Genomic DNA, 51,622 nt, shown 5'->3' with positions numbered 1-51,622 from the left:
AGGCTCGAACAGCTAGGAGCGGCAAAGGCGGGGCTGGGCGGGGGCAGGGTGGCGATGGCGGCATCGATGCGGGCCAGGGTTGCCTCGCTCACGGCTTCCCTTGCAAGCATCAGGCTCACCGGCTGCTGGTGCAGCAGCACCTGGCACTGGGTGAAGCCGTTTGCTCCTAGCTGTTCGAGCCTGTGATGGGCGTGTTGCCACTCCATGATGACGCCGTCGAGGCGACGCGCCAGCAAGAGGGTGATCAGCCTGTCGTCCGAGTTGTATTCGGTTGCCTGCCTGAGGGCGGGGCACTCCTCGCTCAGGGGCAGGGGGCGGGTGCCCCGCAGCTTGCCAAGGTGCAGCCCAGTCGTTTGGCACAGATCCGTCAGCCGCTCCAGCCCTTGCCAGCGATCGGGTTCGCCCGGCCCGGGGCGATGGCTCAGCAGCACGAAACTGGCGCGCCGGTAGGGGGCCGAGAAGCGGGCGAAACGCTCCCGCTCCGGGGTCTTCAGGGCGCCCATGGCGACATCCAGCTGCTGGCGCTCCACGAGGTGCAGGGCCCGGGCCCAGGGAAGGTTGCGAAAGGTAGGGTGAAGGCCAGCCTCGCCCAGGATCCGGCGGGTCAGGGTCACGTCCAGCCCGCCGAGGGTGCCGTCCGCGTCGATCTGGCTGAAGGGGGGCCAGTGGCTCCAGGCCACCGACAGTGTCTCCCTGGCGCCGAGCGGCAGGCTCAGGACGAGGGGCAAGGCGAGAACCAGCATGCGCCGGATGGTGGTGGGGGTGAACATCCTTCTCAAGCAGAACCTCCTGTTCCGTGTGTTGCGCCGCCCTCTCCATCATGTGCAGGGGCCCAGATCCATACGGCCGCATTTTCGCCATTCTGCCGCGCCCTGACCGGCTTTTCCACCCGTGCTGGGAGGCCCATCACATTTTCCTCGTGTAACCGCGCCAACTCCGTTAGACTGCGCCTCTATTCTTTCCCCTTTGCTCTGCTCCCCGGGGAAATCGTGTTTTCTCCATAGGCCCGGATCCTGTGAGATGGCATCGGCTCAGCAGAGGAGCCCCACCACAAACCCCCGGCGCCCCTATCCCTAGCAGGTAACTATGAGTTTTACTTCCCTCGGTCTGGCCGAACCCTTGTTGCGTGCCGTTGCCGAGCAAGGCTACGACACCCCGTCTCCCATCCAGCAACAAGCGATCCCCGCCGTCCTGGCTGGCCGCGACCTGATGGCCGCCGCCCAGACAGGTACCGGCAAGACCGCAGGCTTCACCCTGCCCATGCTGCAGCGTTTGACTGAAAGCAAGCGCAAGGTCTCCCCCAATCGCATCCGTGCCCTGGTGCTGACCCCGACCCGCGAGCTGGCCGCCCAGGTGGGCGAGAGCGTGCGCAACTACGGCAAGCACCTGCCGATCCGCAGCCACGTGGTCTTCGGCGGCGTGAGCATCAACCCCCAGATGATGGCGACCCGCCGTGGTCTGGACGTCTTGGTGGCCTGCCCGGGCCGCCTGATGGATCTCTACAACCAGAACGCCGTGAAGTTCGACGAAGTCGAGATCCTGGTGCTGGACGAAGCGGATCGCATGCTCGATATGGGCTTCATCCGCGACATTCGCCGTATCCTGGCCCTGCTGCCGAAGAAGCGCCAGAACCTGCTCTTCTCCGCCACCTTCGCAGACGAGATCCGCGAGCTGGCCACGGGTCTCCTGGACAACCCGGCGGTGATCGAAGTGGCCCCGCGCAACAGCACCGCCGAGCGCATCGAGCAGCTGGTGCACCCCTGCGACAAGGCCAACAAGATCGCGCTCCTGAGCCACCTCATCTCCAGCAACGACTGGCAGCAGGTGCTGGTGTTCACCCGCACCAAGCACATCGCCAACCGGGTTGCCGAGAAGCTCGAGAAAGACGGCATCAGCGCCGCCGCCATCCACGGCAACAAGAGCCAGGGCGCCCGTACCCGCGCCCTGTCAGGGTTCAAAGACGGCAGTGTGCGCGTGATGGTGGCGACCGATATCGCGGCCCGTGGCCTCGACATCGACAAGCTGCCCCAGGTGGTGAACTTCGAGCTGCCGAACGTGGCGGAAGATTACGTGCACCGCATCGGCCGTACCGGCCGTGCCGGCGCCGCCGGTCATGCCATCTCCCTGGTGGCGGCCGACGAGGGCAAGCTCATCAAGGCCATCGAACGCCTGACCAAGCAGAACATCCCCTGCGAGCAGGTGCCCGGCTTCGAGGCCTCCCGCGAGACCCTCGACAACATCGCCCGCGGCATAGGTGCGCCGCTGCGCAAGGAGCCCCGGGATCCGAGCGAGCAGCGCCGTGCGCCCCGCCCGCAAGGTCAAGGCCAGGGCCAACGCCAGGGCGCCGGTCGCTCCGGTAATGGTGCCAATGCAGGCGGTGGTCGTGGTGGCAACGGCGGCAAGCCCCAGGGCGGTGCCCGTCCGGAAGGCGGTGCAGCTAAACCGGCCCAGGCCCGTCGCCCCCGCCGCGCCAGCCATAACCAGTAAGCGGCTCGGGAGCCAGGCTCCCAGGCAGTTCGGTTGCTAAAAAAGCCCCGCCAATCTGGCGGGGTTTTTGTCTTTCTGGCCGGTCGTGAAGCGGTCAAGAGATGAGTGCCGTGATCAAGATATACGCTGCACTTACCAGGATCACGCTGAAGGTCAGCCCCATTCCCAGTACCCTGTAGCGGAAATTTTCCGGCGTGCGGCTCATGCCAAAGGCGTGGCAGAGGCGGGCAAACAACAGGGTGGCTCCCAGCAGATGGACTAGCCAGGGCGTGTGGCCGGAGGCTTCGACAAAATAGATGAGCAGCAGCGTGAGGGGGACATACTCGGCAAAGTTGGCATGTACCCGCATGACTCGCAGCATGGCGGGATCATCCCCGTACCCCAGCGCCACTCCCCGACTATGGCGGGTGCGAATGGTGCGTACGCTGAGCAAGACAAAGAGCAGGGCGAGCAGGGCTGCGTAGATGGGCACTATGGTCATATGAGTGGCTCCGTGGTGGCTTGCTTGATTTTGCTGATGATCCAATGGCTTGTCTCTGAGGCTAGCAGCAATCTTTGCCGGGTTGGCACGTCCGTTGTCCACCCCAAAAGCCAAGCCCCGTCAACATCGGTTGGCGGGGCTTGTGTCATTCATGGCTGGTTTGAGGGACCTTGCTCTGATCACTCTCCATACAGCCTGATCTGCAGCACATTGGCGATGGCGCTGCCGTTCCAGTGGTACTCCAGATGCTGGGTCTGGTGAATTTTGGTGATGAGGCGGGGGCGGTAGAGCACGTAGCAGTCGTGGCCGCTATGGCGTACCGAGCGGTAGTGGATGCCGTCCGCCCCGCCTCGCTTCTGCTCCCGGGCGAAGGCCTGGGAGTGGCCATAGTCGGTGGCGTGATAGAGGGGGGAGGCGAGGTAATCCTCCCCCCGGATATCGACGAGGCGGGCGCAGAACTCGGTGTGCAGCACCCGCATCTGCAGCTTCTGGGGCGGTTCATTGGTGTAGCCGAAGATCCGCTCCTGGTGATAGACGGTCTCTTTCACCGCAGTGTCGAGCAGGGGGGCGCAGTAGTAGCCGCCGAAGTCTCCCGTGGTGAAGCGGGCCCCCTCGGGATTGAGGTAGGTGAAGGCGGCCATCACATAGCTACCGCCGGCCAGCCCCACCAGCCAATCCTCTTTCGGCACTCGCGCCAGCTCCCCGGCCTCTTCCCGCAGGCGATCGTTGGTCAGGGCCTCGACGGCCCAGACCGCCTCCAGCTCGTCCGCGTTGGCCACGTCCTCATAGAGGCAGATGGGGGGATAGCGGCTCGGGATGATGCGAAAGGCCTGCTGATCCTGCAGCTCGCGCGATGGCGGCATCGCGGACATCAGGCCATGCCTCCGCGCCAGGCGTGCAACCGGGTGGCCACCTCATAGAGATCGGCGACGCGCCCCCCCTGCATGACGTCCATGGCGCTGCGCCCGGCGAAGAAGGGGTGGCTGTTGGGTTTGCGCACCCAGCCGTAGATGCTCTCATCGACGCTGAACAGCACCCGCAGGCTCTTGTGGATGTTGAGGATGTAGCTCATCCGCTCCTGCAGATCGGCGCTGAGACGGATGCCACCGCTCGCCTCCTTGTACTTGTTCAGAGTTGAACGGGAAGAGATGCCGAACAGCGTCAGCTGTTCATCCGTGCTGCACCGCCATTTGTCCAGGATGCGAAACACCACCGGCAGCGCCTTGCTGGGATCGACGGCATTGTCCCGGTGATTGGCTTGTGCTGTGGCGACCATGGCTCCTCCTTATGGATTGCATCGGGGCGAACCCCGGTATGGGTTCGCCTTGTTCTCAGTATGGTGGAGTTGTCCATATATGTACATACACATGGCATTTTGTTCATATCGGGACGCGGATGGAGAGAGTGAAAGCAGAGAGTGGAGGCAGAGGGGCAAGGGCCGGCATCCCGCCGCAGGGCGGGCAAATGACGAGAGGCCCCGCCAACCCGGTTGGCGGGGCCTCTCGCGAGCCGCAGGGAAAGTCGCGGCTTAGAGCGCGGGCAGCATGCCGAGGCTGACGCTCACCTGTACCCCGACGATCAGCACCCCCATGGCACCGGCGAGACCCAGGGCCAGCACGCCGCCCGGGACCCGGTAGTGGTGGGGTTCGGCTTGCTTGCGGCTCTGCCACACCAGGGCCACCGGCAGCAGCACCGCCAGCACCGCGAGCGCGATGGCGGCGTAGCCGAGCGCCATGATGAAGCCCTGGGGGAAGTAGAGGGCGAACAGCAGCGGTGGCACGAAGGTGATGAGACCGGTCTGGGTGCGCCCCTGCCAGTTGTCCTTGCGTTGGGTCACCTTGGCCATGAAGTCGAACAGCCCCAGCGTCACCCCGAGGAAGGAGGTGGCGAGCGCGAGATCCGCAAAGAGGTGCATGGCCTGGTTGAAGGCGGGCCAGTTCACCAGGTTGCCGACGCTGGCGAGCAGGCTGTCCAGAGCGCCGCCAGTCTGGATCAGGGATTGCTGGCCCAGCAGCCCCAGGATCGCCACCTGCCACAGCACGTAGAGGATGAGGGGGAGGGCGGAGCCCCACACGAAGACCCGGCGTAGCTGCCTGGGGCAGTCGCCGAGGTAGATCATCACGCTAGGGATGGAGCCGTGAAAACCGAAGGAGGTGAAGATCACCGGCAGGCCCGCCAGCAGCAAGCCCTGACCGAGCGGCATGGCAAGCAGGTGTTGTCCCTCGGCGCGCGGCAGCAGCAGGGCCAGTACCCCCACCATGATCACCAGTTTCACGGTGAACATCAGGCGGTTGAGGTAATCCACCTGTTTGGTGCCGACGCAGACCATGCCGCCGAACAGCAGGGTGAAGGCCCAGGCCGCCTGCTCCTGGCTGACGCTCATGCCGGCATCGGTCAGCGCCTGAACCAGCAGGCTGCTGCCGCCGCTGATGTAGGCGGAGGCCAGCGCGTAGAACAGCATCAGGATGCAGAAGGAGGCGATGCGCTTGCCCCAGGGGCCGAGCAGGTGATCCGCCAGCTGGTGCAGGTACCACTTGCCGGTGTTGAGGCTGGCTTCCACCTGCAGCATGGCGGTGAAGGCCATCAGGGCCCAGAGGCCGACCATCAGCAACAGGGTGGCGGGGCCACCCAGGGACGAAGAGGCCAGCGGCAGGGCCAGCATGCCGGCCCCTATGGTGGTGCCGGCGATAAGCAGGGTACAACCGAGAGTCTTGGTGTTCATAGTATCCATCCGGGATTGAGAAAAAGAGTGCCAGGGCAAGGAAGGGGGCACCTCCGGGATCGAGGCCGGAGGCTAGCAATATCGGAGTGGAGACATCGTTACGAACAGCCGCAGGTTGTAAAACAGGGTTGCCAACTTAACGGATTAAAATATCGAAAACAAGCGAGATTGCGCGAGTGTTCTGCTGTGAAAGGCAAAAAGGTGGAAATAAAAGATGACAGTTCGGCTATGGCCGTGGGGCGGCGCTGTGGGGCCAGCATGACCGAAGGCGACCCTGTCGCCCCCGGCGTCTGCGCCCCGGCCTAGCGGCGGCGTTTCAGGGTGCGGCTCACGTAGTGCAGGCCGGCGCGGTAGGTGCCGTTGATGGCCTCGAGGGCCAGGGTGAGCGCCTGGCCGGCCAGGGCGTCATGTTGTTGGGGCAGGGAGTTGATGCCAAAGGGGAGGAAGTCGAGCAGGCGGTCATCCCCGAAGGTGGCCATGGCGATCCGGCTCATGTCGCTCTCCTGTCCCAGCTCTCTTTCCAGCAGATAATCGAGCACCCCCTCCATCAGAATGTAGGAGGTGGTCACCAGGGCCTCGGGCAACTGGCCGAGTTGCCGGTGCAACGCCTTGATCAGGCGATACCCCTCGGCGCGGGAGAACTGCGCACCTTCGCAGATGTGGGCCGTCAGGGGGCTGGCATGGCTGGCCAGGGCCTGTTCGAAGCCGGCGCGTCGCTCATGGCTGATCGTGAGGGTGGGCAGGGCGGTGATCAGCGCCACATGGCGCAGGGCGGGGCTGAGCAGGGAGGCGGTGAGATCGAAGCTCGCCTTCTGGTTTTCGCTCGCGACGGTGACGAAGTGATCGGCGCTCATGGCCCGGTCGATGGCGAGGATCTGCACCCCCCTGGCCTGCTGTTCCAGATAGAAGGGATCCGACGGGGGCAGGCAGCTCGCCACCAGCAGTGCATCCACATGACGGCTGACCAGCATGCGGGCCAGCTCCTTCTCGGTGTCCGGTTCGTCTTCCGAGCAGACGATCAGCAGCTGATAACCCTGGGTGCGGGCCCCCTGTTCGAGGCGCTTGGCGAGCTTGGCATAGCTGGCGTTCTCGAGGTCGGGCAGGATGAAGCCCAGTGTCCTGGTCTGGCCGCCACGCAGGGAGGCGGCGCGGCTGTCCGGCTGATAGTTGTGGGCATGGACCACGGCCATCACCTTGTCGCGGGTGGCCTGGCTGATGCGGTATTGATCGGCCTTGCCGTTGATCACATAGCTGGCCGTGGTACGCGAGACACCGGCCAGCGCGGCGATTTCATCCAGTTTCATCATATTGGCTCTGTTTGAGTTGCAAGGCCCGCGCCGGTTCCTGGTGGGGGCACCGAAAAAGTGTGCGCGGGATCATATCATTGAAACCTACTCTCCGTGGGATCTTGAACAATTGGCTGAAACGATTCAGTCTGAGTGTAAGTGAAACGATTCAGCTTGTCAGTAGGCGATGATTATCTGAGCTTTGAAATGGGTTGCGGCTCACCAAAGCGAGAGATCCCCGTCTATTGTCAGCAGGCTAGTTACCCGAAAATTGAGTTGAGCCGGTACGCCGCGAGGCGCCGCCGGACCTGATGGAGAATCTCTATGTTGAAGTTGGCGCGACAGCAAATCCTGCTGGGACAAACGGTGACGACCAAGGCGGACGCCATCGCCCTGCTGGCAAGCAAACTGACCGAGGCCGGTCTGGTGGAGGCGGGCTATGTGGACGGCATGCTGGCGCGGGAAGCGCAGCACGCCACCTACCTGGGCAGCGGCATCGCCATTCCCCACGGCACCACCGACACCCGCCATCTGGTGAAGAGCACAGGCGTCATGGTGGCCCAGTTCCCCCACGGCATCGAGTGGGACGACGGGCAGACTGCCTATGTGGCCATCGGCATCGCCGCCAAGTCCGACGAGCATCTGGGCATACTGCGTCAGCTCACCCACGTGCTGGGTGATGAACAGGCGGCCGCTCAGTTGAAGGAAGCCACCGATGAAGAGACCATCATCAATATCCTGACCGGGGCGACGGCGGCCAAAGAGGTGCAGGTCCTGACCCTGGCCGACTTCCCGGCGGACGATCGCGACCAGCTGTTGCTGGGCGCCGCTGCCCGTGCCAAATCCGCCGGCTGGGGCGATGCCGCCATGGTGAGCGCCCTCCTGGCTAGCGAACCCGCCTACCTGGGCGAGGGCATCTGGTTGGCGCGGGCACAAGCGGCCCAGACCGGCTGGGTGTTGGCCACGCCTAGCACTGTGCTGAGCGTAGGGGGGCAACCGGTCAGCGCCCTGCTGCTGCTCTGCGCCGCAGATAGCAGCCATCTGGCGCAGCTCGATAACCTGGCCAAACTGGCCGCCGCCGGCCAGCTCGGGACGCTCGCGGGCGCCGACGGGTTGAGCATGCTGCAGACAGGCCCGGCCAGCGGTCTTTCCGACACCTTCACCATCGTCAACCCCCACGGTCTGCACGCCCGCCCTGGCGCCATGCTGGTCAAGGTGGCCAAGGAGTATGAATCCGACATTCGCGTCGCGAACCTGGATGGCAGCGGCGAGGCGGTTTCCGCCAAGAGTCTGATGAAGGTCATCGGCCTTGGGGTCAAGTGCGGTCATCGCCTCGCGTTTCGTGCCGAAGGGCCGGATGCCGAAGCGGCCCTCAAGGGGCTGGGCGAGGCCATCGCCGCCGGTCTGGGCGAGGGGGCGCACTGATGGACATCGTCACCATCACCCTGAACCCGGCGCTGGATCTCACCACCCGCCTGGAAGCCATGCACCTGGGGGAGGTGAACCTGGTGGGCGAGGCCAACTTGCGCGCCGCCGGCAAGGGGATCAACGTCGCCATGGTCTTGAAGGATCTCGGTCGTGACGTGGGCCTGACCGGCTGGCTTGGCGCCGAGAACCAGCAGAGCTTCGTCACCCTGTTCGAGGAGCGTGCCCTGGCCGATCGCTTCGTGCGCGTCGCGGGGAGCACCCGGATCAACGTCAAGATCTCCGAGCAATCGGGCCGGGTCACCGATCTCAACCTGCCGGGCCTCACCGTGCGAGACGCCGACGTGAGCGCCCTGGAGGCGGCGCTGGACGAACTGGCCCCTCAGGCCGACTGGTTCGTGCTGGCGGGCAGTCTGCCCAAGGGGGTGGCACCCGACTACTGCGCCCGGCTTATTCGGCTGCTCAAGGCCAGGGGCAAGCGGGTGATCTTCGATTGCAGCGGGGCGGCCCTGGGGGAAGGGCTCAAGGCGGCGCCGACCCTGGTCAAACCCAATCTGGAGGAGCTTGGGCAGTGGGCCGGGCGCCCCATCAGGACCTTGAGCGATCAGGCCGAGTGTGCCCGCGTCCTGCAGGCCGCCGGGATCCCCCACGTGGTGGTCTCCAACGGCGCAGACGGCCTCGTCTGGTTTGGCCCGGACGCCACCTGGCAGGCCATTCCGCCGCGCATGGAGGTGGTCAGCACGGTCGGTGCCGGCGACTCCCTGGTGGCGGGGCTGGCCCATGGCCTCAGCCTCGGCTGGACACCGGAGCAGACCCTGCGTCTGGCCACCGCCGTCTCGGCCCTGGCGGTCAGCCAGGTCGCGGTCGGTTTCGACGATGTGCGCGAGCTGGATCCCTTGCTCGAGCGGGTGCGCGTACAGCGTCTGGATGACCTGGCACCGGCTCAACCCCATACCCATTCAATGTCTAACTCAGGAGATGCCCAATGAAAGCAATTCTGGTTACGGCTTGCCCGGCGGGCATTGCCACCAGCTTTCTCGCTGCAAAACGGATAGAACAGCAGGCCAAGCAAGCGGGTTGGGAGCTGACGCTTGACGTCGACTCCAGTGTGCAACCCCGTCAGGTGCCGGGCAAGGAGCAGATTGCCGCCGCCGATCTGGTGCTGGTGGTGGCAAGCAGCCCCGTTGATCTCGCCGCCTATGACGGCAAGCCGCTCTATCGGGGTGACATGGACCTGGCGCTGCAGGATCCTGCCGCCCTGCTGGAGGCCGCCGCGAGCGGCGCCAGCGTCTATCGCCACCAGGCCGCGCCCGCCGTGGCCAAGGCGGCTGCCGGTGTCAAGCGCATCGTCGCGGTGACCGCCTGCCCCACCGGGGTGGCTCACACCTTCATGTCGGCCGAGGCCCTGGAGACCATGGCCAAACAACTGGGCCACCAGATCCGTGTCGAGACCCAGGGTTCGGTCGGTGCCCAGAACGCCCTGACGGCGGACGAGATTGCCGCCGCCGATCTGGTGTTCCTCGCCACCGACATTGAGGTGGACATGGCGCGCTTCGACGGCAAGCCTGTCTATCGCACCAGCACGGGGGCGGCCCTCAAGAAGACCCGCGCCGAGCTCGACAAGGCCTGGACCGAGGCCAAGACCTATCGCCACAGCGGCGGCGCCCAACCCAAGAAAGAGGAGAAGGCAGGCCCCTACAAGCACCTGCTGACCGGCGTCTCCTTCATGTTGCCCATGGTGGTGGCGGGGGGCCTTATCATCGCGCTCTCCTTCATCTTCGGGATTGAGGCGTTCAAGGAGGAGGGAACCCTGGCCGCTGCCCTGATGAAGATCGGCGGTGGCTCCGCCTTCGCCCTGATGATCCCGGTGCTGGCGGGTTACATCGCCTACTCCATCGCCGACCGTCCGGGTCTGGCCCCCGGCATGATCGCCGGCATGCTGGCAAGCTCCCTGGGCGCCGGTTTCCTCGGCGGCATCGTCGGCGGTTTCCTGGCCGGTTACAGCGCCAAGTACCTGAGCGACAAGGTGCGCCTGCCGGTGACCCTGGAGGCGCTCAAGCCCATCCTGATCATCCCGCTCTTTGCCAGCCTGTTCACCGGCCTGGTGATGATCTACGTGGTGGGCGGCCCGGTGGCCGGCATCATGAACGCCATGACCGAGTTCCTCAACAACATGGGCTCCGCCAACGCCGTGCTGCTGGGGGTCATCATCGGCGCCATGATGTGCTTCGACATGGGGGGCCCGGTCAACAAGGCGGCCTACGCCTTCGGGGTCGGCCTGCTCGCCTCCAAGACCTATGCCCCCATGGCTGCCGTGATGGCCGCCGGCATGGTGCCGGCACTGGGAATGGGCATCGCCACCTTCCTGGCCAGCAAGAAGTTCATCAAGGCGGAGCAGGAAGCGGGCAAGGCCTCCTTCGTGCTGGGTCTGTGCTTCATCTCCGAGGGGGCCATTCCCTTTGCCGCCAAGGATCCCATGCGGGTCATCCCGGCCTGCATGGTGGGCGGCGCCCTGACCGGTGCGCTCTCCATGCTGTTCGGCTGTGAACTGGTGGCGCCCCACGGCGGTCTGTTCGTGCTCTTCATCCCGAACGCCATCAGCAACGTCATGATGTACATACTGGCGATCGCGGCTGGCTCGCTGTTGACCGGTGTCTCCTACGCCATGCTCAAGCGCGGCGAGGAGCAGGCCAGGCTGGCGACCGCCTGAGTCGGATGTCGGTGAATGAAAAAGGCGGCCTGCGGGCCGCCTTTCTTATGGTTGGCAAAAAGAGGGGAAAGCGTCAGAGATCCAGGCCGGGTTGCGGGGGGGATTCGGGCGGTTCGCCCTCTCTGGCCTTGCGACGGGCGGCCTCGACCCTGGCCTTGCGGCCCCGGCACAGGCGCATCACCTCCTGCTGCTGGGCCGGGGTCATGGCGAGCCAGTTGAAACGCTCCTCGCGGCTGCGCAGGCACCCCTTGCAATACCCCTTGTTGTTCAGCTCGCAGACCCCGATGCAGGGGCTCTGGAGCGGGAAGAATTCGAGCTGTTCCATCCACGATCCCTCACATCCTGTCACCTTGTTATAACCCAGAAGATCCCTGCAGGAGAAATCCGCCGTGCGGGGGCGGAAGGCGTTTGCTTTCCCCGGGCAATTTTGGCATCTTCCCCGCCGTGCAAGACACTCGGTGTTATATGAGGACATATGAATAGACATGCGTACTGGCTGGCCGCCGCCGTGGTGGGCCTGGCCGGTTGTGCGGGCAGCCCTGAACCGGTCAAGGTGCCCCAGAAGAAGGCGGGATCCGGATGTTTTCTGAACTGTGAGGTGCCGGAGAATCTGGGCAAGCAGTATCTGGACGGTGCCCTGGCGGGGGATCTGGTGCGGGTGGAGCGGGTCAACAGCCGCGCCAGCGCCGACTACAGCAAGTTCGGCCCCCAGAGCCGGATGGTACTGGAGCGCTCCGGCCGCATGGCGAGCCGCTACGGAGAGCTCTATCGCCAGCTCTCCCGCTGGGTCGCCAATGGCGGCAATCCCGCCCATATCACCCAGTACGGCATCAGCCTGGCCCAGCTGGGCGGCGCCGATCGCATGGGCAACGTGCTCTTCACCGGTTACTACTCGCCGGTGCTGGAGGTGCGCCACCGCCCGGATGCCGAGTACAAGTACCCCATCTACGCCATGCCCAACTGCGGCGGCCGCTGCCCGAGCCGGGCCCAGATCCACGACGGGGCCTTGGCGAACCGCGGGCTGGAGCTCGGCTACAGCAAGTCCCTCATCGACAACTTCCTGATGGACGTGCAGGGCTCCGGCTTCGTCCACTACGGCGACGACGACAGGTTGCAGTATCTGGGCTACAGCGGCAAGAACGGTCACGGCTATGTCAGCATCGGCCGGGTGCTGATCGACCGTGGCGAGGTGCCCAAGGAGCAGATGTCCATGAAGGCCATCAAGGAGTGGGCCAGCCGCCAGCCGGAGGAGAGCGTCAAGGAGCTGGTGGAGCAGAACCCCTCCTATGTCTTCTTCGAGCGCCGTCCCACCAACGACGTGGTGGGGGCCGCCGGCATTCCGCTCTTGCCCATGGCGGCGGTGGCCGCTGACAAGACCCTGCTGCCCATGGGCACCCCCATCCTCGCGGAAGTGCCGCTGCTCGACAAGGCGGGCAACTGGACCGGCAGGCACCAGCTGCGCCTCTTGATCGCGCTGGATGTGGGCGGGGCGGTGAAGAAGGGCCACCTCGACCTCTACCACGGCATGGGAGAAAAGGCCGGGGTGGCTGCCGGTCACTACAAGCACTTTGGCCGGGTCTGGAAGCTAGGCCTGCACCACGGGCCGACCGCCGCCCCCTGGTTGTAACGCATGAGGGGCCACGGCCCCTCACTTCCCCCGAGAGACGGGAATCCCCATGAAAAAAGCCGCCGGAGCAATCCGGCGGCTTTTTGTTTCGTGACTGGCTGGCGGCAGACAGTATCTTAGCCCTTCTTGATGTCCAGCTTGATGGCGCCCACCGGCTGGCAGCAGCAGGGGAGGCACTCACCCACCGAGACAAAGGCTAGCGGGGCGGCAGGGTAGTGCACCTTGCCTGCGATCAGCGGGGTGCGACAGGCGCCGCAATAGCCGCTGCGGCACTGGAACTCGACCCTGTGGCCGTGGCGCTCCAGGGTCTCCAGCAGGCTCTCGCCGGGCTCTGCGTGCAGCACGTCATCCCGGGTGTGGATCCGGGGCGCGGCCGCTGCCTCACCGGTCGCCAGCGGGGCAGGGGCCGGGGTGCCGATGGCGTCACTCATGGCGCCATTCCACCGGGTATTTCGGCGGTGATGTCGTCAACCTGGCCTGCATCCCGGCGTCCGTGATCACAGCTCGAAGTCACCCAGATCGTCGGCGTGCACTTCGCTGTCGATCTGACCCACCAGATAGGAACTCACCTCCACCTCCTGGGGCGCCACCTGCACGTTGTCGGACGACAGCCAGGTGTTGATCCAGGGGATGGGGTTCTGCTTGGTGCCTGCGAAGGCCGGCTGCAGGCCGACGGCCGCCATGCGCAGGTTGGTGATGTATTCCACGTACTGGCAGAGGATGTCCTTGTTCAGGCCGATCATGGAGCCGTCCTGGAACAGGTACTCGGCCCACTCCTTCTCCTGCAGGGCCGCTTCCTTGAAGATCTCGAAGCAGGCCTGCTCGCACTCGACGGCGATCTCCGCCATCTCGGGATCGTCGTTGCCGCTGCGCATCAGGTTCAGCATGTGCTGCGTCCCGGTCAGGTGCAGGGCCTCGTCGCGGGCGATCATCTTGATGATCTTGGCGTTGCCCTCCATCAGCTCGCGCTCGGCGAAGGCAAAGGAACAGGCGAAGCTCACGTAGAAGCGGATCGCCTCCAGCGCATTCACGCTCATCAAGCACAGATAGAGCTTCTTCTTGAGATCCCGCAGGGTGATGGAGACCTCGCGATCCCCCACCCGGTGGGTCCCTTCGCCGTGCAGGTGGTAGACGGAGGTGGCCTCGATGAGATCGTCATAGAAGTGGCTGATGGAGCCGGCGCGCTTGAGGATCTGCTCGTTGGTCACGATGTCGTCGAACACCTGGCCCGGGTTGTTGACGATGTTGCGGATGATGTGGGTGTAGGAGCGAGAGTGGATGGTCTCGGAGAAGGCCCAGGTCTCGATCCAGGTCTCCAGCTCCGGGATGGAGACCAGGGGCAGCAGGGCCACGTTGGGACTGCGGCCCTGGATGGAGTCCAGCAGGGTCTGGTACTTCAGGTTGGAGATGAAGATGTGCTGCTCATGGGGGGGCAGGGCCTGGAAGTCGATGCGGTCGTGGGAGACATCCACCTCTTCCGGGCGCCAGAAGAAGGAGAGCTGCTTCTCGATCAGCCGCTCGAAGATGTCGTGCTTTTGCTGATCATAACGGGCCACGTTGACCGACTGGCCGAAGAACATCGGCTCCTTGAGCTGATCGTTTTGGGTCTGGCAAAAAGTTGAATAGGCCATGGTTCGAATGTCGTGAAATAGGGGAAACAGGAAGGCGGGAGCTTGATGCTCCCGCCCGGTTCATCGGATCGTTTCGCGGTTAGATCTTGCAGGCCCCGCCGGCACAACCGTCATCCTGCAGATCGGTCTGGGTGTCGTCGGCCCCGTCGCGGGTGTTGTGATAGTAGAGGGTCTTGAGGCCGTATTTGTAGGCGGTCAGCAAGTCCTTGAGCAGCTGCTTCATCGGCACCTTGTTGCCTTCGAAACGGGCCGGATCATAGTTGGTGTTGGCGGAGATCGCCTGATCCACGAACTTCTGCATGATGCCGACCAACTGCAGGTAACCGTCGACGCTCGGCTGCTTCCACAGCAGCTCGTACTGATCCTTGAGGCGGTGGTACTCGGGCACCACCTGCTTGAGGATGCCGTCCTTGGAGGCTTTCACCGACACCAGGCCGCGCGGCGGCTCGATGCCGTTGGTAGCGTTGGAGATCTGGCTGGAGGTCTCGCTCGGCATCAGGGCGGTCAGGGTGGAGTTGCGCAGACCCACGATGCGGATCTCTTCGCGCAGCGCTTCCCAGTCGAGGTGCAGGGGCTCGTTGCACAGGGCGTCCAGATCCTTCTTGTAGGTATCGATGGGCAGGATCCCCTGGGCATAGGTGGTCTCGTTGAACGCCGGGCAGGGGCCGAACTCGCGGGCCAGCTGCACGGACGCCTTCAGCAGGTAGTACTGGATCGCCTCGAAGGTGCGGTGGGTCAGGGCCAGACCGGAACCGTCGGAGTAGCGGGCACCGTTCTTCGCCAGGTAGTAGGCGTAGTTGATGACACCTATCCCCAGGGTGCGGCGGTTCATGCTGCCCTTCATCGCGGCCTTGAGCGGGTAGTCCTGATAGTCGAGCAGGGCATCCAGGGCGCGCACGGCGAGATCCGCCATCTCTTCCAGATCTTCCAGCTTCTCGATGGCGCCGAGGTTGAAGGCAGACAGCGTACAGAGCGCGATCTCGCCATCCTCGTCATCCACGTTGTTGAGCGGCTTGGTGGGCAGCGCGATCTCGAGGCAGAGGTTGGATTGGCGCACTGGTGCCACGCTCGGATCGAACGGGCTGTGGGTGTTGCAGTGATCCACGTTCTGGATGTAGATGCGACCGGTACCGGCACGCTCCTGCATCATCAGGGAGAAGAGGTCCACCGCCTTCAGGGTCTTCTTGCGAATGGCCGGATCCTGCTCGTACTTGACGTAGAGCTCTTCGAACTTGTCCTGGTCCGCGAAGAAGGCGTCATAGAGGCCTGGTGCATCGGACGGGGAGAACAGGGTAATGTCGCCGCCCTTGATGAGGCGCTGATACATCAGCTTGTTGATCTGCACGCCGTAGTCCATGTGACGGACCCGGTTCTCTTCCACGCCGCGGTTGTTCTTTAGCACCAGCAGGCTCTCCACCTCGGTGTGCCACAGGGGGTAGAAGAGGGTGGCCGCACCGCCGCGCACGCCGCCCTGGGAGCAGCACTTCACCGCAGTCTGGAAGTACTTGTAGAAGGGGATGCAGCCGGTGTGGAAGGCTTCGCCGCCACGGATGGGGCTGCCCAGACCCCGGATGCGGCCGGCGTTGATGCCGATGCCGGCACGCTGGGAGACGTAGCGCACGATGGCACTGGCGGTCGCGTTGATGGAGTCCAGGCTGTCGTCGCACTCGATCAGCACGCAGGAGCTGAACTGGCGGGTCGGGGTGCGCACGCCGCTCATGATGGGGGTCGGCAGGGAGATCTTGAAGGTCGAGACCGCATCATAGAAGCGCTTGATGTAGTCCAAACGGGTATCTTTCGGATACTTGGAGAAGAGGCAGGCCGCCACCAGGATGTAGAGGAACTGCGGGCTCTCGTAAATTTCGCCGGTGACGCGGTTCTGCACCAGGTACTTGCCTTCCAGCTGCTTGACCGCCGCGTAGGAGAAGTCCATGTCGCGCCAGTGGTCGATGTGGGCGTTCAGCTCCTCGAACTCAGCCTGGCTGTAGTCTTCCAGCAGGTGCTTGTCGTACTTGCCCATGTCTACCAGACGAGCCACGTGCTGGTAGAGGTGGGGCGGCTCGAACTGGCCGTAGGCCTTCTTGCGCAGGTGGAAGATGGCTAGGCGGGCGGCCATGTACTGGTAGTCCGGGCTCTGTTCGGAGATGAGGTCAGCAGCAGCCTTGATGATGGTCTCGTGGATGTCGGCGGTACGGATGCCGTCATAGAACTGGATGTGGGACTTGAGCTCCACCTGGGAGACCGACACGTTGTCGAGCTTCTCGGCGGCCCAGTCGAGCACGCGGTGGATCTTGTCCAGATCGATGGGTTCTTTGTGTCCGTTACGCTTCGTCACAAACAAGTTCATTGGCTGATGACCCCTTTAGTTGATGCCTGGCGGCATCGGTGGATTCCCGAAAAACCATCGCGCGACGCTCCCGACGGACCAATCCTGGCGACGGGGTAGGGGCGTAATGCGCGATGAATCACAAGATATAGTGTTATTTTGAATGCGAACTACAAGATAGTGAGGTCGGCACGGCATTGCAATCTGTGGATAACGCAATTGCTGTGGATAAATTGTGGGTGTCGGGAGTGGAGTTAGTGGACGCTCACAGCGAACGGGTTTTCATGCGTCCGATCCGGCAAATGCAAGTCCGGCGATCGAAGATGGAAAATTAAAATAACTTTTTTTGCTTGCGAAAGCGGGGTGTTTTTACTAGCAAATTCAGTCTGGTTATCCCTTGCGCAGACAGGGTCAAAAGGTGTCCTGTCCCCCTCTCTGGAGGCTTGCCAAACCGTGAAAAAGAGGGATCGTTTGAGATCCCTCTCTCATTTGGCACGCCGGGCCGTCAGGCATGAATGGTGCTCATATGGACATTGATGATCCCAAAAGCTGCCCGGGCAATCCATCTATAAGACGGCGAGGCGAACTCAGCCCAGTTCGTAGCGCAGCCAGTGGTGCAGGGCCTGCACCGTATCGAAGTGCAAGTCAGCGCCCCAAAGGGCGGGATCCTCGTCGCCGTGCAGATAACCCCAGCCCGCCACCGCGGTGCGCATGCCGGCGTTGCGGCCCGCCTCGATGTCCCGCACATGATCCCCCACATAGAGGCAGTGCGCCGCGTCCACCCCGAGCCGCTCGCAGGCAAAGAACATGGGGGCGGGGTCGGGCTTGCGCACCGGCAGGGTGTCGGCGCTGACGGTGACGCCGCAGTTGGCGAGTGCCGGCAGGGCGGCCAAGAGCGGCTCGGTGAGAAAGCCCGGCTTGTTGGTGACGATGCCCCAGGGCATCTTCCGTTCGTCGAGCCATTCGATGAGATCCACCATGCCGTCATAGGGGCGGGTGCCGACGCAGAGGTTGGCCGCGTAATGGTCGAGCAGGGCGGTGCGAAGGCGAGTGGCCCCCAGCTCCTCGAGCAGTTCGTCGCCAAGACCGGCCCTGAGCAGCCCCAGGGCCCCGTGGGAGGTGGTCTGACGGATGATGTCGTCGGAGAGCGGCGCAAAACCTTCGCTGACCAGCACGTGGTTGACGGCGGCGCCGAGGTCCGGCGCCGTGTCGAGCAGGGTGCCGTCGAGATCGAACAGCACGCAGCGAAGGGGCATCGGGTGGGGTACGCTCATCAGCCTTGCTCCGGGCGCTCGAAAGCCACCATGTAGTTGACGTCGACGTTGGCACCGAGCTTGAAGCGGTTGGAGAGCGGCGCATAGTGCACGCCGCTCATGTCCCGCACCAGCAGGTCTGCCGCCTCACCCATGCGGCACAGCTCCGCCGGGGTGATGAACTTCTTGTGATCGTGGGTGCCCTTGGGGACCATCTTCATCAAGTATTCGGCGCCGAGGATCATCATCAGATAGGCCTTGGGGTTGCGGTTGATGGTGGAGACGAACACCTTGCCCCCCGGTCGTACCAGGGTGGCGATGGCGCGCAGCACCGAGGCCGGGTCCGGCACGTGCTCCAGCATCTCCATGCAGGTGACTACGTCATACTGGCCGGGAGCCTCATCGGCGTGGGCTTCGGCGGTGATCTGGCGATACTCGAGCTCCACCCCCTGCTCCAGAGCGTGCAGGCGGGCGACGCCGAGGGGCTCCTTGCCCATGTCGATGCCGGTGACCTTGGCACCACGGCGGGCCATGCTCTCGGAGAGGATGCCGCCACCGCAGCCGATGTCGAGCACGCGCTTGCCGAACAGGCCGCCGCTCTTGTCGGTGATCCAGTCAAGGCGCACCGGATTGATCTGGTGCAGCGGCTTGAATTCGCCCTCCATGTCCCACCAGCGGGAGGCGATGGCTTCGAATTTGGCGATTTCTGTCAGATCGACATTGGCGTCACTGTGCATTTTTTGATGATCCTGTGGCAGGGCGCACGGCTTGGAGTCTGGTGCGCAATCTATTGTCCTGGCGGGCATTATAACGGACGGACTTTGTCACACCAGCCCGACTTGTTACCGGATTTGTGGCTTAAGGTATTTGGCTCAGTGTGTTACCATGTCGCGCTGTTTAAGCCAAAGAACAACTAATTAGGGATTAAGGCTTTCTATGAGCGATCTGGCCAGAGAGATCACGCCGGTCAACATCGAAGAAGAGCTCAAGAGTTCCTATCTGGATTACGCCATGAGCGTGATCGTAGGACGAGCTCTACCGGATGTGCGTGATGGCTTGAAACCGGTTCACCGCCGCGTTCTGTATGCAATGAACGAGCTGGGGAACGACTGGAACAAGCCCTATAAAAAATCGGCCCGTGTGGTCGGTGACGTAATCGGTAAATATCACCCCCACGGCGACAGTGCCGTGTATGACACCATCGTCCGCATGGCGCAGGATTTCTCCATGCGTTACATGCTGGTCGACGGTCAGGGCAACTTCGGTTCGGTGGACGGCGACAACGCCGCGGCCATGCGTTACACCGAAGTGCGGATGGCGCGCATCTCCCACGAGCTGCTGGCCGATCTGGACAAAGAGACCGTGGACTGGGTGCCGAACTACGACGGCACCGAGATGATCCCGGCGGTCATGCCCACCAAGGTCCCCACCCTGCTGGTCAACGGCTCCTCCGGTATCGCGGTGGGCATGGCGACCAACATCCCGCCTCACAACCTCACCGAGATAGTCAACGGCTGTCTGGCGCTGATCGAGAATGGCGACCTCACCATCGACGAGCTGATGACCCATGTCACCGGCCCGGATTTCCCCACAGGTGGCATCATCAACGGCCGTTCCGGCATCGTGCAGGCGTACCGTACCGGTCGCGGCTCCGTCTATGTGCGGGCCAAGGCCGAGGTGGAGGTGGACGAGAAGAGCGGTCGCGAGACCATCATCGTCCACGAGATCCCCTATCAGGTGAACAAGGCGCGGCTCATCGAGAAGATCGCCGAGCTGGTCAAAGAGAAGAAGATCGAGGGCATTAGCGCCCTGCGCGACGAGTCCGACAAGGACGGCATGCGCATCGTCATCGAGATCAAGCGCGGCGAGTCCGGCGAGATTGTGCTGAACAATCTCTACAAGCACACCCAGATGCAGACCACGTTCGGCATCAACATGGTGGCGCTGGACAACAACCAGCCCAAGGTGATGAACCTCAAGGAGATCCTGGATGCCTTCCTGCTGCACCGCCGCGAGGTGGTGACCCGCAGGACAGTGTTCGAACTGCGCAAGGCGCGGGATCGGGCCCACATCCTGGAAGGGTTGGCGGTGGCCCTGGCCAACATCGACCCCATCATCGAGCTCATTCGCCACAGCGCGACCCCGGCGGATGCGAAAGTGGCGCTGGTGGCCAAGGGCTGGGCGCTCGGCAACGTGGCCGCCATGCTGGAGAAAGCCGGCGACGACGCGGCCCGCCCCGAGTGGCTGGAGCCGGAGTTCGGCATCCGTGAAGGGCAGTACTTCCTGACCGAGATCCAGGCCCAGGCCATCCTCGACCTGCGTCTGCACAAGCTGACCGGCCTCGAGCACGAGAAGATCCTGGAAGAGTACCAGTCTCTGCTGGATCTCATTGCCGAGCTGTTGCACATCCTGGCAAGCCCGGAGCGCCTGATGGAAGTGATCCGTGACGAACTGCTGGCCGTGCGCGAGCAGTACGGCGACGAGCGTCGCACCGAGATCAGCATGTCCAGCGCCGAGATCAACATCGAAGATCTGATCACCCCGGAAGACGTGGTGGTGACCCTGTCTCACCAGGGCTATGTGAAGTATCAGCCGCTCTCCGACTACGAGGCCCAGCGCCGCGGTGGTCGTGGCAAGTCGGCCACCCGGATCAAGGAAGAGGACTTCGTGGAGCGTCTGCTGGTGGCCAACACCCACGACACCATCCTGTGCTTCTCCACCCGTGGCAAGGTCTACTGGCTCAAGGTCTATCAGCTGCCGGAGGCGTCCCGTGGCGCCCGTGGCCGTCCGATCATCAACCTGCTGCCGCTGGAAGAGGGTGAGCGCATCACCGCCATCCTGCCGGTGAAGGAATATGAGGCCGACAAGTACGTCTTCTTCGCCACCGCCAACGGCACCGTGAAGAAGACCAGCCTGTCCGACTTCAGCCGTCCGCTCTCCTCCGGCATTCGCGCCATCAACCTCAAAGAGGGGGATGAGTTGATCGGGGTGGACATCACCGACGGCAGCAACGAGATCATGCTGTTCTCCGATGCGGGCAAGGTTGTTCGCTTCGCGGAAGGCAGTGGCCGCGCCGATGCGGATGCCAGCGACGAAGTCGAGGCCGACGACGATGCCGGCAACGACGATGACGGCAGCGACAACGGCGAAGGCACCGAGAGCAAGGGCACCTTCAAGGGCGTGCGTCCCATGGGCCGTACCGCCGCCGGTGTGCGCGGCATCAAGCTGGGCGCCGGTGACAAGGTAGTCTCCCTCATCGTGCCGCGCGGGGTCGGCGCCATCCTCACCGCCACCGAGAACGGCTACGGCAAGCGCACCGCGCTGGACGAGTACCCGACCAAGAGCCGTGGTACCCAGGGTGTCATCTCCATCAAGGTGGACTCACGCAATGGCAAGGTGATCGATGCGATCCAGGTGGAAGATACCGACCAGATCATGCTGATCACCAACGGCGGTACCCTGGTGCGTACCCGGGTGTCCGAGGTGAGCGTCATCGGCCGCAATACCGGCGGCGTGCGTCTGATCCGTACCGGTGAAGATGAGACCGTGGTCGGCCTGCAGCGCGTTGCCGAGAGTGACGAAGAGGAAACCGAGACCCTGGCCGTCGAGGGGGAGGTGTCCGAAGGCACCGATACCGCGGCTGACACGGGATCCGTCGATGCAGGGGAGGCGGGCGACGAGTAATCGTACCCCCTGACCAGAAAAAAGAGCGACCTTCACGGTCGCTCTTTTGTTTTCTATCTGGCTCGGCGTTACCAGCCCACTGTCACTCCTGCAGCCACATTCTGGCGCCGCGGGCCGGGATGGTCAGCCTTACCCACTGGCTCTGCACGTTGACCACGGCATTCTGGTCGAGCACATCCCGGTAGTTGCGATACCAGTTCATCTCGAATCTGGCGGTATCGAGCCAGTACTCCTGCTCGTAGTCGCACTTGTTGATGCCGACCAGACCCTGCTTGCCACGCTTGAACAGCACGAAGCAGTCGTTACTGCCGATGAGCTGCATCGGTTGACCCTGCACTGTGTTATGGAAGCGGATCATCCCTTTGAGATCGGTGCGCAGATAGTAGTCCTGCCAGCGCAATCCGTCCTTGTCCCTGGTTTCACCGTGATCGGAGTAGACCAGAGGCGAACCGCCATCACGACCGAGCAGGTAGGCATAGGCCAGTCTCTCGTCGGTCTGGTTGAGGATCTGGTAGCGGAAACCGTCGTTGGTGGGGATATCGTGGGTGATGGCGAAGGTGACGGCGCGGCTACCCGGCAGTGCCTGACCATAGGCACCGGGATCGGCCAGCAGGTTCATGCTGCCGCCGTAGCCCAGCGCTCCACGCAGGGAGGCGAAGAGCGGGAAGTCGTAGGCCCCCTGGCCGCTGCTGTCGAGGTAGGGTTTGAGGAAGTTCTCATAGTCGCTGTTGCCGGCGCCCCCCGTGGTGATCACCTCGCCAAAGACGTGCATCCCCTGTTTGATCTCGGGGGTGAACACGGCGTTGATCTGGTAATCGCTCATGTGCTTGACCGCATCGACCCGAAAACCCTTGATCCCCATCCCCTTGAGCGCCTGCAGGTAAGCCTGTTGCTGACTCACCACCCAGTTGTTGGGGTCCAGATCCGGCAGCCCCTTGTCACCCGCCCCGCCGCACAGTCGCCAGTACTGGACATGGCCCGGATTGTTCCAGTCGGTGATGCACCCCTCCGGATGAAAATCCTGGCCGGCGAGGAAGTTCTGCCCCAGATCGCCAAAGAGCTTCTGGCGTTCAAAGTAGGCCGGATTGCCGGCGTAGCTTTGCAGCAGCTCGCTGCCGGGGTAGTTGAGGTCGCTGCGCTTCCAGCTTTCGTTGGCCATGTGGTTGAGCACCACGTCCGCGTAGACGGCAATGCCTCGGGTCTGCATCGCGGCGATCAGCTGCTCCAGATCCTGCTTGTTGCCAAGGGGGGTGTCGACCAGGCGCAGATCCTGGGGCTGGTAACGAGCCCACCACTCGTCGCCCGAGGACTTCAGAGGCGGTGAGATGAGCACCTGCTTGTAGCCGGCAGCCTTGATGAGATCGGCCTTGGCAGTGACTTCACTGTATTTCCAGTTGAAGGCGTGCAGTATGACATCGGCATGCGCCAAGGGGGCGATCAGCATACCTGCGATCGCCAGCATTCCCGCTGTGTGTTTCATTGTTATGTCCCTGTCTTGTTGTTGTGACTCTGCCTGAAATGGGCGGCTCAGCTTTGGCACAACCAGGAACACTCGCAATCGAATTCCGGTCGATTTGTGATGAATTTCAAGGTGAATTCGCTGAAGTTGTGAGTGGTTTCAGGTTTCAATGACGCTGACCCATAGGCTGTCAGGGCCGTACCATTTGGTCATTTGTCTGTCACTCGGGTGTCATGGCTGAGGGTTATCTTGCTCGGCGAGCGGTGCCTCCTGCATCGCCTTCAGCGTGGATCACATCGAGCGAACGGGAGTGGCATATGACCAGTTGGATAACCTGGGAGATCTGGTGGAGCAGGGTATGGGGCGAAGCCGAGCCGTCAGCCTGTGGCGAAGAGTGGCTGGAAGTGGCCCATGAACCGTCGAGGCTGCCCGCCGAGCTGCTGGAGCAGGGCAGGGACGAGCGCACTCGATGAGATCACTCGTTACTGCCGGGGTTAGCCGCTCCTAGAAGAGCGTCAACTGCTCGCCGGGGCGGATGAAGGCATCCTGGCGCAACTGAACGTGGCGCTTGCCAAGCCCGAGCCGCTTGCTGATGAGCCGAAAACGCTGGGCCAGCAGATCGGCAAATTGCCCTTCACCTCGCATGCGGCTGCCAAAGGTGGCGCTGTTGAGTGCGCCGCCCCGGCTTGCCCGCAGCTGGTTGAGGATCGCCTCTTTCTGGCCGGGATAGTGCGTATCGAGCCAGTCGCAAAAGAGGGTGGTGAGCTCGTGGGGCAATCGCAGCAAGATGTAATCCGCACAGCCCGCCCCGGCGTCGACGGCGGCCTTGATGATCTGTTCCAGTTCAGGCTCGTTGAGCCTGGGGATCATGGGGGCGGCGAGCACGCCGACCGGCACACCGGCCTTGGCCAGTCGTTCGATCACCTTGATCCGCCCAACCCCCGTGCTGGCCCTGGGCTCCAACTGCCGCCTGAGCGTCTCGTTCAAGGTGGTGACCGACACCATCACCTGGCATAGCCCGGCTTTGGCCAACTCGGCCAGTAGGTCCAGATCCCGCAATATCATGACGCTCTTGGTGATGATCCCCACCGGGTGGCGGTGTGCCAGCATCACTTCCAGCAGAGCACGGGTCAGGCGGTAGCGATGCTCGATGGGCTGGTAGGGATCGGTGTTGGCTCCCAGCACTATGGTCTGTGGCTGGTAGCTCGGCTTGGCAAACTCCCGGCGCAGCAGTTCGGCGGCGTTGAGCTTGGCGAACAGCCTGGTTTCGAAATCCAGACCGGGAGAGAGCTCCAGATAGGCGTGGCTGGGCCTTGCGTAGCAGTAGATGCAGCCGTGCTCGCACCCCTGATAGGGGTTGATGGAGCGGCCAAACGGGACATCGGGAGAGTTGTTGTAGCTGATGATGCTGCGAGCAGTTATCTCCCGCACCTCGGTACGGGGATCGCTGGCGGCGAATGCCGCTTCCCACTCGGTTTGGGCCCAGCCATCATCGACCGCTTCGACGAGCGGACCGCTGAAGCGGTGATCGACATTGTGGGAGCTGCCTCGTCCTGCCATCTCATCAAATCCAGATACTGTTCATACATACAGTTATTCTGAGGCGTGGCACCTCAAACTGCAAGTCCGGGCCCGTGTAAAGGGGTCGGGCTGGATATCTCCCGCTTGATCTGCTGCTACATTTCGTTTACATAGACGAAATGCGAACTGGATCACGGAAATCATCATGCAACCCACCACCTCCCGCTGGCTCTTCATCGCCATCATCGCCCTGGTCATCTGGCGTCTGATCCCGCTCTCCACCGAGCAGGAGCTGGCGGCGGCCAACCGTGCCTGGCGCAGCGGCCATTTCGATGAGGCGACCCGGATCTGGCAGCCGCTGGCGGACCAGGGCGAGCCACGAGCGCAGGCGCTGATGGGCTGGAGCCACGAGGTGGGGCAGGGGAGCGAGCAGGACATGGGCCAGGCCATCCGTCTCTACCGCCAGTCAGCCGAGGCGGGGGATGCCTTCGGCCAATACCGGTTGGCAGAGGTTTATCTGCGCGGCGCCGGTGTGACGCGGGATCTGCGCGAGGCGTTTCACTGGATGGAGCTGGCGGCTCGCAACGGCGATGTGCCCGCCATGTTGAAGGTGGGAGTGCTTCACCTGGTGGGGGCCAATGGCCGTGTCGACCTGGCCGAGGCCAAGCAGTGGCTCTATCAGGCCTCGCAAAAGGGTAACAGGCTGGCATTGCAGGTATTGCAGGAACTGGCGCTGGCCGAGGAGGGACGCAGCGCCTTCGATTTCAACGGACAGTCCTTCCTGAATGCCGGCTAACAGGTCAGCGGCTGGCGGTGACCTTGCCGGGCGTCACGTCGGTGACATAAAGCGTACTGCGATCGGTGCTGTGCACTATGCTGCATACCTCCCGTTTGCTGCCGTCGCTCAGGATCACCAGCTCCCCGATATGAACGGGGCAGTGTGTCGTCAACAGGTGGTCCGGGTGGATGATCTTCTCTGCATGCTCCGGAAACGAAATGTCATAGGTGTACATCTTGCTCTCCTTGCTCGGGCTGACGCCTCACTGGAAACCTAGCACAGGGCGCGGCGTTGCGGGTCGGGCATCGTCAGGGCACCATCCGGCAACCGGCGCCTGTCATGGCCGATGGTATGCAAAATCGCCAAGACAACTTGTCTGAGTTGTCGCGTCTGATACAATCCTCCGCTGTACCTGTCAATCGAGCGCCATGCACAGTCTGCGTCTGTGTGCCACGGCGTGTAGCAACCGCATTGTGAGCGGTGAAACACAAAGGTGAATAGTGCTCGATATAAAAGGACATCTCTATTTCACATGTGCCCTTTGGTAGGGGGCACCACTGTATAAGGAAACACCGAATGCCAATCATTACTCTGCCTGACGGCAGCCAACGTCAATTCCCCCACGCCGTTTCCGTCATGGACGTCGCCGCAGACATCGGTCCCGGCCTCGCCAAGGCGTGCATTGCCGGCCGGGTGAACGGTGAACTGGTGGATGCTTGCGAGCTGATCGAGGCCGATGCCTCCCTAGCCATCATCACCGCCAAAGACGAAGAAGGTCTGGATATCCTGCGCCATTCCTGTGCCCACCTGCTGGGTCACGCCATCAAGCAACTCTGGCCCCAGACCAAGATGGCCATCGGTCCCGTCATCGACAACGGTTTCTACTACGACGTCGACCTCGACCGCACCCTGACCGAGGAAGATCTGGCTGCCCTGGAAGAGCGCATGCTGGCGCTGGCCGCCAAGGATTACGACGTCGTCAAGAAGAAGGTCTCCTGGCAGGAAGCGCGCGACGTGTTCGAAGCCCGTGGCGAGACCTACAAGGTCGAGATCCTGGATCAGAATATTGCCCGTGATGATCAGCCAGGTCTCTATCATCACGAAGAGTACATCGACATGTGCCGCGGCCCGCACGTGCCCAACATGCGTCACTGCCACCACTTCAAGCTGCAGAAGATGTCCGGCGCCTACTGGCGCGGTGACTCCAACAACAAGATGCTGCAGCGCATCTACGGTACCGCCTGGGCCGACAAGAAGCAGCTCAAGGCCTATCTGCAGCGCCTCGAAGAGGCCGCCAAGCGCGACCACCGCAAGATCGGCAAGCAGCTCGACCTGTATCACATGCAGGAAGAAGCGCCGGGCATGGTGTTCTGGCACAACGACGGCTGGACCATCTTCCGCGAGCTGGAAACCTTCATCCGTGGCAAGCTCAAGGAGTACGACTATCAGGAGGTGAAAGGCCCCTTCATGATGGACCGCGTGCTGTGGGAGCGTTCTGGTCACTGGGAGAAATATGCCCAGGCCATGTTCACCACCCAGTCCGAGAACCGCGAGTACGCCATCAAGCCGATGAACTGCCCGGGTCACGTGCAGATCTTCAACCAGGGTCTGAAATCCTACCGGGATCTGCCGCTGCGCATGGCCGAATTCGGCTCCTGCCACCGCAACGAGCCGTCCGGTTCCCTGCACGGCCTGATGCGGGTGCGCGGCTTCACCCAGGATGACGCCCACATCTTCTGTACCGAAGAGCAGATCATGGAAGAGGTGTCTGCGTGCATCCGCATGGTCTACGACGTCTACGGTACCTTCGGCTTCGAGAACATAGTGGTCAAGCTTTCCACCCGTCCCGAGCAGCGCATCGGTTCCGACGAAGCCTGGGATCGCGCCGAGGCCGCCCTGGCCGAAGCGCTGGAGCTGAACGGTCTGAAGTTCGACCTGCAGCCGGGCGAGGGGGCCTTCTACGGTCCCAAGATCGAGTTCACCCTGCACGATTGCCTTGATCGTGCCTGGCAGTGTGGTACCGTGCAGCTCGACTTTGCCCTGCCGGGTCGTCTCGGCGCCACCTACGTGGGCGAAGACAACGAGCGCCACGTGCCCGTGATGATCCACCGCGCCATTTTGGGCTCGCTGGAACGCTTCATCGGGATCCTGACCGAAGAGTACGCCGGCTTCTTCCCGACCTGGCTGGCTCCCACTCAGGCGGTGGTGATGAATATCACGGATAACCAGGCCGATTATGCAGTGAAAGTGGCCAAAGCATTGAATGATGCGGGACTTCGCGCAAAAGCGGACTTGAGAAATGAGAAGATTGGCTTTAAAATCCGCGAGCATACTTTGAAGCGAGTGCCCTTCATGCTGGTCTGCGGCGATAAAGAAGTAGAAGCCGGCAAGATTGCAGTGCGTACTCGTAAAGGGGCTGACCTGGGCTCTTATCCTGTTGAAGAGTTGATTGCTCTGTTGACCCAGGAAGTTCAGACCCGCGGACAAAAGAAAGTGGAGGAATAAGCTATAAAAGGCGGAAAAAAACTGGGCAAGCAACCGCAAGCCCGCGCTCACCGGATCAATGAAGAGATCCGTCTGAAAGAAGTTCGTTTGGCTGGTCTGGATGGCGAAGCCCTTGGCATCGTTTCCATTCAGGAAGCACTGAACTTGGCCGCTGAGGCCGAAGTGGATCTGGTCGAGATCAGTCCGAACGCTGAGCCGCCCGTTTGCCGGATCATGGATTACGGCAAATTCCTCTACGAAAAGAGCAAGACCACCAAAGAACAGAAGAAGAAGCAGAAAGTCGTCCAGGTCAAGGAAATCAAATTCCGTCCTGGCACCGACGAAGGCGACTATCAGGTAAAACTACGCAACCTGGTTCGCTTTCTGGAAGACGGGGACAAGGCGAAGGTCACCCTGCGCTTCCGTGGTCGTGAAATGGCCCACCAGGATCTTGGTATCAAGGTTCTGGAGCGAGTCAAGAACGATCTGGAAGAGCTGGCCGTAGTCGAATCGTTCCCGAAAGTCGAAGGCCGTCAAGCTGTGATGGTCCTCGCACCCAAGAAGAAATCTTAAGGCCCACAAGAAATTGACTCATGGGGCTTGCTCCATGAGTTGGTTCGCCTTGCGATTTTGTTGTCACTCACAATGCGGAGTATGAAATGCCGAAGATGAAAACCAACCGGGGCGCCGCAAAGCGCTTCAAGAAGACTGGCTCAGGTCGCTTCAAGTGCAAGCACAACCACCTGCGTCACATCCTGACCAAGAAGAGCAGCAAGCGTAAGCGTCAGCTGGGACCGAAGTTCTTTGTTTCCGCTGCCGACCACAAACGTGTTGTCGCTTGTCTGCCGTACGCATAAGGGGGGATGTGAAAAATGCCAAGAGTTAAACGTGGTGTGACCGCTCGTGCTCGTCACAAGAAAGTAATGAAAGCCGCCAAGGGTTACTACGGCGCCCGTTCCCGTGTCTACCGCGTAGCGGTACAAGCGGTAACCAAAGCTGGTCAGTATGCCTACCGTGACCGTCGCCAGAAGAAGCGTCAGTTCCGTCAGCTGTGGATTGCGCGTATCAACGCCGCAGCCCGTCAGAACGGCCTGTCCTACAGCCGTCTGATCGACGGTCTGAAGAAGGCTTCCATCGAGATCGATCGCAAGATCCTGTCCGATATCGCCGTTCACGACAAGCTGGCTTTCACCGCCCTGGTTGAAAAGGCCAAAGCAGCTCTGGTTTAATCCGGTTCTGTTTTATAGATGATAAAAAGGAGGCTCAGGCCTCCTTTTTTGTTGCCTGCTGTTTTATGACGGCCAGGTAGCCAGCCTGATCAAGAGACGCGGCATTCGTCATATGCCAACAAACTAATATTGATCACCATATCGACATACAGTGAGGCAGCACTTGGGGCTCACTTGATATAACAAAATGATTTGCAGGGAGAAAAGCCCACCATAACTATGGTCAGCGAAGGGGCTTTTTTTGTATTATTCCCCTCTTGACCTTATTTAGCCTAAAGGCTCCTGTACCGGGAGTGGTGACGAGGAAGACATGCAACAGCTTGAAGAAGTAGTCGGCCAAGCCAGGGCCGAAATTGAGGGCGTGAGCGACATCGCCGCCCTCGACGAAATCCGGGTCAAATATCTGGGTAAAAAAGGCTTTTTTACCGAGCAGATGAAGGGCCTGGGAGCCCTGTCTGCCGAAGAGCGTCCCGCCGCGGGCGCCGTGATCAACCAGGCCAAACAGCAGGTTCAGGATGCCCTGAACGAGCGTCGTGAAGCGCTCGAAGTCGCCGTGCTCAACCAGAAGCTGGCTGCAGAGACCATAGACGTCAGCCTGCCGGGCCGCCGCATCGAGAATGGCGGTCTGCACCCGGTGACCCGCACCATAGAGCGCATCGAGCGCCTGTTTGGCGAGATGGGCTTCAAGGTTGCCCGTGGTCCCGAGATTGAAGATGGCTTCCACAACTTCGATGCGCTGAACATCCCGGTTCACCACCCGGCCCGCACCGATCACGACACCTTCTACTTCAATCCTGATCTGATGCTGCGTACCCACACCTCCGGTGTGCAGATCCGCACCATGGAACATCAGCAGCCGCCGATCCGCATCATAGCGCCGGGCCGCGTCTATCGTAACGACTACGACATGACCCATACCCCCATGTTCCACCAGGTCGAAGGCCTGCTGGTCGACGAGCATGCCAGCTTCACCGAGCTCAAGGGGATCCTGCACGACTTCCTGCGCAACTACTTCGAGGAAGACCTGACCATCCGCTTCCGTCCCTCCTACTTCCCGTTCACCGAGCCGAGCGCCGAAGTGGACGTGATGGGCAAGAACGGCAAGTGGCTGGAAGTGCTCGGCTGCGGCATGGTACACCCGAACGTGCTGCGTTCGGTCGGCATCGATCCGGAAAAATACTCCGGCTTTGCCTTCGGCATGGGCGTCGAGCGCCTGACCATGCTGCGTTACGGGGTCAACGACCTGCGTGCCTTCTTTGAAAACGACCTGCGCTTCCTCAAGCAGTTCAAGTAAGGGCGAGAGAACATGAAATTCAGTAAATCCTGGGTGATGGAGTGGGTCCGCACCGAGTTGAGTGACAACGCACTGGCCGAGCAGATCACCATGGCCGGTCTGGAAGTGGACGCCGTGGAAGCGGTGGCCGGCCAGTTCAACAACGTGGTGGTGGGTGAAGTGGTCGAGTGCGCCCAGCACCCGGACGCCGACAAGCTGCGGGTGACCAAGGTCAACGTGGGCGAGGCCGAGCTGCTGGACATCGTCTGCGGCGCGCCGAACTGCCGTCAGGGCCTCAAAGTGTGCGTGGCCAAGGTCGGGGCGACCCTGCCGGGCGATTTCACCATCAAGAAAGCCAAGCTGCGTGGCCAGCCGTCTCATGGCATGCTCTGCTCCTTCAGCGAGCTGGGGATCGACGTCGAAGCCGATGGCATCATCGAGCTGCCACTTGACGCCCCCATCGGGACCGATATCCGCGACTACCTCGCGCTCAACGACGTCAGCATCGACGTGGATCTGACCCCGAACCGTGCCGACTGCCTCGGCATCGCGGGGCTCGCCCGCGAGATCGGCGTGCTCAACAGCGTGGACGTGGTCGAGCCGAGCTGGACGCCGGCTGTTACCACCATAGACGCCACCTTCCCGATCCGGGTCGAAGCGCCGGCCGATTGCCCCCGTTATCTGGGCCGCGTCATCAAGGGGCTGAACCTGCACGCCCAGAGCCCGCTCTGGATGCAGGAGAAGCTGCGCCGTGGCGGTATCCGTTCCATCGACGCCATCGTCGATATCACCAACTTCCTGCTGCTGGAATACGGTCAGCCGATGCACGCCTTCGACCTGGCGACGCTTGAAGGGGAACTGGTGGTGCGCCGCGCCAAGGCCGACGAACCCATGACCCTGCTCGATGGCAACGAGGTGAAGCTCAAAGAGACCACGCTCGTCATTGCCGATGCCCAGGGCCCTGCCTGCATGGCAGGTATCTTCGGCGGCGATCGCACCGGTGTCTCCGAGAGCACCACCGACATCCTGCTGGAGTGCGCCTTCTTCGCGCCGCTCTCCATCACCGGTCGTGCCCGTGCCTACGGTCTGCACACCGACTCCTCCCACCGCTTCGAGCGCGGGGTGGATCCCGAGCTGCAGGCCAAGGTGATGGACAGGGCCACCCGTCTGCTGCTGGATATCTGCGGCGGCGAAGCCGGTCCGGTCATCGAGGTCAAATCCGAGGCCCATCTGCCGAAGGCTACCCCCATCCGCTTGCGCCGCACCAAGCTCGACAAGGTGATCGGCATCAGCGTGGCGGATGCTCAGGTGGTCGAGATCCTGACTCGCCTTGGCATGCAGGTAACCGTTGAGGCTGACGGCTGGACCGCGCTGGCACCCTCCTGGCGTTTCGACATCGCCATCGAGGAAGACCTCATCGAGGAAGTGGCCCGGATCTACGGCTACAACAACATCCCGAACCTCAAACCTGCCGCATCGCTAGCGATGGTGGAGCAGGCCGAAGGGCAGGTGACCTTGAAGCGGGTGCGCGACCTGCTGGTTGACCGCGGCTTCCAGGAAGCGATCACCTACAGCTTCGTCGATCCCAAGGCTCAGCAGACTCTGTTCCCGCAGAGCGATGCCATCGTGCTGCCGAACCCGATCTCGGTCGAGATGTCCGCCATGCGCGTTTCTCTGTTCCCGGGTCTGGTACAGGCCGTGGTTTACAACCAGAACCGTCAGCAGCCGCGGGTGCGCCTGTTCGAGCAGGGCCTGCGCTTCATCAAGGACGAGAATGCCGAGAACGGTATCCGTCAGGAGCCCATGCTGGCCGGCATCATCACCGGCAACCAGGGTGACGAGCACTGGGACATCAAGAGCCGCGCAGCCGACTTCTTTGATCTGAAAGGGGATCTGGAAGCGGTGCTGGATCTGACTGCCGAAGGGGCCACCTTCACCTTCGAGCGTGCCGAGCACAGCGCCCTGCACCCGGGCCAGAGCGCGGCGATCCTGCGCAATAGCGCCGTGATCGGCCATATCGGCGTGATCCACCCGAGCCTCGAGAAGAAGCTGGGACTGAAGAGCCGGGCCGTGATGTTCGAGCTGGAGCTGGACAAGCTGACCCCGGCCAAGGTGCCGGTTGCGGCCGAAGTATCCCGCTTCCCGGCCAACCGCCGCGACATCGCCGTGGTGGTGGACAGACAGATCCTGGCAGGCGACGTTCTGGCAGTAATTAAAAAAGTTGGCGGAAATCAGTTAGTTGGAATAAACTTGTTCGACGTATACCAGGGTGCTGGTATGGCAGAGGACAAGAAGAGCCTGGCCATCAGTCTCGTGTTGCAAGACACCCAGCGCACCCTGGAGGAGAAAGAGATCGCCGAGACCGTAGACAATGTCGTGCGGGCCCTTGGTGAAGAGTTGAATGCATCCTTGAGGGATTGATCTATGGCGCTTACCAAAGCCGACATTGCAGAGCACCTGTTCACCCAGCTCGGGATGAGCAAGCGTGAAGCCAAAGATATGGTGGAAGCCTTCTTTGAGGAGATCAGACAAGCGCTTGAACGTGGTGAGCAAGTCAAGATTTCAGGCTTCGGTAACTTCGATCTTCGCGAGAAGAACCAGCGTCCCGGACGCAACCCCAAGACGGGGGAGGATATTCCCATCAGCGCCCGTCGCGTGGTGACCTTCCGGCCCGGCCAGAAGCTCAAGGCCAGGGTAGAAAATGTTGAACCCAACGAGTGACAAAAAGCCAGGCAACCGCCTGGCTTTTCCGTTTCGATGATAAAAATCCTGCTCCTGTCCGGCGCGCTGCTGGCCCTGCCACTGCGTGCCGCCATGCTTCCCCTGTCACCCGGTACCCAGGCCTATGCCGACTCGCTCACCGGGTTGACCTTCTGCTATCCCGCCCTGCAGCGCCCTCCCTATCTGGAAGAGCAGGGGGGGTTGCTCATCGATCAGGTGACGCGCCTGGCAGGACTGCTGCCGGTGCCGCTGCGCTTCGAGACCCTGCCCAGCTGGGCGGCGACCCTGCAGGCCCTGCAGGATGGGCGCTGCGATCTCGTTCCCCATGTGGGACCATTGCGGCATTCACCGTCCGGCATGGGGCTGAGCCGGGCCATGCTGGAGGCGGAGTCCGCCATTCTCTACCGGGGGGAGCTGGATAAGGCCAGGTTTCTGATGTCGCCCATCTGGCAAGCACAGGACATCCTGACGCGGCTCTATCCCCACGCATCCCAGCTGCAGCTGACCGAGGCGGAGAACTGGTACGGCGCCCTGGTGGCGGGGCGGGGCAGCGCCTACCTCGGCGACTATCTGCAACTGCGTTACCTGATGCGGGAGTACCCGGACGAGGGGCTCAGGCTGCGTCGCCTGCGCAGCGACGATCTGGTGATCAGCTACCGGCTGATGATGCGAGACAAGCCCGAGCTGCGCGAGTTGGTGGACACGGCGATCCGCTTCCTGCCGCCGGGCAGCCTCTATCGGGATCTGGGGCGTTACCTGCCCCAGAGCGAGCAGGATGTGAACCCCTTGCACTTCACCGACAAGGAGCAGGCCTGGCTCGTGGGCAAGGCCCACACCATCAGGGTGGTGGCGGATCCCGGCTTCATGCCCTACAGCGGCGTCAGCCAGCAGGGAGAGCTCATCGGCTGGAGTGCGGATGTCTTGCGGGAAGTGAGTCGGCAGACGGGGCTGCGCTTCGAGCTGGTGCCAGCCGCCAGCAAGGAGGAGGCGCTGGCCAAGCTGCGCAGCGGGGAGGCAGCCATGATGGCCGGCCTGCTGGAGTCTCCGGCGCTGGGGTCGGAGTTTGAATTCACCCGGGTGGTGGCGACCAGTCGCTACGCCCTGGTCAGCCGCAAGCAGGGGGCCCCCAGATCCCTGGCGGAGGTCAGCGGCAAGGTGATGGTCCCCAGGATGCTCTATGACACCAGCCTGCTAGCCCGCTTCGGCCAGCACGAGTGGGAAGTGACCGACAACCTGCTGCAAGGGCTGGCGGCGGTACAGCACGGCGATGCCCAGGCCATGCTGGCGGAGCTGTACCAGCTGCAGTATCCCCTTCGCAACAACCAGTTGAGTGACCTCGCCATCACTGAGCTGCCCCAGCGCTTTGGCCTCGGCTTTGCCATCCGGCCGGGCCAGTCCAGACTGGCGGGGGTGCTGGAGCAGAGCCTGATGACCATCAACGATCGCCAGGTGAACGAGCTGGATCAGCGCTGGCGGCGTCTCGTCCTGAACCAGCAGGAGGGGGTCAGCTACGGCTTCTGGCTCGGCTCCGTCATGCTGGCCCTGGTGATCAGCATGGCGGTGATCTGGCTGATCTGGCGCTCCCGCCAGCAGCTGGCCCAGGAGGCGCGGGAGCGCCAGAAGGCGGAGCAGGCGCTGGCGCTGGAGAGCAAGTTCCGGGAATCCCTCTTCCAGGCGCTGCCGGTCCCCGTGTTTCTTCGCAATGACAAAGGGGAGGTGATCAAGCGCAACAAGCGGGCCAAGCGGATGGAGGCGCGCTACGCCGCCGATCTGGTGCTGCCTGCTCCCCAGTTGCAGGGGGCGGAGGGGGAGCTGGCGCTGCACGAGCAGGTCTACTCCTATGCCCAGATCCCGCTGCGCCTGGGGCCGCAGGCCCCGGCCGGGGATCTCATCGCCCTCTCGGACATCAGCGCCCTGCGCGAGCGCACCCGGTTGCTGCGCCAGGCGGAGCGGCGCCTGCGGGCCCTGACCAATACGGTGCCCGGCGTAGTGCTGCAATTCACCCTGCTGGACGGGGCCATCACCCGGGTGGAGTTTGTGAGCCGCGGCAGCCACGAGCTGCTGGGGCTGGCCAGCCAGCAGATCCGGAGCAATCCCAACGAGACGCTCACTCGCATCTCTCGCCAGGACAGGCGCGAGATGCGGGCTCCCATGCTGACCATGTTGCAGGCGGGACGCCCCTTCTCCCATCTGCTGCGCTACCAGCACCCAGCCAAGGGGCTGCGCTGGCTGCAGTTCTCCGGCAGGGGACGTCGCCAGGGGGAGGGGTGGCGCGTCTACGGGGTGGTGCAGGATGTGACCAGCAGGGTGGAGCAGGAGCACTCCCTGCAGCTCTCCCACGAGCAGGCCCAGCAGGCCGTGCTCGCTAAGGGGCGTTTCCTGGCCGCCGTGAGCCACGAGATCCGCACCCCCATGAACGCCATGCTCGGCCTGCTGGAGTGGCTGGATCAGACCGAGCTCTCTGCCGAGCAGGCCTCGGTGCTGGCGCACGTCAGGCAGGCGGGCAACGAGTTGCTGGGGCTGCTCAACGACGTACTCGACTTCAGCCGCAACGAGACGCGCCAGCTGCGGCTCTCCTTGCAGCCCACGGATCTGGTGGAGCTGTGCGAACACGTGGCGGCGGTGCACTGGTCCAAGGCGCGCTCCCGGCATCTGCAGCTGCGCCTCAACCTGGATCCGGCGCTGCCCGCCCTGATGGAGCTCGATCCCCACCGGGTGCAGCAGGTGCTGCACAACCTGCTCTCCAACGCCATCAAGTTCAGCGAGCGGGGAGAAGTGGTGCTGTGGGCTCGCCGGCAGGGGGAGTGGATCTGGTGCGGCGTGGACGATCAGGGGCCCGGCATCAGCGCCGAGCTGCTGCCCCGGTTGTTCCAGCCCTTCGAGCAGGGGGAGGAGCCGGGACAGATCCGGGCCCAGGGCACGGGGCTCGGGCTCGCCATCTGTCGCCAGTTGATGGAGCAGATGGGCGGCGAGATCCGGGTCGAGCCCGTGGCCACCGGCGGCAGCCGCTTCATCTGTGTCTGGCCCCTCAGACAGGTGCAGGAGAAAGCGCCCTGGCAGCCCAGAGTCAAGCGGCTGTCCCTGCAACTGCCCCCCGAGGAGCAGGCCTACCTGCGTCCCTGGCTCGCCGAGCTGGGGGTCGCCGAGGATGGGATGGCCCCCGGCCTCGGCGTCCTGGTGGATGAGCGGGGACTGCGCGCCTGGTCCTGGCAGGGGGAGCCCTGGATCCCGGGCTCCGTGGTCAGCCTGCTGCAACCCAGGCTTGCCCAGGCGGGGGAGGAGATCAGGGATCTGCCGGGCGCCGGCCTGCGCGTGCTCCTGGTGGAAGATCACGAAGTGAACCGGGTGCTGATCAGCATGCAGCTCGGTCAGCTGGGGGCCCGGGTACTGAGCGCCGCCAACGGCCGCCTGGCCCTCGACATCCTGCGATCGGAGACGGTGGATCTGGTGCTGACCGATCTGCAGATGCCGGTGATGGACGGGGCCGAGCTGTGCAGGCAGCTGCGGACCTCGGCACACTGGCAGCATCTGCCGGTCTACGTGATCACCGCCGATCTCAGCGAGCAGGCGGCGCAGCGGCTCGCCGAGTGCGGCTGCCAGGGTCATCTGGACAAGCCCGTGCTGCTGAAGGAGCTGGCCATCCTGCTGCGCACCGTCTCCGGTCGCAACGGCGCTGAGGTGGCACAGGCTCCTCAGGCCATGCCCCTGTCCGCGCTGCTGAGCCCGGCCCTCATCGGAATTTACCTGACCTCGGTTCGCCAGGAGCTGGCGGACATTGAGCAGTGCCTCGCACAAGGGGACCCCCATGCCCTCAATGCGGCTTTACACAAGATGAAGGGGGCCGCCAAAATGGTGGGGGCCACCTCGCTGGTCCGGGTGATCGACCGTTGGCAGGAGGCCCCCGACCACCCCCTTGCAACTGAGTTGAGGCTGGCCGTGGAAGAGGTCTGTCGGCAACTGGGCGAAAGAGCATGAGATGATCATCACCGATGAAGAGTTGTTGGCCCTGCTGGAGTCGGATGACAGCCAGGGGCCCGTGTTTCACCCCGTCAGCGTCTATGCCCTGGACGCCGCCTCCCATCAGGCGGCGAAGGCGGCGGGCCTGCCGGCCTACGCCAGCCTGCATCGCACCCTGCCCGATGCCGGCTGGCAATGGGAGGGACTGTTTGCCGCCGGGGCCATCGCCCTGTTCGATCCCGCCTCCCATGCCGGGGCCGACTACCTGCCGCAGCTGCTGACCCCGGGAGTGGGGATCTATCGCCTGTCCGATCCCTGGCTCGAAGGGGTGCAGGCACGGGAGCGGGAGTGGCGGGCCTGGCTTGCCCGGTTGCAGATCCTGCTGCTCGAGGATCACCCCTTCCAGGGTGCCTGCATCCAGCAGGAGATCCAGGCCCTGGGGACACCCTGCCACTGGGTGCAGGATGGCGAAGGTTGCCTGCGGGCCCTGGAGGAGGGGGGCGTGGGGCTGCTTATCTGCGATCTCAGCCTGGCGGAGCAGGATGCCATCAGCCTGCTGATGAGCCATCCCCAATATCGTCACAGCGGCCTGCCCATCATACTGCTCTCCGCCCACGATCAGACCCTGATCGACGGGGCCAGGCGTCTGCTGCACGACGCGGGGTTCAACGTGCTGGCGGCCTTGGCCAAGCCGCTGCAGAGCGACGATCTGCTGCGGCTGCTCAAGGTGCTCTATCTGGGGCCCCAGCGCCGGCGCCGACTCGGCGGCCTGAAGCGAACCATCCGCAGTTGGCAGGGGGAACAGAGGGGGCAGCTTGGCCTGCTGGCGGAGGCGGAGTCGTTCACGCTGCCCGTCTGGCTGACCCTGAACGGCCTGTCGCCACACTGGGAACCGCTCAAGGCCTGGCTGGAGCACCACGGGCGTCCGGCGAGCGAGCTGACCCTGGTCATCCATCGGCGGGATAACCTGCTGAGCCATGCGGATCGCTTCGCCCTGGTGTTACAGGCGAGCCTGGCGGGGGCGAGGCTGGCCCTGCTGCTCGACAACGCTCAGCACCTGCCGTTCGATCTGCTGGAGCGTCTGCCGCTGCAATCCCTGCTGCTGGGGCAGCACATGCTGCCCGAGCTGGAGGCGATGGCCGCGGATTCCCTGCTGGCCCGCTTCATCCAGCGGGCCAGGGAGCTCGGCATCGCCCTCTACCTCGATGATCCCTTCAATCTGCTCGACGCCGCCCAGTGGCAGGACTACGGCATGGCGGGGCGCTGGTAAGCCGTGCCGCACTATCTCTGCTGGCCCCTCGATGAGGCGCGCCTGGACAGGGGATTGAACGGCTGGACGCCCCCCGTCTCGCGGGCTTCCCTGCCGGTGAAGATGACGGTGGGCGGGGTGCGCTGCCGGCTGCAGGAGCTGGCTGGCAGCGATCCCGAGCGCGTGCGGGCCGCCTATGAGGCGCTGAGCGAGCAAAGCGTCTACCTGCGCTTCATGCGCGCCAAGCAGCCCCCGACCCCGGAGCAGCTCGCGCTCTTTCTCGACTACCCCAGGGCGCCCCAGATAGGGCTGCTGCTCACCGATGAGCAGGGCCTGCCGCTGGCCATGGCCCAGTCCGTGCGCCGGCGCCTGCATCCCGACAGGGCCGAGTTCTCCTGCATAGTGGCGGATCATTTCCAGCATCGCGGCGCCGGGCGGCGCATCCTGCTGGCGCTGGCCCTGCTGGCGCACGGGGAGGGGATCCGGGAGTGGACCGCCGAGGTGCTGGGCCAGAATCGGCCCATGCTGGCGCTCTTGAAGGGGCTGGGGCTGCCGCTGACCCTGGTGACGGGGCGGGAGATGGTCTTCGCCAGGCTGGACTTGAGCGTCCTGGCGGGTCGTATTGCTGCCCGGCCATAAGACCAAGGGCGAATGGGCCGCCCCCCTCTCTTGTGCTAAGGTCAGCCTGTCACCCGTTGGAGGAGAACAACCATGGTGCAGTCAGCCAAACATATCGTGATCCTCACCGGTGCCGGCATCTCTGCCGAATCCGGTATCAAGACCTTTCGGGCCTGTGATGGCCTCTGGGAGGAACACAGGGTGGAAGACGTGGCGACCCCGGAGGGCTATGCGCGAGATCCCGAACTGGTGCAACGCTTCTACAATGCCCGGCGCCATCAGTTGCAGCGGGACGAGATCCACCCCAACCCTGCCCACTATGCCCTGGCCCGCCTCGAGCGCCTGTTGCCCGGGCGCGTGACCCTGATCACCCAGAACATCGACAACCTGCACGAGAGCGCGGGCAGCAAGAACCTCATCCACATGCACGGGGAGCTGCTCAAGGCGCGCTGCCCGGGGTCGGGCCAGGTGATCGAATGGCGCGGGGATCTCCACCAGCACGAGCTCTGCTCCTGCTGTCAGCTGCCCCAGCCGCTGCGGCCTCATGTGGTCTGGTTCGGCGAGATGCCGCTTGGGCTGGATCGCATCTATTCCGCCCTGGCCCAGTGCGATCTCTTCCTCTCCATCGGTACGTCCGGCGCCGTGTATCCGGCTGCCGGCTTCGTGCATGAGGCCGGCCTGAACGGAGCCCATACAGTGGAGCTCAATCTGGAGCCGAGCGAGGTGGGAAGCCAGTTTGACGAGAAGCGCTACGGCCCGGCATCCCTGCTGGTGCCTGCCTTCGTGGACGAACTGCTGCAAAGCTGCGGCGTGCACCAGCCCAGACAGATAGAGGGGCACAACTGGATGGAGATGCGTGGCTCATAACTATTGAGAATAAACACAGTTGCATTGGCTCTATGAAGTCGCCACACTGACTCCAACAACAAGGATGTGGCTGGCGCAACATATATGGATATTCGAAAGTTCGGGTTCATTTCCCTTCTGCTGGTGCTGATCTCGTTCGGGACTCAGGCTGCTACTCCCCTGTTGCAATTGATCCTGCCGGACAAGCGGGAAGTCACCCTGGACGAGGCGGCACTGGCCGCCTTGCCCCAGGTGGAATTCGAGACGGCCACCCCCTGGACCGTCGGTGTCCACCGCTACCGCGGTCCGACCCTGGTCAGCGTGCTGGCGGCGCAAGGGGCCGCCGGGGCCAGCGTGCTCGATGTGGTGGCGCTCAATGGCTACCGGCAACGGGTCGATCTCTCCCTGTTTGCCAAGGTGCCGCTCACCCTGGTGCGCCACCAGGATGGCAAGCCGCTGACCCGCCGCAACAAGGGGCCGCTCTGGCTGCTGATCCCTCTCTCGGCGCACCCCGAGATGGATGTCTCCGCCATCCACAACAACATGGTCTGGCAGACGATCCGCATCGAGGTCGTCAAGTGACCCGTCGACAGCGCCACAATCTGCTGCTGGCCGCCATCTCGCTCTGCTTCCTGTTTTCCTCCGTGTGGGGCCTCTATCTGCAGAGCCGGCACGAACAGCTGGTCGACATCTTCTACCGCAACACCCACTGGAACATCAGCCAGGTGATGCTGGAATCCCAGCGTTTCCTCTACGACCTGCGCCTCTACCGGGCCGACGGCCTCGACATGGAGACCCTGAGCCTGGATTACGATCTGCTGTGGAACCGGCTGGATGTGTTTCTGGTCGGCACCGAAACCGCAGATGCCCGCGCCCGGCATGGGCTGGGCGAGGTGCTGACCAAGCTGTTTGACGAGATCAAGATGCTGGAGCCCCAGGTCCAGGCTGGTGCGCTGCAAAAGGGCGAGGCCCTCGATCGGGCGCTGGTCCGGATTGCCGACCTGACCCGCCAGGTGGAGCTGATAGGGGATCAGATCCTCTCCGGTCAGGAGCGGGAGGCGTCACTCCACCAGCTGCGTCAGAGCCTGTTCTGGATCCAGATCTGGCAGCTGATCCTGCTGGTGATGGGGGGCGTGCTGGTCTTCGCCCTGATCCGCACCAACCTGCAGAATCGCCGGCTCTCCCTGCTCGATCCCATGACCCGGCTGGGCAACCGCCGGGCCTTGCAGGGGCAGCTCAGGCAGTCCCTGCAGCGGGGCCGGATCCAGGCCCTGGTGGTGCTCGATCTCAAGCGGTTTAAGCAGGTCAATGATCTGCTCGGCTACCAGGTCGGTGATCGCCTGTTGCAGGCGGTCGCCGCGAGACTGCGGCAAGCCTGCCCCGGCCTGGCCTATCGCCTGGGGGGAGATGAATTTGCCGTGGTGCTGGCCACCGACCATGAGGAGCTCGAGGCCCGCATGGAGGCCATGGTGAATCTGCTGCAGTTCGAGTTCGTGACCCGGGAGAGCAGTTTCGACCTCGCCTGCCGCTTCGGGGTGGCCAGGGTCGAGGGGGGCGAGGAGGCCGAGCAGCTGCTGGAGCAGGCTATATTGGCACTGAATGAAGCCAAACGCAGCAATGGCACCTTGGTCTGGTACCAGTCGGCGATGAAGGCGACCCTCAGCATGAACCAGCGGCAACTGCACCAGTTGCGGGAGTGGCTGGCGGGGGCGGCGCCCTCGCCCCTGGAGACCGTCTTCGAGCCCCTGCAAGACGAGCGGGGAGAGTGGGTGACGGCCATCGGCGTGCGCTGGCGGGTGGGGCAGCAGGTGTGTGACGTGGACTGGATGCAGGAGCGCGGCGTTCTCGGTCCCGTGGTGGCCAGGTTGCTGATGGACGCGGATCTCCGCCAGCCCCTGCTGCTGGCGCTGCGCCAGCCGTCGCAACTGGCCCATGTGCTGGCCTTCCTGCCGTCCCTGCCACAAGGAGCACTGATCCTGGCGCTGCCGACCCTGACGGAGGACGCGGCCCTGCTGGACAAGGTGCGCCAGCGTGACTGCGTGCTGGCGCTGGGTGAGCTCGGCAGCCGGATTCCCGCGCTCTTGCAGGCGGGCTGGCCGATCCGCTACTGGCTGCCCGACCCCTCCGATCACCTTGCCCTGCTGCACCCCCTTGCCAGGCAACTGGGGTTGCGGCGCCTGAACCGTACGGAGGCGTCGGGGCAGGGCGACGTGCTCAAGCAGCGCGAGCCCTATTGATGGGACAAGGAAATGAAAAAGGGCGGCTCGGGCCGCCCTTCTCGTATCTTCTGATCCTCAGGAGGCCTTGCCGTCCGTGGAGGGGAAGGGGGCACAGGAGTTCCTGATCACCAGATCCGGCTCCACGGTGATCCTGCGATTGTCTATCTGCTCGCCGTTGATGCGAGCCAGCAACCGGGTGACGGCGAGGCGGCCCAGCTCCTCCTTGGGCTGGTTGACCGTGGTGAGCGGCGGCGACATATACTGGGCCAGTGCCACGTTGTCATAGCCGACGATGGAGAGGTCGCGCGGGATCACCAGCCCCGCCTGATGGGCGGCACTGATGGCCCCCATCGCCATCATGTCGTTGCACACAAAAAGAGCGCTGGGACGCACGGGCTGTGCCAGCAGACGCTCCATGGCGGCGGCGCCGCTGGCGCAGTCGAAGTCCCCCTCCTGGATCCAGGCCGGATTGACGGCGAACCCCGCCTCCTGCATCGCCTGCTCGAAGCCTGCCAGCCGCTGATCGGCGGGGGCGCGCTTGTGGGGACCCGTGATGCAGCCGATGGCGGTGTGGCCCAGCCCCAGCAGGTGGCGGGTCGCCAGGTAGCCGCCGCGATGGGAGTTGTCGGCGATGAGATCCACTTCGCCGTTCTCCATGCCCCAGTCCATCACCACCACCGGCAGGCTCTTGAGCCAGTCGAGCTGGTTGAACACCTCCTGCTGCCCCTCGCTGCACATGATCAGCAGGCCATCCACTCGTTTTCTGAGCATCATCTTGAGGTAGGAGAGGGCGGTCTCGGCCTGTCCCTCGGTGTTGCCCAGCATGAGGTTGTAACCCTGCTCGAAGCAGTAGCGCTCCACCCCGCGCACCACCTCGGCGAAGAAGGGGTTGCTGGAGGTGGTAACCAGCATGCCGATGCTGTTGGTCTCCTTCACCTTGAGGCTGCGGGCCACCAGGCTGGGGGCATAGTTGAGCTCGCGCATGGCGGCGAAGACCCGCTCCCGGGTCTCCTCGGCCACGAAACGGGTCTCGTTGATGACATGGGAGACTGTGGTGGTGGAGACCCCCGCCTGCGCCGCCACCTCCTTGATATTGGCCATCAGTGTCCCTGCGCCGTCTGTTCAAGGAGGAAGGATTCCACCTCCTGCTTGCTCGGGATGGAGCTCTGGGCCCCGAAGCGGGTCACCGAGAGCGCCGCCGCGCCGTGGGCGAAGCGCACCGCGTCGTGGAAGTCTGCGCCGGCGAGCTCGGCCGCCAGCAGGGCACCGTTGAAGGTGTCGCCTGCTGCCGTGGTGTCCACCGCCTTGACCCGAAAGCCTGGAATAAGTTGCTGTAGTGTCCCGTTGCTGCAATAGACCCCCTGGGAACCCAGGGTGATCATCACCTCCGCTATGCCCATCTGGTGGAAGCGGGCGGCGGCCTGGGCCGCACTCGCCTCGTCGGTGACCTTGACCCCGGTCAGCAGCTCCGCCTCGGTCTGGTTCGGGGTGATGAGATCCACCAGCGCCAGCAGCTCCTGCGAGAGCGGTCGGGCAGGCGCGGGGTTGAGCACCACCCGGGTGCCGTGGGCACGGGCCAGACGGGCGGCCTCCAGCACAGTCTCCAGGGGCACTTCCAGCTGCAGCAACAGGGTGTGGGCAGCGGCGATCAGTCCTTCGTGGCCTTTCACCACGGCCGGGGTGAGGGCGCCGTTGGCCTCGGCGGAGATGCCGATGCTGTTCTCCCCCTCGTCGCTCACATAGATGATGGCGATGCCGGTGGGGAGCTTGGGGTCGAGCGCGACGGCGCTCACGTCGATGCCGTCCTGGGCGAAGCCTTCTCTCATCTGGCGGCCGATGGCGTCATCGCCGATGCGGGCGATGAAGGAGACTTCTGCACCTAACCGAGCGGCGGCCACCGCCTGGTTGGCACCCTTGCCACCGGGCACCACATGATAGCTGTGGCCGGTCAGGGTTTCACCGGGGCGGGGAAAGTGGGGGACACGCAGCACGTGATCCGCATTGACGCTGCCGAGGACTACGAGACGATTCATTCCTATCACCCTTGTTGAGAACATCCTGATCTGGGTGGGCCCAGATCGGGAGGCTCTGCCGAAGAAAGGGGGAGGCGAGCCTCCCCCTCGCGCTTACTTGTTGACGATCTGCAGCGGTACCGGGATGGATTTTTCCACCGGCTGGCCCTTGAGCACCTTGTCGGCGGTTTCCACGCCGATGGCGCCGATGAGGGCGGGCTGTTGGGCCACGGTGGCGGCCAGTTTACCCTTGGCCACGGCGGCCTTGCCATCGTCGGTGCCGTCGAAGCCCACGATCATCACCTCTTTGCCGGCGGCCTGCACGGCGCGAATGGCCCCCAGCGCCATCTCGTCGTTCTGGGCGAACACGGCTTGCACGGTCGGGTGCGCCGCCAGCAGGTTCTCCATGACGTTCAGACCCTTGGTGCGGTCAAAGTCGGCGGGCTGGGAGGCGAGCACTTCCAGCTTGTTGGTGGCCACCGCCAGGGCGAAGCCTTCGCCGCGGTCACGGGCGGCGGAGGTGCCGGCGATCCCTTCGAGCTGGATCACCTTGGCGCCGCTGCCCAGCTTCTCGGCGATGAAGTCGCCGGCCAGCTTGCCGCCCGCCACGTTGTCGGAGGCGATGTGGGCCTTGACCTCACCCTGGGCCGCACCGCGGTCCAGGGTCAGCACCGGGATGCTGGCCTTGTTGGCCAGACGGATGGCGTTGCCCACGGCTTCGGAGTCGGTCGGGTTGATCAGGATGGCGTTGACCTTGCGCACGGTGAGATCTTCCACGTTGGAGAGCTCCTTGGCCGGGTCATTCTGGGAGTCCAGCACCACCAGCTCGTAGCCAAGTTCCTTGGCCTTGGCTTCAGCCCCCTCCTTCATGGTGACGAAGAAGGGGTTGTTGAGGGTGGAGACCACCATGGCCAGGGTCTGATCGGCGGCCTGGGCGGTACCCAGCACGGACATGATGGCGGCAGCGAGCAGGGTATTGAGCTTTTTCATCATTTCATTCCTTGTGTGTGGCTTGTGGTATCAACGGTTGCTTTTGTTATCGATCATCACGGCGAGCAGGATCACGCTGGCCTTGGCGATCATCTGGTAATAGGAGCTGACGTCGAGCAGGTTGAGGGCGTTGTTGAGGAAGCCGATGATGAGGGCGCCTATCAGGGTCCCCATGATGCGGCCCTTGCCCCCCATCAGGCTGGTGCCCCCCAGCACCACGGCGGCGATGGCATCCAGCTCGTAACCCATGCCGGCAGTCGGCTGGGCGGAGGAGAGGCGGGAGGTGACGATGAGCCCGGCCAGTGCCGACAGCATGCCGCACAGACCGTAGACCGCGAGCTTGACCCGATCCACATTGATGCCGGAGAGGCGGGTGGCCGACTCGTTGCCGCCCAGCGCGTAGATGTAGCGGCCCAGGCGAGTGTGGTTGAGCAGGTACCAGGCCAGCAGGAAGACGATGGCCATCAACCAGATGGGCACCGGCAGGCCGAGCAGGTAGCCGGTCCCCAGCCAGGCGAAGTGATCGGCGCCGTCACTGAAGCCGGTGGAGATGGGGCGCCCCTCGGTGTAGACCATGGTGATGCCGCGCAGGGCGGTCATGGTGACCAGGGTGGCGATGAAGGCCTGCACCTTGCCCTTGGCGATGATGAGACCGCTGATGCCGCCGAGCAGGGCGCCGGCCCCCAGGGTGAGGGGGATCACCAGGGCGATGGGCAGCTCCATGGCGACCATGGTGGCGGCCAGGGCGCCGCACAGGGCCAGTACCGAGCCGACCGACAGATCGATGCCGGCGGTGAGGATGACCAGCGTCATACCGACCGCCATGATGGCGTTGACCGAGGTCTGGCGCAGGATGTTGAGCAGGTTGTCGGCGGTGAAGAAGTTCGGGCTCAGGAAGGAGACCACGCCGATCAGCACCAGCAGCGCCACCAGGGATTTGTTCTCGATCCACCAGGCCTTGCTCATGATGCCGCGGCGGGGAAGGGTTTGGGTTGTCATTGTGCTGCCTCTTGCTCTGCTTGCCACTGTTTACCCACGGCGGCCGCCATCAGCTTCTCCTGATTGGCGTCCCGGGTATTGAACTCTGCGCTGATGCGCCCCTCGTGCATCACCAGGATGCGATCGCTCATGCCGAGCACTTCCGGCATTTCGGAGGAAACCAGGATGATGCTCATCCCCTCCTGTTTGAACTGGTTGATGAGCTGATAGATCTCCTTCTTGGCCCCCACGTCGACACCGCGGGTCGGCTCGTCCAGGATCAGCACCTTGGGCCGGGTCAGCAGCCCCTTGGCGATGGCCACCTTCTGCTGGTTGCCGCCGGAGAGCAGCTTGATCAGCTGATCCTGGCTCGGGGTCTTGATGTTGAAGATGCGCACGTAGTCCCCCACCGCCTGGCGCTCGGCCTGGCCGTCAATCTTGCCGGCGCGGATGAACTCGCCGAGGGCGCACAGGCTCATGTTCTCCCGCACGGAGAGCTCCAGCACCAGGCCGTCCCCCTTGCGATCCTCGGAGATGTAGGCGATGCCGGCCGCCAGGCCATCGGCCGGGCTCTTGGGGACCAGGGCGTGACCATCCACGGTAATGTCACCGCCGCTGATGGGGCAGGCGCCGTAGATGAGCTTCATCAGCTCGGTACGGCCGGAGCCCATCAGGCCGCTGAAGCCCAGAATTTCCCCCTGACGCAGGGAGAAGCTCACCCCGCGCACGCCGGGGCCGGCCAGATCCTTGACCTGCAGGCTGATCGGGCCGAGCTCGCGCACCAGGCGCGGATACTGCTCCTCCAGCCGGCGGCCCACCATCATCTCGATGATCCTGTCTTCGTCGAGATCGCTCACCGCCTGCTCGCCGATCCACTTGCCGTCCCGCAGCACTGTGACCCGATCGCAGATCTCGAAGATCTCCTTGAGACGGTGGGAGATGTAGACGATGCCACAGCCCTGCTGGCGCAGCTCGCGAATGACGGTGAACAACTGCTCTGTCTCAGTGTCGGTCAGCGCATCGGTGGGCTCGTCCATGATGATGACGCTGGCATCGAACGAGAGTGCCTTGGCGATCTCCACCATCTGCTGTTCGCCGATGGAGAGATCCCCGAGTCGGGTGTCTGGGCCGTGTCTGACGCCCAGACGGGCCAGCAGACCGCTGGCCCGCTCGCGCAGCTGTTTGTGGTCAATGCTGCCAAAACGGGTACGGGGCTCGCGACCGAGGAAGATGTTGGCGGCAATCGACAATTCCGGCAGCAGGTTCAGCTCCTGGTGGATGATGCTGATCCCCTGATCCTGGGAGTCGCGGGGCCCCTTGAAGTGAACCGGCTGGCCGCGATAGCTGATGCTGCCCGAATCGGCCTGGTAGATGCCGGTCAGCACCTTCATCAGGGTGGACTTGCCGGCGCCGTTCTCGCCGAGCAGGGCCATCACCTGGCCCGGATAGACCTTGAGGCCCGCCTCATCGAGGGCGCGTACCCCGGGGAAGGTCTTGACGATCCCGGCGAGCTCCAGAATGGGCGAGGGGAGCGGGGAGCTTGTGCTCATGGCTGCTTCCTCCAAGACTTAGAACGCCACACCGGCGCAGAGGATGAGGTTGGCGTAGGGGGTCACCTCGCCGCTGCGCACAATCGCCTTGCTTTGGCGGGTGCGGGCCTTGAATGCCTCGTGCATGCAGTACTCGATGGTGATGGGCTTGCCTTGGGCAGCGGCGTGCGCCTCCAGCTGATCCACCAGCGCCTGGTGAGCGGCGGGGCTGATCAGCTTGATCTCGCTCGCCATGATCACCTTCTCCACCACCAGATCGGTGAGCAGGGCGCTCAGCACTGTGTCAAGGCTGGGAGTGCCTGCCATCAGCGCCAGATCGATGCGCTCGGGACCCGCCGGTATGGGCAGCCCGGCGTCGCAGACGGTGATCTCGTCGGTATGGCCCATGTGGGCCACCAGCGAACTCAGGGGAGCGTTGAGCAGCTTGCCTCGTTTCATACAGCACCTCGGCGGTTTGTGACCGCATATCCGATATTGAGCAGGGCAACCGGTTACGCAACCGGTTGCGTCGTTGATGCGAAAGATAGGCGCTAACCGTTAACGGGTCTAGGTACAGATGACGAAAATGTGAAAACGATCTCAGTGATGGGGATCAAAGAGGAAGAAAGGGTGCCAGAAGAGCACCCGTCAGGTCATGGGAACCGGGTGCCCGGGAGCGGGGTCGGTGCCTCGAGGGAAGAGCGACAGAGTGGGGCGGGATCAGACGGCGAGCGCCTCCTGCACGGCGGGGCGGGCCTGCATACGCCTGTAGTGGTCCACCACCCCGGGAAACTCGTCGATGGCCACCCCATCGCTCTCGAGCCAGCTTGCCACCACGAACAGGTAGATGTCGGCCAGGCTGAAGCGCTCCCCCAGCACCCAGGGACCGGTCAGGTAGTGGCGCTCTATCTGGTCGAAACCCTCGCGCATGTTCTGGGGCATCTTGGCCAGCATGGCCGCGATGGCCTGCGCCTCATCGGCCCAGCGGCTGCCACGCCGGCCGTGGGCGTGGGCGACGTGCACGGTGGAGGCGAGGAAGCTGTGTACCTCCTGCATGCGGGCCAGCAGGAAGGGGTCCTCCAGGGGGGCCAGTTTGGCCTCCGGGAAGCGCTGGGCCACGTAGAGCAGCAGGGCTGGGGTCTCGGTCAGCACGCCCTGCTCGGTGACCAGGGCCGGCACCCGGCCCTTGGGATTGATGGCCAGATATTCAGGAGTACGCTGCTCGCCGGCGGCCAGATCGAGGCGCTTGACCCTGTGTGGGGCGCCGGCTTCCACCAGGGCGATGCGGACCGCCATGGCACAGGTGCCGGGGGCGAGATAGAGGGTCAGTTCGGACATGGCCGTTCTCCTTGTGTGAGCGATGGGGGGAGGAACCCGCCGATGAGTGCACCAGAGTCTGACGGGTCCAGGCATCATCCTACGCCCGTTGACGGCGGGGGCCAAGCCACGGAGTGCGCTGCCAGGGCTGGCCGTATTTTTGCGGCTGGTATCAACGGCTTTCTGAACGGAAGATAACAGGAAAAACGGCTACGCATGCCTGGTCAAACCGCTATAATGTGCCACCTTGGATCAGTCGCTAGTGAATGTTGGATAGTCAATTGAGTAATAGAATGCGGATCGGTGGAACCCTCGAACAGTCCCTCAGCCAGGGATACCGTCTGGACCTGCAAGGGGTGCTGAAAGAGGCGTGGCAGCAGACCCGGCGGACCGGTTTCGGCCTGGCGCTGGCCATCGCCGGTGTCATGGCAATCTGGATCCTGCTGAGCAATACCCTGCTGGCCCCCCATGTCGCCCAGGAAGGGGGTGACATGGACATGGCCCTGATCCTGAGCCTGCTCATCACAGTGATCATGTCCCCCATGACCTCCTCCCTCGACATGCTGGGGTTGCAGCAGTCGGTGGGAGTGCGGGCTCGGCCGAGCCAGGTGTTCGACTTCTTTCGCCACTTCCTGCGCCTGGGGAGCCTGAGCCTGCTCGGCAGCCTGATCACCAGCCTGTTCGGCCCCCTGTTCGAACTGCTGGGACTGCCGGTGATGCTGGCCTTCATTCCCTCTGCCCTGGTGGGCATGGGTCTGGTGTTCACCGTCCCCCTGGTGCTGGAGCGCGGCCTGTCACCGGCCCAGGCCATTCTGGTCTCCCTCAGGCTGTTTGCCCGCGGCTGGCCCAGCATAGTGTTGCTGCACGGGGTCATGCTGGCGCTCTTCTTCCTGGCGCTGGTGCCCATGGGGCTGGGGCTTATCTGGGTGGCGCCCCTCTATTTCAACTGCAAAGGGATCCTCTACCGGGATCTGTGCGGCGTCGCCGTGGAGGTGACCGAGGTGGCGGACAACGCCGGTGGGCAGGGGCCGGACCATTTCAATGCCTGACGGGCAGGCCGTGGCGATGGCCGATGTCGGCCGAGGAGAAGGCAAGATGCAAGAGGATGGCATATGACGAATCGACACGGGGTGGCGGCGGCCCTGCTGCTGGTGCCCATGCTGGGGCAGGCGGCGCCGTCCCTGGAGCTGGCCTACGGCACCTTCTACAGCCAGATGAAAACCTTCGCCAAGGGGGAGTTCGGCCACGCCAGGCTGGGGTTTTATCTGACCGATCCGCAAAATGGCCGGCGCTGCCTGCTCACTTCGGCCAGGGTCTCGACCCCGGACAGGGATGTGCCTGCCGAGGTCACGGTGGACAGCGAGCTGCGCCTGCCCTACGACGATGATCTCAATCTGGACAAGGCGACCGTGGTGGTCGAGCTCACCGAGCCACACGCCGCCTGCGACATGTCGGTGCAGGTGATGGCTGACGCCCCCGCCACCCCCGAGGTGCCGCTGGCGGAGATCGCCCTGCGCCAGCAGCAGATGCAGCAGTTGCTCGACAAGATGGCCGGCATGGTCGGCAAGTATTTCCTGCCGCGGATGGAAGGGGTGCGCCTCTCCCTGGTGGCGCCTTCGGGGACGGCCTACCTAGTCGAGGGCGCCCGCCAGGAGGCGGTGCCCTGGCAGCAGGGGCAACTGCTGCTGAGCAATGCCCAGCTGGCGGCCTTTGCCAACGGCAGGCTGCAACTGCAGGGAGAGATACTGCGGCTGACCCCCTGGTTGCACAAGGGCTGAAGAAGCCGGGTGCCAGACAGGCAAAGAAAAGGAGCGCATGGCGCTCCTTTTTCGTGCTCGCTGGCAGGGAGCTCAGCGCACCTCGATCACGTCCAGCATGTCCATCTCGTCGATGTCCAGCAGCGGCGCCTTGGGCAGCTCGGGCGGGTCGAATGCCTTGTCACCCCCGTCGATGATGCCGGAGTCCCGGTTGATGCTCTTGAAGTCAAACAGCTTGTGATCGAGCAGGTGGCTCGGGATCACGTCCTGGATGGCGGTGAACATGGTTTCGAGACGGCCGGGGAAGCGGCGATCCCACTCCTGCATCATCTGCTTGATGGCCTGGCGCTGCAGGTTCTCCTGGGAGCCGCACAGGTTGCAGGGGATGATGGGGAAGGCCTTGACCTCGGCATAGCGCACCAGGTCTTTTTCCTTGCAGTAGGCGAGCGGGCGGATCACCACGTTCTTGCCGTCGTCGCTCACCAGCTTGGGCGGCATGGATTTCAGCTTGCCGCCGTAGAACATGTTGAGGAACAGGGTCTCGAGGATGTCGTCCCTGTGATGGCCGAGGGCAATCTTGGTGCAACCCAGCTCCTGGGCGGTACGGTAGAGGATGCCGCGGCGCAGGCGGGAGCAGAGCGCGCAGGTGGTCTTGCCCTCCGGCACCTTCTCCTTGACGATGGCGTAGGTATCCTCTTCGACGATCTTGAAGTCGATGCCGAGGGTGCTCAGGTATTCCGGCAGCACGTGCTCGGGGAAGCCGGGTTGCTTCTGATCCAGGTTGACGGCCACGAGATCGAAATGGATGGGGGCGCTGGCCTTCAGGCTCATCAGGATGTCGAGCATGGCAAAGCTGTCCTTGCCGCCGGACAGGCAGACCATGATCTTGTCACCCTCTTCAACCATGTTGAAGTCGGCAATGGCCTGGCCCACGTTGCGCCGCAGGCGTTTCTGCAGCTTGTTGAAACTGTATTTCTCTTTGGCGTTAAGCTCTTCTAGCATGGCCTCAAACCCGGGACAAAAATAAGCGGCTTATTATAGCCATGTCCCGGG

Annotated in this window: 46 protein-coding genes; 23 read left to right on the top strand and 23 right to left on the bottom strand. The window is 63.5% G+C overall.

The window, feature by feature from the left end:
- Nucleotides 1-779 (bottom strand): substrate-binding periplasmic protein (locus BN1132_RS00965; RefSeq protein ID WP_052446993.1); only part of this gene is annotated, 779 nt, incomplete at its 3' end.
- 307 nt (nt 780-1,086) lie between these two features.
- On the opposite strand from BN1132_RS00965, the gene BN1132_RS00960 reads away from it, so the two are divergent.
- Nucleotides 1,087-2,487 (top strand): DEAD/DEAH box helicase, encoded by a 1,401-nt coding sequence (locus BN1132_RS00960; RefSeq protein WP_042074221.1) that lies wholly within the window; start codon nt 1,087-1,089, stop codon nt 2,485-2,487.
- Between the two features lie 94 nt (nt 2,488-2,581).
- Here BN1132_RS00960 and BN1132_RS00955 read toward each other — a convergent pair whose 3' ends face one another.
- From BN1132_RS00955 to cra, 5 genes are all read right to left on the bottom strand, one after another.
- The gene (locus BN1132_RS00955; protein WP_042074219.1) at nt 2,582-2,968 is read right to left on the bottom strand and encodes an MAPEG family protein; all 387 of its coding nucleotides are present in this window, start codon (nt 2,966-2,968) and stop codon (nt 2,582-2,584) included.
- A 179-nt stretch (nt 2,969-3,147) separates the two neighbouring features.
- Nucleotides 3,148-3,831 (bottom strand): RES family NAD+ phosphorylase, encoded by a 684-nt coding sequence (locus tag BN1132_RS00950; RefSeq protein WP_042074225.1) that lies wholly within the window; start codon nt 3,829-3,831, stop codon nt 3,148-3,150.
- A gap of 8 nt (nt 3,832-3,839) precedes the next feature.
- Complete coding sequence (locus BN1132_RS00945) at nt 3,840-4,244, bottom strand: MbcA/ParS/Xre antitoxin family protein (RefSeq protein WP_042074217.1); 405 nt, start codon at nt 4,242-4,244, stop codon at nt 3,840-3,842.
- A gap of 252 nt (nt 4,245-4,496) precedes the next feature.
- Nucleotides 4,497-5,690, bottom strand: a complete 1,194-nt coding sequence (locus BN1132_RS00940) for an aromatic amino acid transport family protein (protein ID WP_042074216.1) — start codon at nt 5,688-5,690, stop codon at nt 4,497-4,499.
- Between the two features lie 302 nt (nt 5,691-5,992).
- Nucleotides 5,993-6,997, bottom strand: a complete 1,005-nt coding sequence (cra, locus tag BN1132_RS00935) for a catabolite repressor/activator (protein ID WP_042074214.1) — start codon at nt 6,995-6,997, stop codon at nt 5,993-5,995.
- A gap of 303 nt (nt 6,998-7,300) precedes the next feature.
- Here cra and fruB point away from each other — a divergent pair, with 303 nt between their 5' ends.
- From fruB to fruA, 3 genes are read left to right on the top strand one after another with little or no spacing between them, the layout of a single operon-like run.
- Nucleotides 7,301-8,401, top strand: coding sequence for a fused PTS fructose transporter subunit IIA/HPr protein (gene fruB / locus BN1132_RS00930; RefSeq protein WP_042074213.1), 1,101 nt, complete (start codon nt 7,301-7,303; stop codon nt 8,399-8,401).
- Nucleotides 8,401-9,390 (top strand): 1-phosphofructokinase, encoded by a 990-nt coding sequence (pfkB, locus tag BN1132_RS00925; protein ID WP_042074212.1) that lies wholly within the window; start codon nt 8,401-8,403, stop codon nt 9,388-9,390. Before fruB ends, pfkB begins: the two co-directional genes overlap by 1 nt.
- Nucleotides 9,387-11,111 (top strand): PTS fructose transporter subunit IIBC, encoded by a 1,725-nt coding sequence (gene fruA, locus BN1132_RS00920; protein WP_042074210.1) that lies wholly within the window; start codon nt 9,387-9,389, stop codon nt 11,109-11,111. The genes pfkB and fruA overlap by 4 nt, the downstream gene beginning before the upstream one ends.
- A gap of 73 nt (nt 11,112-11,184) precedes the next feature.
- On the opposite strand, the gene BN1132_RS00915 is transcribed toward fruA, so the two are convergent.
- The gene (locus BN1132_RS00915; RefSeq protein ID WP_042074209.1) at nt 11,185-11,436 is read right to left on the bottom strand and encodes a DUF1289 domain-containing protein; all 252 of its coding nucleotides are present in this window, start codon (nt 11,434-11,436) and stop codon (nt 11,185-11,187) included.
- A gap of 150 nt (nt 11,437-11,586) precedes the next feature.
- On the opposite strand from BN1132_RS00915, the gene mltA reads away from it, so the two are divergent.
- Nucleotides 11,587-12,738 (top strand): murein transglycosylase A, encoded by a 1,152-nt coding sequence (gene mltA / locus BN1132_RS00910; protein WP_042074208.1) that lies wholly within the window; start codon nt 11,587-11,589, stop codon nt 12,736-12,738.
- Between the two features lie 116 nt (nt 12,739-12,854).
- On the opposite strand, the gene yfaE is transcribed toward mltA, so the two are convergent.
- The 5 genes from yfaE to ubiG form a co-directional block, all read right to left on the bottom strand.
- Nucleotides 12,855-13,169 (bottom strand): class I ribonucleotide reductase maintenance protein YfaE, encoded by a 315-nt coding sequence (gene yfaE / locus BN1132_RS00905; protein ID WP_042074207.1) that lies wholly within the window; start codon nt 13,167-13,169, stop codon nt 12,855-12,857.
- A gap of 66 nt (nt 13,170-13,235) precedes the next feature.
- Nucleotides 13,236-14,369 carry a class Ia ribonucleoside-diphosphate reductase subunit beta gene (gene nrdB, locus BN1132_RS00900; RefSeq protein ID WP_042074206.1) on the bottom strand — a complete coding sequence of 378 codons (1,134 nt, stop codon included), beginning with the start codon at nt 14,367-14,369 and terminating at the stop codon, nt 13,236-13,238.
- Between the two features lie 79 nt (nt 14,370-14,448).
- Complete coding sequence (gene nrdA / locus BN1132_RS00895; protein ID WP_042074205.1) at nt 14,449-16,716, bottom strand: class 1a ribonucleoside-diphosphate reductase subunit alpha; 2,268 nt, start codon at nt 16,714-16,716, stop codon at nt 14,449-14,451.
- A 566-nt stretch (nt 16,717-17,282) separates the two neighbouring features.
- Nucleotides 17,283-17,969 carry an HAD family hydrolase gene (locus BN1132_RS00890; protein WP_042074204.1) on the bottom strand — a complete coding sequence of 229 codons (687 nt, stop codon included), beginning with the start codon at nt 17,967-17,969 and terminating at the stop codon, nt 17,283-17,285.
- Nucleotides 17,969-18,685: a bifunctional 2-polyprenyl-6-hydroxyphenol methylase/3-demethylubiquinol 3-O-methyltransferase UbiG gene (gene ubiG / locus BN1132_RS00885; RefSeq protein WP_042074203.1), complete on the bottom strand. Its 717-nt coding sequence runs from the start codon at nt 18,683-18,685 to the stop codon at nt 17,969-17,971. The genes BN1132_RS00890 and ubiG overlap by 1 nt, the downstream gene beginning before the upstream one ends.
- A gap of 199 nt (nt 18,686-18,884) precedes the next feature.
- Here ubiG and gyrA point away from each other — a divergent pair, with 199 nt between their 5' ends.
- Entirely contained in the window at nt 18,885-21,632 is a 2,748-nt protein-coding gene (gene gyrA, locus BN1132_RS00880) for a DNA topoisomerase (ATP-hydrolyzing) subunit A (RefSeq protein ID WP_042074202.1), read from the top strand.
- Nucleotides 21,633-21,714: 82 nt separating this feature from the next.
- On the opposite strand, the gene BN1132_RS00875 is transcribed toward gyrA, so the two are convergent.
- Nucleotides 21,715-23,112, bottom strand: a complete 1,398-nt coding sequence (locus BN1132_RS00875; protein ID WP_042074201.1) for an alpha-amylase family protein — start codon at nt 23,110-23,112, stop codon at nt 21,715-21,717.
- A 296-nt stretch (nt 23,113-23,408) separates the two neighbouring features.
- Between BN1132_RS00875 and BN1132_RS20095 the strand changes: the two genes are divergently transcribed.
- Complete coding sequence (locus tag BN1132_RS20095) at nt 23,409-23,564, top strand: hypothetical protein (RefSeq protein WP_167335691.1); 156 nt, start codon at nt 23,409-23,411, stop codon at nt 23,562-23,564.
- A 31-nt stretch (nt 23,565-23,595) separates the two neighbouring features.
- On the opposite strand, the gene BN1132_RS00870 is transcribed toward BN1132_RS20095, so the two are convergent.
- Nucleotides 23,596-24,651, bottom strand: coding sequence for a PA0069 family radical SAM protein (locus BN1132_RS00870; RefSeq protein WP_042074200.1), 1,056 nt, complete (start codon nt 24,649-24,651; stop codon nt 23,596-23,598).
- Nucleotides 24,652-24,817: 166 nt separating this feature from the next.
- On the opposite strand from BN1132_RS00870, the gene BN1132_RS00865 reads away from it, so the two are divergent.
- Nucleotides 24,818-25,408 carry a tetratricopeptide repeat protein gene (locus tag BN1132_RS00865; protein ID WP_042074198.1) on the top strand — a complete coding sequence of 197 codons (591 nt, stop codon included), beginning with the start codon at nt 24,818-24,820 and terminating at the stop codon, nt 25,406-25,408.
- 4 nt (nt 25,409-25,412) lie between these two features.
- Here the strand turns inward: BN1132_RS00865 and BN1132_RS00860 are convergent, their stop codons facing one another.
- The gene (locus BN1132_RS00860; protein ID WP_042074197.1) at nt 25,413-25,625 is read right to left on the bottom strand and encodes a hypothetical protein; all 213 of its coding nucleotides are present in this window, start codon (nt 25,623-25,625) and stop codon (nt 25,413-25,415) included.
- 341 nt (nt 25,626-25,966) lie between these two features.
- Here BN1132_RS00860 and thrS point away from each other — a divergent pair, with 341 nt between their 5' ends.
- From thrS to BN1132_RS00795, 13 genes are all read left to right on the top strand, one after another.
- The gene (gene thrS / locus BN1132_RS00855) at nt 25,967-27,895 is read left to right on the top strand and encodes a threonine--tRNA ligase (protein WP_042074195.1); all 1,929 of its coding nucleotides are present in this window, start codon (nt 25,967-25,969) and stop codon (nt 27,893-27,895) included.
- 3 nt (nt 27,896-27,898) lie between these two features.
- Nucleotides 27,899-28,447 (top strand): translation initiation factor IF-3, encoded by a 549-nt coding sequence (gene infC / locus BN1132_RS00850; RefSeq protein ID WP_042026159.1) that lies wholly within the window; start codon nt 27,899-27,901, stop codon nt 28,445-28,447.
- Between the two features lie 86 nt (nt 28,448-28,533).
- Complete coding sequence (rpmI, locus tag BN1132_RS00845) at nt 28,534-28,731, top strand: 50S ribosomal protein L35 (RefSeq protein ID WP_005300673.1); 198 nt, start codon at nt 28,534-28,536, stop codon at nt 28,729-28,731.
- Between the two features lie 15 nt (nt 28,732-28,746).
- Entirely contained in the window at nt 28,747-29,103 is a 357-nt protein-coding gene (gene rplT / locus BN1132_RS00840; protein ID WP_010674800.1) for a 50S ribosomal protein L20, read from the top strand.
- Between the two features lie 310 nt (nt 29,104-29,413).
- A complete protein-coding gene (pheS, locus tag BN1132_RS00835; protein WP_042074194.1) occupies nt 29,414-30,397 on the top strand; it encodes a phenylalanine--tRNA ligase subunit alpha in 984 nt (327 codons plus the stop codon).
- Between the two features lie 12 nt (nt 30,398-30,409).
- Nucleotides 30,410-32,797, top strand: coding sequence for a phenylalanine--tRNA ligase subunit beta (gene pheT / locus BN1132_RS00830; protein WP_042074193.1), 2,388 nt, complete (start codon nt 30,410-30,412; stop codon nt 32,795-32,797).
- A 3-nt stretch (nt 32,798-32,800) separates the two neighbouring features.
- The gene (gene ihfA, locus BN1132_RS00825) at nt 32,801-33,097 is read left to right on the top strand and encodes an integration host factor subunit alpha (RefSeq protein WP_005300715.1); all 297 of its coding nucleotides are present in this window, start codon (nt 32,801-32,803) and stop codon (nt 33,095-33,097) included.
- A gap of 54 nt (nt 33,098-33,151) precedes the next feature.
- The gene (locus tag BN1132_RS00820) at nt 33,152-37,072 is read left to right on the top strand and encodes an ATP-binding protein (protein ID WP_042074224.1); all 3,921 of its coding nucleotides are present in this window, start codon (nt 33,152-33,154) and stop codon (nt 37,070-37,072) included.
- A gap of 1 nt (nt 37,073) precedes the next feature.
- Nucleotides 37,074-38,324, top strand: coding sequence for a response regulator (locus tag BN1132_RS00815; protein WP_042074192.1), 1,251 nt, complete (start codon nt 37,074-37,076; stop codon nt 38,322-38,324).
- A 3-nt stretch (nt 38,325-38,327) separates the two neighbouring features.
- Nucleotides 38,328-38,942, top strand: coding sequence for a GNAT family N-acetyltransferase (locus tag BN1132_RS00810; RefSeq protein WP_042074191.1), 615 nt, complete (start codon nt 38,328-38,330; stop codon nt 38,940-38,942).
- A gap of 72 nt (nt 38,943-39,014) precedes the next feature.
- Nucleotides 39,015-39,788, top strand: a complete 774-nt coding sequence (gene cobB / locus BN1132_RS00805; protein ID WP_042074190.1) for a Sir2 family NAD+-dependent deacetylase — start codon at nt 39,015-39,017, stop codon at nt 39,786-39,788.
- An 84-nt stretch (nt 39,789-39,872) separates the two neighbouring features.
- Nucleotides 39,873-40,349: a putative pterin-binding protein gene (locus BN1132_RS00800; protein ID WP_042074189.1), complete on the top strand. Its 477-nt coding sequence runs from the start codon at nt 39,873-39,875 to the stop codon at nt 40,347-40,349.
- Nucleotides 40,346-42,004 carry a GGDEF domain-containing protein gene (locus tag BN1132_RS00795; RefSeq protein ID WP_042074188.1) on the top strand — a complete coding sequence of 553 codons (1,659 nt, stop codon included), beginning with the start codon at nt 40,346-40,348 and terminating at the stop codon, nt 42,002-42,004. The genes BN1132_RS00800 and BN1132_RS00795 overlap by 4 nt, the downstream gene beginning before the upstream one ends.
- A 57-nt stretch (nt 42,005-42,061) precedes the next feature.
- Here BN1132_RS00795 and BN1132_RS00790 read toward each other — a convergent pair whose 3' ends face one another.
- The 7 genes from BN1132_RS00790 to BN1132_RS00760 all read right to left on the bottom strand — a co-directional run bounded on the left by BN1132_RS00790 (nt 42,062) and on the right by BN1132_RS00760 (nt 48,833).
- A complete protein-coding gene (locus BN1132_RS00790) occupies nt 42,062-43,087 on the bottom strand; it encodes a substrate-binding domain-containing protein (RefSeq protein ID WP_042074187.1) in 1,026 nt (341 codons plus the stop codon).
- Nucleotides 43,087-44,019: a ribokinase gene (rbsK, locus tag BN1132_RS00785; RefSeq protein ID WP_042074186.1), complete on the bottom strand. Its 933-nt coding sequence runs from the start codon at nt 44,017-44,019 to the stop codon at nt 43,087-43,089. The genes BN1132_RS00790 and rbsK overlap by 1 nt, the downstream gene beginning before the upstream one ends.
- A gap of 93 nt (nt 44,020-44,112) precedes the next feature.
- Nucleotides 44,113-44,988 (bottom strand): ribose ABC transporter substrate-binding protein RbsB, encoded by an 876-nt coding sequence (rbsB, locus tag BN1132_RS00780; RefSeq protein WP_042074185.1) that lies wholly within the window; start codon nt 44,986-44,988, stop codon nt 44,113-44,115.
- A gap of 30 nt (nt 44,989-45,018) precedes the next feature.
- Nucleotides 45,019-45,987 (bottom strand): ribose ABC transporter permease, encoded by a 969-nt coding sequence (gene rbsC, locus BN1132_RS00775; RefSeq protein ID WP_042074184.1) that lies wholly within the window; start codon nt 45,985-45,987, stop codon nt 45,019-45,021.
- Complete coding sequence (gene rbsA / locus BN1132_RS00770) at nt 45,984-47,516, bottom strand: ribose ABC transporter ATP-binding protein RbsA (RefSeq protein WP_042074182.1); 1,533 nt, start codon at nt 47,514-47,516, stop codon at nt 45,984-45,986. The genes rbsC and rbsA overlap by 4 nt, the downstream gene beginning before the upstream one ends.
- Before the next feature lie 18 nt (nt 47,517-47,534).
- Nucleotides 47,535-47,954 carry a D-ribose pyranase gene (gene rbsD, locus BN1132_RS00765; RefSeq protein ID WP_042074180.1) on the bottom strand — a complete coding sequence of 140 codons (420 nt, stop codon included), beginning with the start codon at nt 47,952-47,954 and terminating at the stop codon, nt 47,535-47,537.
- Between the two features lie 261 nt (nt 47,955-48,215).
- Complete coding sequence (locus BN1132_RS00760) at nt 48,216-48,833, bottom strand: glutathione S-transferase family protein (protein WP_042074179.1); 618 nt, start codon at nt 48,831-48,833, stop codon at nt 48,216-48,218.
- A gap of 272 nt (nt 48,834-49,105) precedes the next feature.
- On the opposite strand from BN1132_RS00760, the gene BN1132_RS00755 reads away from it, so the two are divergent.
- Both BN1132_RS00755 and BN1132_RS00750 read left to right on the top strand, forming a co-directional pair.
- Nucleotides 49,106-49,861, top strand: coding sequence for a DUF2189 domain-containing protein (locus BN1132_RS00755; RefSeq protein ID WP_042074177.1), 756 nt, complete (start codon nt 49,106-49,108; stop codon nt 49,859-49,861).
- 63 nt (nt 49,862-49,924) lie between these two features.
- On the top strand, nt 49,925-50,590 hold the full coding sequence (locus tag BN1132_RS00750; protein ID WP_042074176.1) for a DUF2987 domain-containing protein: 666 nt from the start codon (nt 49,925-49,927) through the stop codon (nt 50,588-50,590).
- A gap of 72 nt (nt 50,591-50,662) precedes the next feature.
- Here the strand turns inward: BN1132_RS00750 and ttcA are convergent, their stop codons facing one another.
- Complete coding sequence (gene ttcA, locus BN1132_RS00745) at nt 50,663-51,571, bottom strand: tRNA 2-thiocytidine(32) synthetase TtcA (protein ID WP_042074174.1); 909 nt, start codon at nt 51,569-51,571, stop codon at nt 50,663-50,665.
- Nucleotides 51,572-51,622 lie beyond the last annotated feature (51 nt).

It is taken from the genome of Aeromonas sanarellii (assembly GCF_000820085.1).
Classification (GTDB): domain Bacteria; phylum Pseudomonadota; class Gammaproteobacteria; order Enterobacterales; family Aeromonadaceae; genus Aeromonas; species Aeromonas sanarellii.
Note: the sequence above shows the minus strand (reverse complement) of the source record. Positions and strands in the feature narration are given on the sequence as shown.

Bases quoted from the DNA above. Each gene is read 5' to 3' on its own strand.
- rbsA (WP_042074182.1), bottom strand. From the start codon at position 47,516: ATGAGCACAAGCTCCCCGCTCCCCTCGCCCATTCTGGAGCTCGCCGGG.
- rbsD (WP_042074180.1), bottom strand. From the start codon at position 47,954: ATGAAACGAGGCAAGCTGCTCAACGCTCCCCTGAGTTCGCTGGTGGCC.
- BN1132_RS00960 (WP_042074221.1), top strand. From the start codon at position 1,087: ATGAGTTTTACTTCCCTCGGTCTGGCCGAACCCTTGTTGCGTGCCGTT.
- rbsK (WP_042074186.1), bottom strand. From the start codon at position 44,019: ATGAATCGTCTCGTAGTCCTCGGCAGCGTCAATGCGGATCACGTGCTG.
- rbsC (WP_042074184.1), bottom strand. From the start codon at position 45,987: ATGACAACCCAAACCCTTCCCCGCCGCGGCATCATGAGCAAGGCCTGG.
- BN1132_RS00870 (WP_042074200.1), bottom strand. From the start codon at position 24,651: ATGGCAGGACGAGGCAGCTCCCACAATGTCGATCACCGCTTCAGCGGT.
- BN1132_RS00940 (WP_042074216.1), bottom strand. From the start codon at position 5,690: ATGAACACCAAGACTCTCGGTTGTACCCTGCTTATCGCCGGCACCACC.
- BN1132_RS00755 (WP_042074177.1), top strand. From the start codon at position 49,106: ATGCGGATCGGTGGAACCCTCGAACAGTCCCTCAGCCAGGGATACCGT.
- nrdB (WP_042074206.1), bottom strand. From the start codon at position 14,369: ATGGCCTATTCAACTTTTTGCCAGACCCAAAACGATCAGCTCAAGGAG.
- thrS (WP_042074195.1), top strand. From the start codon at position 25,967: ATGCCAATCATTACTCTGCCTGACGGCAGCCAACGTCAATTCCCCCAC.
- nrdA (WP_042074205.1), bottom strand. From the start codon at position 16,716: ATGAACTTGTTTGTGACGAAGCGTAACGGACACAAAGAACCCATCGAT.
- rbsB (WP_042074185.1), bottom strand. From the start codon at position 44,988: ATGAAAAAGCTCAATACCCTGCTCGCTGCCGCCATCATGTCCGTGCTG.
- gyrA (WP_042074202.1), top strand. From the start codon at position 18,885: ATGAGCGATCTGGCCAGAGAGATCACGCCGGTCAACATCGAAGAAGAG.
- rpmI (WP_005300673.1), top strand. From the start codon at position 28,534: ATGCCGAAGATGAAAACCAACCGGGGCGCCGCAAAGCGCTTCAAGAAG.
- rplT (WP_010674800.1), top strand. From the start codon at position 28,747: ATGCCAAGAGTTAAACGTGGTGTGACCGCTCGTGCTCGTCACAAGAAA.
- BN1132_RS00950 (WP_042074225.1), bottom strand. From the start codon at position 3,831: ATGCCGCCATCGCGCGAGCTGCAGGATCAGCAGGCCTTTCGCATCATC.
- yfaE (WP_042074207.1), bottom strand. From the start codon at position 13,169: ATGAGTGACGCCATCGGCACCCCGGCCCCTGCCCCGCTGGCGACCGGT.
- fruB (WP_042074213.1), top strand. From the start codon at position 7,301: ATGTTGAAGTTGGCGCGACAGCAAATCCTGCTGGGACAAACGGTGACG.
- ihfA (WP_005300715.1), top strand. From the start codon at position 32,801: ATGGCGCTTACCAAAGCCGACATTGCAGAGCACCTGTTCACCCAGCTC.
- ubiG (WP_042074203.1), bottom strand. From the start codon at position 18,685: ATGCACAGTGACGCCAATGTCGATCTGACAGAAATCGCCAAATTCGAA.
- fruA (WP_042074210.1), top strand. From the start codon at position 9,387: ATGAAAGCAATTCTGGTTACGGCTTGCCCGGCGGGCATTGCCACCAGC.
- pheS (WP_042074194.1), top strand. From the start codon at position 29,414: ATGCAACAGCTTGAAGAAGTAGTCGGCCAAGCCAGGGCCGAAATTGAG.
- ttcA (WP_042074174.1), bottom strand. From the start codon at position 51,571: ATGCTAGAAGAGCTTAACGCCAAAGAGAAATACAGTTTCAACAAGCTG.
- BN1132_RS00890 (WP_042074204.1), bottom strand. From the start codon at position 17,969: ATGAGCGTACCCCACCCGATGCCCCTTCGCTGCGTGCTGTTCGATCTC.
- cra (WP_042074214.1), bottom strand. From the start codon at position 6,997: ATGATGAAACTGGATGAAATCGCCGCGCTGGCCGGTGTCTCGCGTACC.
- BN1132_RS00945 (WP_042074217.1), bottom strand. From the start codon at position 4,244: ATGGTCGCCACAGCACAAGCCAATCACCGGGACAATGCCGTCGATCCC.
- BN1132_RS00760 (WP_042074179.1), bottom strand. From the start codon at position 48,833: ATGTCCGAACTGACCCTCTATCTCGCCCCCGGCACCTGTGCCATGGCG.
- pfkB (WP_042074212.1), top strand. From the start codon at position 8,401: ATGGACATCGTCACCATCACCCTGAACCCGGCGCTGGATCTCACCACC.
- BN1132_RS20095 (WP_167335691.1), top strand. From the start codon at position 23,409: ATGACCAGTTGGATAACCTGGGAGATCTGGTGGAGCAGGGTATGGGGC.
- cobB (WP_042074190.1), top strand. From the start codon at position 39,015: ATGGTGCAGTCAGCCAAACATATCGTGATCCTCACCGGTGCCGGCATC.
- BN1132_RS00815 (WP_042074192.1), top strand. From the start codon at position 37,074: ATGATCATCACCGATGAAGAGTTGTTGGCCCTGCTGGAGTCGGATGAC.
- BN1132_RS00800 (WP_042074189.1), top strand. From the start codon at position 39,873: ATGGATATTCGAAAGTTCGGGTTCATTTCCCTTCTGCTGGTGCTGATC.
- mltA (WP_042074208.1), top strand. From the start codon at position 11,587: ATGAATAGACATGCGTACTGGCTGGCCGCCGCCGTGGTGGGCCTGGCC.
- BN1132_RS00875 (WP_042074201.1), bottom strand. From the start codon at position 23,112: ATGAAACACACAGCGGGAATGCTGGCGATCGCAGGTATGCTGATCGCC.
- BN1132_RS00860 (WP_042074197.1), bottom strand. From the start codon at position 25,625: ATGTACACCTATGACATTTCGTTTCCGGAGCATGCAGAGAAGATCATC.
- BN1132_RS00865 (WP_042074198.1), top strand. From the start codon at position 24,818: ATGCAACCCACCACCTCCCGCTGGCTCTTCATCGCCATCATCGCCCTG.
- BN1132_RS00750 (WP_042074176.1), top strand. From the start codon at position 49,925: ATGACGAATCGACACGGGGTGGCGGCGGCCCTGCTGCTGGTGCCCATG.
- BN1132_RS00955 (WP_042074219.1), bottom strand. From the start codon at position 2,968: ATGACCATAGTGCCCATCTACGCAGCCCTGCTCGCCCTGCTCTTTGTC.
- pheT (WP_042074193.1), top strand. From the start codon at position 30,410: ATGAAATTCAGTAAATCCTGGGTGATGGAGTGGGTCCGCACCGAGTTG.
- BN1132_RS00915 (WP_042074209.1), bottom strand. From the start codon at position 11,436: ATGGAACAGCTCGAATTCTTCCCGCTCCAGAGCCCCTGCATCGGGGTC.
- BN1132_RS00790 (WP_042074187.1), bottom strand. From the start codon at position 43,087: ATGGCCAATATCAAGGAGGTGGCGGCGCAGGCGGGGGTCTCCACCACC.